At 65.5% G+C, this 55,771-nt stretch carries 55 protein-coding genes (2 of these 55 cut by a window edge); 36 read left to right on the forward strand and 19 right to left on the reverse strand.

Going from position 1 to position 55,771, the window contains the following annotated elements; genetic code table 11:
* Window positions 1-635 carry the 5' portion of an SPOR domain-containing protein gene (locus tag BJG93_RS01095; protein ID WP_071336569.1) on the reverse strand. Its footprint begins 169 nt before the window's first position, so only the first 635 of its 804 coding nucleotides appear in the window; it begins with the start codon at window positions 633-635; its stop codon lies off the left edge, out of view.
* A gap of 79 nt (window positions 636-714) precedes the next feature.
* Window positions 715-2,505 (reverse strand): arginine--tRNA ligase, encoded by a 1,791-nt coding sequence (gene argS / locus BJG93_RS01100; RefSeq protein ID WP_027199531.1) that lies wholly within the window; start codon window positions 2,503-2,505, stop codon window positions 715-717.
* 465 nt (window positions 2,506-2,970) lie between these two features.
* Here argS and BJG93_RS01105 point away from each other — a divergent pair, with 465 nt between their 5' ends.
* A complete protein-coding gene (locus BJG93_RS01105) occupies window positions 2,971-3,297 on the forward strand; it encodes a DUF1840 domain-containing protein (RefSeq protein WP_034479801.1) in 327 nt (108 codons plus the stop codon).
* A 125-nt stretch (window positions 3,298-3,422) separates the two neighbouring features.
* On the opposite strand, the gene BJG93_RS01110 is transcribed toward BJG93_RS01105, so the two are convergent.
* The 7 genes from BJG93_RS01110 to BJG93_RS01140 all read right to left on the reverse strand — a co-directional run bounded on the left by BJG93_RS01110 (window position 3,423) and on the right by BJG93_RS01140 (window position 11,546).
* On the reverse strand, window positions 3,423-3,620 hold the full coding sequence (locus tag BJG93_RS01110) for a hypothetical protein (protein WP_027199533.1): 198 nt from the start codon (window positions 3,618-3,620) through the stop codon (window positions 3,423-3,425).
* A gap of 185 nt (window positions 3,621-3,805) precedes the next feature.
* The gene (gene metH, locus BJG93_RS01115) at window positions 3,806-6,523 is read right to left on the reverse strand and encodes a methionine synthase (RefSeq protein WP_027199534.1); all 2,718 of its coding nucleotides are present in this window, start codon (window positions 6,521-6,523) and stop codon (window positions 3,806-3,808) included.
* Between the two features lie 88 nt (window positions 6,524-6,611).
* On the reverse strand, window positions 6,612-7,682 hold the full coding sequence (locus BJG93_RS01120; protein WP_027199535.1) for a homocysteine S-methyltransferase family protein: 1,071 nt from the start codon (window positions 7,680-7,682) through the stop codon (window positions 6,612-6,614).
* Between the two features lie 307 nt (window positions 7,683-7,989).
* The gene (locus BJG93_RS01125) at window positions 7,990-8,247 is read right to left on the reverse strand and encodes a BTH_I0359 family protein (RefSeq protein ID WP_027199536.1); all 258 of its coding nucleotides are present in this window, start codon (window positions 8,245-8,247) and stop codon (window positions 7,990-7,992) included.
* A 116-nt stretch (window positions 8,248-8,363) separates the two neighbouring features.
* The gene (locus tag BJG93_RS01130) at window positions 8,364-9,152 is read right to left on the reverse strand and encodes an alpha/beta fold hydrolase (RefSeq protein WP_027199537.1); all 789 of its coding nucleotides are present in this window, start codon (window positions 9,150-9,152) and stop codon (window positions 8,364-8,366) included.
* A gap of 151 nt (window positions 9,153-9,303) precedes the next feature.
* On the reverse strand, window positions 9,304-10,578 hold the full coding sequence (locus BJG93_RS01135; protein ID WP_027199538.1) for a DUF3108 domain-containing protein: 1,275 nt from the start codon (window positions 10,576-10,578) through the stop codon (window positions 9,304-9,306).
* A 41-nt stretch (window positions 10,579-10,619) separates the two neighbouring features.
* Window positions 10,620-11,546: an IclR family transcriptional regulator gene (locus BJG93_RS01140; RefSeq protein ID WP_027199539.1), complete on the reverse strand. Its 927-nt coding sequence runs from the start codon at window positions 11,544-11,546 to the stop codon at window positions 10,620-10,622.
* A gap of 121 nt (window positions 11,547-11,667) precedes the next feature.
* Here BJG93_RS01140 and BJG93_RS01145 point away from each other — a divergent pair, with 121 nt between their 5' ends.
* The 6 genes from BJG93_RS01145 to rfaE2 all read left to right on the forward strand — a co-directional run bounded on the left by BJG93_RS01145 (window position 11,668) and on the right by rfaE2 (window position 17,950).
* The gene (locus BJG93_RS01145; RefSeq protein WP_027199540.1) at window positions 11,668-12,651 is read left to right on the forward strand and encodes a fumarylacetoacetate hydrolase family protein; all 984 of its coding nucleotides are present in this window, start codon (window positions 11,668-11,670) and stop codon (window positions 12,649-12,651) included.
* Window positions 12,652-12,855: 204 nt separating this feature from the next.
* A complete protein-coding gene (locus BJG93_RS01150) occupies window positions 12,856-14,109 on the forward strand; it encodes an ABC transporter substrate-binding protein (RefSeq protein WP_027199541.1) in 1,254 nt (417 codons plus the stop codon).
* A gap of 56 nt (window positions 14,110-14,165) precedes the next feature.
* Window positions 14,166-15,023 carry an enoyl-CoA hydratase/isomerase family protein gene (locus BJG93_RS01155; RefSeq protein ID WP_027199542.1) on the forward strand — a complete coding sequence of 286 codons (858 nt, stop codon included), beginning with the start codon at window positions 14,166-14,168 and terminating at the stop codon, window positions 15,021-15,023.
* Window positions 15,024-15,104: 81 nt separating this feature from the next.
* Window positions 15,105-15,893, forward strand: coding sequence for a PhaM family polyhydroxyalkanoate granule multifunctional regulatory protein (locus BJG93_RS01160; protein ID WP_027199543.1), 789 nt, complete (start codon window positions 15,105-15,107; stop codon window positions 15,891-15,893).
* 541 nt (window positions 15,894-16,434) lie between these two features.
* Window positions 16,435-17,313 carry a ferritin family protein gene (locus BJG93_RS01165; RefSeq protein WP_034479805.1) on the forward strand — a complete coding sequence of 293 codons (879 nt, stop codon included), beginning with the start codon at window positions 16,435-16,437 and terminating at the stop codon, window positions 17,311-17,313.
* Between the two features lie 154 nt (window positions 17,314-17,467).
* Entirely contained in the window at window positions 17,468-17,950 is a 483-nt protein-coding gene (rfaE2, locus tag BJG93_RS01170) for a D-glycero-beta-D-manno-heptose 1-phosphate adenylyltransferase (protein ID WP_027199545.1), read from the forward strand.
* A 60-nt stretch (window positions 17,951-18,010) separates the two neighbouring features.
* Here rfaE2 and BJG93_RS01175 read toward each other — a convergent pair whose 3' ends face one another.
* The 3 genes from BJG93_RS01175 to BJG93_RS01185 form a co-directional block, all read right to left on the reverse strand.
* Window positions 18,011-18,250 (reverse strand): hypothetical protein, encoded by a 240-nt coding sequence (locus BJG93_RS01175; RefSeq protein ID WP_027199546.1) that lies wholly within the window; start codon window positions 18,248-18,250, stop codon window positions 18,011-18,013.
* Between the two features lie 92 nt (window positions 18,251-18,342).
* Window positions 18,343-19,173, reverse strand: a complete 831-nt coding sequence (locus BJG93_RS01180; RefSeq protein ID WP_027199547.1) for a type III pantothenate kinase — start codon at window positions 19,171-19,173, stop codon at window positions 18,343-18,345.
* A complete protein-coding gene (locus BJG93_RS01185) occupies window positions 19,170-20,108 on the reverse strand; it encodes a biotin--[acetyl-CoA-carboxylase] ligase (RefSeq protein ID WP_027199548.1) in 939 nt (312 codons plus the stop codon). Before BJG93_RS01185 ends, BJG93_RS01180 begins: the two co-directional genes overlap by 4 nt.
* Window positions 20,109-20,252: 144 nt before the next feature.
* Here BJG93_RS01185 and BJG93_RS01190 point away from each other — a divergent pair, with 144 nt between their 5' ends.
* The 10 genes from BJG93_RS01190 (at window position 20,253) to BJG93_RS01235 (ending at window position 29,027) form a co-directional block, all read left to right on the forward strand.
* Window positions 20,253-21,386, forward strand: a complete 1,134-nt coding sequence (locus BJG93_RS01190) for an MlaE family ABC transporter permease (RefSeq protein ID WP_027199549.1) — start codon at window positions 20,253-20,255, stop codon at window positions 21,384-21,386.
* On the forward strand, window positions 21,383-22,261 hold the full coding sequence (locus BJG93_RS01195) for an ABC transporter ATP-binding protein (RefSeq protein WP_034479808.1): 879 nt from the start codon (window positions 21,383-21,385) through the stop codon (window positions 22,259-22,261). The genes BJG93_RS01190 and BJG93_RS01195 overlap by 4 nt, the downstream gene beginning before the upstream one ends.
* A gap of 46 nt (window positions 22,262-22,307) precedes the next feature.
* Complete coding sequence (locus BJG93_RS01200) at window positions 22,308-23,279, forward strand: MlaD family protein (protein WP_027199551.1); 972 nt, start codon at window positions 22,308-22,310, stop codon at window positions 23,277-23,279.
* Window positions 23,280-23,309: 30 nt separating this feature from the next.
* Window positions 23,310-23,936, forward strand: a complete 627-nt coding sequence (locus BJG93_RS01205; protein WP_027199552.1) for an ABC-type transport auxiliary lipoprotein family protein — start codon at window positions 23,310-23,312, stop codon at window positions 23,934-23,936.
* A 31-nt stretch (window positions 23,937-23,967) separates the two neighbouring features.
* Complete coding sequence (locus BJG93_RS01210) at window positions 23,968-25,125, forward strand: VanZ family protein (RefSeq protein ID WP_027199553.1); 1,158 nt, start codon at window positions 23,968-23,970, stop codon at window positions 25,123-25,125.
* A 138-nt stretch (window positions 25,126-25,263) separates the two neighbouring features.
* On the forward strand, window positions 25,264-25,587 hold the full coding sequence (locus tag BJG93_RS01215; protein ID WP_027199554.1) for a (2Fe-2S) ferredoxin domain-containing protein: 324 nt from the start codon (window positions 25,264-25,266) through the stop codon (window positions 25,585-25,587).
* Between the two features lie 31 nt (window positions 25,588-25,618).
* Complete coding sequence (locus BJG93_RS01220) at window positions 25,619-26,263, forward strand: alpha/beta hydrolase (protein ID WP_027199555.1); 645 nt, start codon at window positions 25,619-25,621, stop codon at window positions 26,261-26,263.
* Between the two features lie 320 nt (window positions 26,264-26,583).
* A complete protein-coding gene (locus tag BJG93_RS01225) occupies window positions 26,584-27,813 on the forward strand; it encodes a D-alanyl-D-alanine carboxypeptidase family protein (RefSeq protein WP_027199556.1) in 1,230 nt (409 codons plus the stop codon).
* A gap of 13 nt (window positions 27,814-27,826) precedes the next feature.
* Window positions 27,827-28,786 (forward strand): D-amino acid aminotransferase, encoded by a 960-nt coding sequence (locus tag BJG93_RS01230; protein WP_027199557.1) that lies wholly within the window; start codon window positions 27,827-27,829, stop codon window positions 28,784-28,786.
* Entirely contained in the window at window positions 28,758-29,027 is a 270-nt protein-coding gene (locus tag BJG93_RS01235) for a DUF493 family protein (protein WP_027199558.1), read from the forward strand. Before BJG93_RS01230 ends, BJG93_RS01235 begins: the two co-directional genes overlap by 29 nt.
* 21 nt (window positions 29,028-29,048) lie before the next feature.
* Here the strand turns inward: BJG93_RS01235 and BJG93_RS01240 are convergent, their stop codons facing one another.
* Window positions 29,049-30,032, reverse strand: a complete 984-nt coding sequence (locus tag BJG93_RS01240) for a transcriptional regulator GcvA (protein WP_027199559.1) — start codon at window positions 30,030-30,032, stop codon at window positions 29,049-29,051.
* 98 nt (window positions 30,033-30,130) lie between these two features.
* On the opposite strand from BJG93_RS01240, the gene BJG93_RS01245 reads away from it, so the two are divergent.
* From BJG93_RS01245 to BJG93_RS01275, 7 genes are all read left to right on the forward strand, one after another.
* A complete protein-coding gene (locus tag BJG93_RS01245; protein WP_027199560.1) occupies window positions 30,131-30,457 on the forward strand; it encodes a DUF2917 domain-containing protein in 327 nt (108 codons plus the stop codon).
* A 116-nt stretch (window positions 30,458-30,573) separates the two neighbouring features.
* The gene (gene lipB, locus BJG93_RS01250) at window positions 30,574-31,299 is read left to right on the forward strand and encodes a lipoyl(octanoyl) transferase LipB (protein ID WP_027199561.1); all 726 of its coding nucleotides are present in this window, start codon (window positions 30,574-30,576) and stop codon (window positions 31,297-31,299) included.
* Window positions 31,300-31,312: 13 nt separating this feature from the next.
* Window positions 31,313-32,320, forward strand: coding sequence for a lipoyl synthase (gene lipA, locus BJG93_RS01255; protein WP_027199562.1), 1,008 nt, complete (start codon window positions 31,313-31,315; stop codon window positions 32,318-32,320).
* A gap of 98 nt (window positions 32,321-32,418) precedes the next feature.
* Window positions 32,419-33,171, forward strand: coding sequence for a glycerophosphodiester phosphodiesterase (gene ugpQ / locus BJG93_RS01260; protein ID WP_027199563.1), 753 nt, complete (start codon window positions 32,419-32,421; stop codon window positions 33,169-33,171).
* Between the two features lie 376 nt (window positions 33,172-33,547).
* Window positions 33,548-34,828 (forward strand): dicarboxylate/amino acid:cation symporter, encoded by a 1,281-nt coding sequence (locus BJG93_RS01265; protein WP_027199564.1) that lies wholly within the window; start codon window positions 33,548-33,550, stop codon window positions 34,826-34,828.
* 45 nt (window positions 34,829-34,873) lie between these two features.
* A complete protein-coding gene (locus BJG93_RS01270; RefSeq protein ID WP_027199565.1) occupies window positions 34,874-36,892 on the forward strand; it encodes a sensor histidine kinase in 2,019 nt (672 codons plus the stop codon).
* Between the two features lie 29 nt (window positions 36,893-36,921).
* Window positions 36,922-38,271 (forward strand): sigma-54-dependent transcriptional regulator, encoded by a 1,350-nt coding sequence (locus BJG93_RS01275; RefSeq protein WP_027199566.1) that lies wholly within the window; start codon window positions 36,922-36,924, stop codon window positions 38,269-38,271.
* 58 nt (window positions 38,272-38,329) lie between these two features.
* Here the strand turns inward: BJG93_RS01275 and BJG93_RS01280 are convergent, their stop codons facing one another.
* Window positions 38,330-38,866, reverse strand: coding sequence for a TlpA disulfide reductase family protein (locus tag BJG93_RS01280; protein WP_027199567.1), 537 nt, complete (start codon window positions 38,864-38,866; stop codon window positions 38,330-38,332).
* Between the two features lie 332 nt (window positions 38,867-39,198).
* On the opposite strand from BJG93_RS01280, the gene BJG93_RS01285 reads away from it, so the two are divergent.
* Entirely contained in the window at window positions 39,199-39,753 is a 555-nt protein-coding gene (locus tag BJG93_RS01285; protein ID WP_051374461.1) for a dehydroquinate synthase/iron-containing alcohol dehydrogenase family protein, read from the forward strand.
* 332 nt (window positions 39,754-40,085) lie between these two features.
* On the opposite strand, the gene BJG93_RS01290 is transcribed toward BJG93_RS01285, so the two are convergent.
* Together BJG93_RS01290 and BJG93_RS01295 are read right to left on the reverse strand one after the other, a co-directional pair.
* Window positions 40,086-41,702: a YifB family Mg chelatase-like AAA ATPase gene (locus tag BJG93_RS01290; protein WP_027199569.1), complete on the reverse strand. Its 1,617-nt coding sequence runs from the start codon at window positions 41,700-41,702 to the stop codon at window positions 40,086-40,088.
* A 119-nt stretch (window positions 41,703-41,821) separates the two neighbouring features.
* A complete protein-coding gene (locus BJG93_RS01295; protein WP_027199570.1) occupies window positions 41,822-42,076 on the reverse strand; it encodes an accessory factor UbiK family protein in 255 nt (84 codons plus the stop codon).
* Between the two features lie 386 nt (window positions 42,077-42,462).
* On the opposite strand from BJG93_RS01295, the gene BJG93_RS01300 reads away from it, so the two are divergent.
* The 7 genes from BJG93_RS01300 to ptsP all read left to right on the forward strand — a co-directional run bounded on the left by BJG93_RS01300 (window position 42,463) and on the right by ptsP (window position 50,124).
* Window positions 42,463-42,801 carry a P-II family nitrogen regulator gene (locus tag BJG93_RS01300; RefSeq protein WP_013088261.1) on the forward strand — a complete coding sequence of 113 codons (339 nt, stop codon included), beginning with the start codon at window positions 42,463-42,465 and terminating at the stop codon, window positions 42,799-42,801.
* Between the two features lie 46 nt (window positions 42,802-42,847).
* Window positions 42,848-44,314 carry an ammonium transporter gene (locus tag BJG93_RS01305; RefSeq protein WP_027199571.1) on the forward strand — a complete coding sequence of 489 codons (1,467 nt, stop codon included), beginning with the start codon at window positions 42,848-42,850 and terminating at the stop codon, window positions 44,312-44,314.
* Between the two features lie 255 nt (window positions 44,315-44,569).
* On the forward strand, window positions 44,570-45,859 hold the full coding sequence (gene gshA, locus BJG93_RS01310; RefSeq protein WP_018434736.1) for a glutamate--cysteine ligase: 1,290 nt from the start codon (window positions 44,570-44,572) through the stop codon (window positions 45,857-45,859).
* Window positions 45,860-45,961: 102 nt separating this feature from the next.
* Window positions 45,962-46,918, forward strand: a complete 957-nt coding sequence (gene gshB, locus BJG93_RS01315; RefSeq protein ID WP_027199572.1) for a glutathione synthase — start codon at window positions 45,962-45,964, stop codon at window positions 46,916-46,918.
* Window positions 46,919-47,161: 243 nt separating this feature from the next.
* Window positions 47,162-47,689 (forward strand): PTS sugar transporter subunit IIA, encoded by a 528-nt coding sequence (locus tag BJG93_RS01320; RefSeq protein WP_027199573.1) that lies wholly within the window; start codon window positions 47,162-47,164, stop codon window positions 47,687-47,689.
* Between the two features lie 125 nt (window positions 47,690-47,814).
* Window positions 47,815-48,084, forward strand: coding sequence for an HPr family phosphocarrier protein (locus BJG93_RS01325; RefSeq protein WP_007179472.1), 270 nt, complete (start codon window positions 47,815-47,817; stop codon window positions 48,082-48,084).
* A gap of 297 nt (window positions 48,085-48,381) precedes the next feature.
* Window positions 48,382-50,124 (forward strand): phosphoenolpyruvate--protein phosphotransferase, encoded by a 1,743-nt coding sequence (gene ptsP, locus BJG93_RS01330; protein WP_027199574.1) that lies wholly within the window; start codon window positions 48,382-48,384, stop codon window positions 50,122-50,124.
* 100 nt (window positions 50,125-50,224) lie between these two features.
* On the opposite strand, the gene BJG93_RS01335 is transcribed toward ptsP, so the two are convergent.
* The 3 genes from BJG93_RS01335 to gpmA all read right to left on the reverse strand — a co-directional run bounded on the left by BJG93_RS01335 (window position 50,225) and on the right by gpmA (window position 53,897).
* On the reverse strand, window positions 50,225-50,983 hold the full coding sequence (locus tag BJG93_RS01335; protein ID WP_027199575.1) for a HesA/MoeB/ThiF family protein: 759 nt from the start codon (window positions 50,981-50,983) through the stop codon (window positions 50,225-50,227).
* Between the two features lie 238 nt (window positions 50,984-51,221).
* Window positions 51,222-52,799 (reverse strand): S41 family peptidase, encoded by a 1,578-nt coding sequence (locus BJG93_RS01340; protein WP_027199576.1) that lies wholly within the window; start codon window positions 52,797-52,799, stop codon window positions 51,222-51,224.
* Between the two features lie 351 nt (window positions 52,800-53,150).
* Window positions 53,151-53,897 carry a 2,3-diphosphoglycerate-dependent phosphoglycerate mutase gene (gpmA, locus tag BJG93_RS01345; RefSeq protein WP_027199577.1) on the reverse strand — a complete coding sequence of 249 codons (747 nt, stop codon included), beginning with the start codon at window positions 53,895-53,897 and terminating at the stop codon, window positions 53,151-53,153.
* Between the two features lie 137 nt (window positions 53,898-54,034).
* Between gpmA and BJG93_RS01350 the strand changes: the two genes are divergently transcribed.
* The 4 genes from BJG93_RS01350 to BJG93_RS01365 all read left to right on the forward strand — a co-directional run.
* Complete coding sequence (locus tag BJG93_RS01350) at window positions 54,035-54,460, forward strand: rhodanese-like domain-containing protein (protein ID WP_027199578.1); 426 nt, start codon at window positions 54,035-54,037, stop codon at window positions 54,458-54,460.
* Window positions 54,457-54,717: a glutaredoxin 3 gene (grxC, locus tag BJG93_RS01355; protein ID WP_013088272.1), complete on the forward strand. Its 261-nt coding sequence runs from the start codon at window positions 54,457-54,459 to the stop codon at window positions 54,715-54,717. Before BJG93_RS01350 ends, grxC begins: the two co-directional genes overlap by 4 nt.
* A gap of 150 nt (window positions 54,718-54,867) precedes the next feature.
* Window positions 54,868-55,344, forward strand: a complete 477-nt coding sequence (gene secB / locus BJG93_RS01360; RefSeq protein ID WP_027199579.1) for a protein-export chaperone SecB — start codon at window positions 54,868-54,870, stop codon at window positions 55,342-55,344.
* 22 nt (window positions 55,345-55,366) lie between these two features.
* A protein-coding gene (locus BJG93_RS01365; protein ID WP_027199580.1) for an NAD(P)H-dependent glycerol-3-phosphate dehydrogenase crosses the window boundary here: on the forward strand, window positions 55,367-55,771 show its 5' end (the start). The gene runs 594 nt beyond the window's last position; the window shows 405 of its 999 coding nt (coding positions 1-405); its start codon is at window positions 55,367-55,369; the stop codon falls past the right edge of the window.

The following is a 55,771-nucleotide window of genomic DNA, read 5'->3' on the forward strand; positions in this document are numbered from 1 at the left end:
AGACGGGCGCGCTGCTGTTCGGCGTCGGCGGCGGTCTTGTACGCGCCGACCTGCAGGAAGTAGCCGGTGTTCGCGTCGCCCGGCGCGGGCGCGGCGGCCGAGCCCGGCTTGGTGTTGGCCGCGGTGGTCGTGCTCGGGCCCTTCGGTGCGGAGCCTGCCGCGGTGGCGGTCGGCGCGCTCGACGTCTGTGGCTTCTTCGCCGGCGCCGGCGCGATGATGCCGCCGGTGCCGTTTTCCTGCGCGGGATTCGGCGCGACCGCGGTGCCGTTGTTGTTCGCGTTGCCGGCCGACGGCGGCACTTCGACGATCTGCGGTTCTTCGAGCATGCCCGACTGGGTCTGCGCGTTGGTCTGACCCGGCGCGGTGTTCGGCGGCGCGGGTTGCGCGGCTTGCGGCACCGGCTGGCCCGGCGTCTTGCCTTGTAGCGGACGGTTGGGATCGTATTGCGCCTGGCTCGCGCCGTTGTCCGTCGCCGCCGGCGGCGCGACCTTCGACACGAACGGCGTAGGTGCACGGGTGATATACAGCGCCACCACTACCGCGATCGCCAGGCCGACGATCAGGCCCAGCACGATACCGAGAAAAGTGCCCCCGGTTTGCTTCGACTGCTTTGTTGTGCGGCGTGGTGTTGCCATCGTACGAATCACCTGCAAAAAGAATCCAGGAACGGCCGTCGATTATAACGACGGCCGCGTGCATATTGCGCCGCAGGAGTTACATCTTGACGGGAGCGGAGACGCCGATCGTCGCGAGACCGTTGGCCAGCACCTGGCGCGTGGCCGCGAGCAGCGCGACGCGAGCATTGCGTTCGGCCGCATCGTCGACCAGCACGCGCTCGGCACGGTCATTGTAGAACGAGTGAAATTCTCCGGCGAGTTCGCGCAGGTAGAACGCGACCGCGTGCGGCGCGAGCTCGTCGGCGGCGTGCTGCAGCATGTCCGGGAATTCGGCGAGCTTGTTGAGCAGCGCCATCGAGCGCTCGCTCGCGAGCGGCGCGAGATCCACGTTCGCGAGCGCGCCTTCGTCCAGCCCGTAGCGCGCGTTGCACTCGGCGATCACCGAGCAGATGCGTGCATGCGCGTATTGCACGTAGTGCACCGGATTCTCGTCGTTCTGCTTCAGCGCGAGGTCGATGTCGAACACGAACTCGGTGTCCGCCTTGCGCGAGATCAGGAAGAAGCGCACCGCGTCGCGGCCGCGGCGAATGGTCTCCTCGTCGATCAGATCGACGGCCGCTTCCGAGCCCGGCGTCGCGCCGCCCGACCATTCGATCAGATCGCGCACCGTCACGTAGCTGCCCGCCCGCTTCGAGATTTTCACCTCTTCGCCGTTGCGCATGACCGTGACCATCTTGTGCAGGATGTAGTCGGGGTAGCCCTTCGGAATGCCGATGCCGAGACCCTGCAGGCCCGCGCGCACACGCGCGATCGTGCCGTGGTGGTCCGAGCCCTGCACGTTGATGACCTTCGTGAAGCCGCGCTCCCACTTGGCGACGTGATAGGCGACGTCCGGCACGAAGTACGTGTAGGTGCCGTCGGTTTTGCGCATCACGCGGTCCTTGTCGTCGCCGTCGTCGGTGGTGCGCAGCCAAAGCGCGCCTTCCTGCTCGTAGGTCTTGCCCGCGGCGATCAGCGCGTCGACCGTTTTCTCGACGCGACCTTCCGTGTACAGCGACGATTCGAGGTAGTACTGGTCGAACTTCACGCCGAACGCCTGCAGGTCCATGTCCTGCTCGCGACGCAGATACGCGACCGCGAAGCGGCGGATCGCTTCGAGGTCGTCGACGTCGCGCGCGCCGGTGACGGGCTCGCCGTCGCTCGCCTCGACCGTGATGCCGTTCAGATAGTCTTTCGCGATGTCGGCGATGTACTCGCCGTTGTAGGCCGACGCGGGCCAGCCTTCGTCGCCGGGCGCGAGGCCGCGTGCGCGTGCCTGGGTCGACAGCGCGAGCGTATGGATCTGCACGCCGGCGTCGTTGTAGTAGAACTCGCGATGCACGTCCCAGCCCTGCGACGCGAGCACGTTCGCGAGCGCGTCGCCGAGCGCGGCCTGGCGGCCGTGACCGACGTGCAGCGGGCCGGTCGGGTTGGCCGACACGAACTCGATCAACACGTGCTTGCCGGCGTCGCGCCGCGAGCGGCCGTACGCGTCCTGCTCGGCGAACACGGCGGCGATCACGCCTTGCTTGGCCGCGGCCGTGAGCCGCAGATTGATGAAGCCGGGGCCCGCCACTTCAGCGGTGTCGATCAGGCCTTTGGCCTGCGCATTGACGAGCAGCGCATCGACGATCTGTTGCGCGAGCTGGCGCGGGTTGGCGCGCAGCGGCTTGGCGAGCTGCATCGCGACGTTGCACGCGACGTCGCCGTGGGCGGCGACTTTCGGGCGCTCGAGCGCGATGGCGGGCGAGACGAAGGCGGCTTCGGTCGCGCCTTGCGTGGCAGTCGCGACCTGCTTCACCGTCTCGGCGAGCAGTGTTTCGAGTGTGTGTTTATGTGCGGGCAGCATGCTTGTGGCGAGTCCAGTGAGGCAATCCGGTAAGGCGGAAGAGGCGCCGGCCACGGCCGGTGTCGCAAGCGTGGAACGCGGCCCGCGCGCATGGCGGCGCTGACGGCGGCGGCACCGGCAGACTCTCCCCGAGGCGATGCGACGAAACGCAGCGCAAGCAGCGCAACGCGGCGGGCGCCGCATGGCGGCTCGCCGTTACGCTGGCTCGCGCCGCACGCGGCTAGCGGTCGATGGTTCGACGCCCCCGATCGCACACATGCGCGATGCTCGTCGAGCCTCGCCGTACATGGCGCTGGGCGGCGCGCTTTTCCGTTCAGACGGATTTTAGCAGGTGCTAATATGTTCAATGAGTTGCCCGCGAGAGGCAGTGGCCGCTGCGCCTTGCCGGCGCCACGTCAGGCGCGCGCTGTTGCCGCCCGTGGGACGCTCGTGCGTCGACCCGACATAACGAAAAAGGGAGCAGTCATGCTGATTACTTTCAAGTGCCACGCCTGCCCGGACGTCATGATGCTGGAGAATCTGGCGCAGTATCTGGTCGGCATTGTCGGCAAACGCCTTGGACAGCGGGGTGTCATTACTCACGAGGAGCTGGGCCCCGCCATCGAAAAACTAGAAGCGGCGATCAGCTTCGACAAGCAGGCGCGCGCCGAGCACGATGGCCATTTTCACGAGGGCGAGGACGGCCACGAGCGTCACGAGATTCCGCCCGGACTCGCGCAACGCGCCTACCCGTTCCTCGACATGCTGCGCTCGGCGCAGAAGGAAAACGCGGATATCGTTTGGGGGCTCTGATTGTTGCCGGGTCTCGAGCGCGGTGGCCCGTTCGGAGCAGTTAGTAGGCGTTTCTGGCGCAGACAAGAAAAGAGCCCGCTCGCCGCGGGCTCTTTGTGATTCGGAAGGCTCGTCCGCTAGGCCGCTTATTGGCTCGCGGAATCCGCCGACGCTGCCGCGCCTTTCGTCTTCTTGTGCTTCTTCGCCTTTTTGACGTGTGCCTCGGTCGGCGGCGAGTAAGAACTGACCGCGCTCGAGCCCGCCGGCGCGGCGGGTTGCGCGAGCGCCACGGCAGCGCCCGCGGCCAGCGAAACAGCGGTCAATAACAGCGTCAGCTTTTTCATACGATTTTCTCCGTTGACGGTTGCGATCTCGATGAGCCGGCGCGTCGTGCTCGCGCCTGACGGGATGAAAGCCGACTCAGTCTACAAAGCCGAAAATGCGGTGGCGCGAAATATTCAGTCTTTCGCACTCGATATAGTGGCGCGCGGCGCCGGCGGCATAGCCAGCGCCACGTATCGCTTCGCGCTCAAAGCAATGGCGCCAATGCGCGCTCGGCGTCCGCCTTCGTAAGCGACATCCGCTGCGCGTAGTCGTCGAGCTGATCCGCGCCGATCTTGCCGACCGAGAAATAGGTGCTGTCCGGGTGCGCGAGGTAGAAACCCGATACGCTCGCGGCCGGCAGCATCGCCAATGATTCGGTCACGCTCATGTTGATTTCGTTCGCCTGCAGCACCTCGAACATGTCGCGCTTGACGAGGTGGTCGGGGCAGGCCGGATAGCCTGGCGCCGGACGGATGCCGCGGTATTTTTCGGCGATCAGTTCGTCGTTGGACAGGGTTTCGCTGTTCGCGTAGCCCCACAGGTCGCGCCGCACACGCGCGTGCATCGCTTCGGCGAACGCTTCGGCGAGCCGGTCCGCGAGCGCCTTGAGCATGATCGCGCTGTAGTCGTCGTGATCCTTCTCGAACTGGCGCTCCTTCACGTCGACGCCAAGACCCGCCGTCACCGCGAACATGCCGATGTAGTCGGCGACGCCCGAGTCCTTCGGCGCGATGAAGTCGGCAAGCGAGCGATTCGGCCGCATCACGCCGTCGACCACCGGCCGCACGCTCTGTTGACGCAGATTGCGCCAGGTCAGCGCGACGTCGGTGCGCGATTCGTCCGTGTAGATTTCGATGTCGTCGTCATTGACCGTGTTGGCCGGCAGCAGCGCGATCACGCCGTTGGCCTGCAGCCAGCGGCCCTGGATCAGGCGCGCGAGCATCGACTTGGCGTCCGAAAACACGCGCCGCGCGGATTCGCCGACGATCTCGTCGTTGAGAATCGCCGGATACGGGCCGGCGAGATCCCACGTCTGGAAGAACGGACCCCAGTCGATATAGGTCGCGAGCTCGTTGAGATCGAAGTTCCTGAAGACGCGCCGGCCGATGAACTTCGGCTTGACCGGCTGATAGCCGGTCCAGTCGATTTTCGTTTTATTGGCGCGCGCTTCGGCGAGCGTGACCATCGGCTGCGCTTTTTTGTTCGCGTGCTGAGCGCGAATGCGGTTGTAATCGGCGTTCAGTTCATCGATGTACTTCGCGGCGCCCTCGTCGGACAGCAGGCTGGACGCGACCGATACCGAGCGCGACGCGTCCGGCACGTAGACCACCGGTCCTTCATAGTGCGGCGCGATCTTCACCGCCGTGTGCACACGCGAGGTCGTCGCGCCGCCGATCAGCAGCGGAATCTTCTTCACGCGGAAGTAGTCGTCGCGCTGCATTTCCGACGCGACGTAGGCCATCTCTTCGAGACTCGGCGTAATCAGGCCCGACAGCCCGACGATGTCCGCGCCCTCGACCTTCGCCTTCGCGAGGATCTCGCTGCACGGGACCATCACGCCCATGTTGACCACTTCGAAGTTGTTGCACTGGAGCACGACCGACACGATGTTCTTGCCGATGTCGTGTACGTCGCCCTTCACGGTCGCGATGACGATCTTGCCCTTCGCGCGCACGTCGCCGCCGGCCGCCGAGAGCTGGCGTTTTTCTTCCTCGATGAACGGGATCAGATGCGCGACTGCCTGTTTCATCACGCGCGCGGACTTCACGACCTGCGGCAGGAACATCTTGCCCTGGCCGAACAGGTCGCCGACGATGTTCATGCCGTCCATCAGCGGACCTTCGATCACGTTGATCGGGCGGCCGCCCGCGGCGGCGATCTTCGCGCGCACTTCCTCGGTGTCTTCGACGATAAACGTGTTGATGCCGCTGACGAGCGCATGCGCGAGACGCTTCTCGACCGGCTGGTTGCGCCATTCGAGGTTCTCTTCCTTCTTCGCGGCGCCGCTCTTGAACTTGTCGGCGATTTCGAGCAGGCGGTCGGTGCCGTCTTCGCGGCGGTTCAGCACGACGTCTTCGACGCGCTCGCGCAGTTCCGGGTCGAGTTCGGCATACACGCCAAGCTGGCCCGCGTTGACGATGCCCATGTCCATCCCCGCCTGGATCGCGTGATAGAGGAACACAGTGTGGATCGCCTCGCGCACCGGGTCGTTGCCGCGGAACGAGAACGACACATTCGACACGCCGCCGCTGATCTTCGCGTACGGCAGGTTCTGCTTGATCCAGCGGGTCGCCTCGATGAAGTCGACCGCATAGTTGTTGTGTTCCTCGATGCCCGTCGCGATCGCGAAAATGTTCGGATCGAAAATGATGTCTTCGGGCGGAAAGCCGACTTCGTTGACGAGCACGTCGTAAGAGCGCTTGCAAATCTCGGTCTTGCGCGTGAACGTGTCGGCCTGGCCCTGCTCGTCGAACGCCATGACGACGGCAGCCGCGCCATAGCGGCGAATCAGCTTCGCATGATGAACGAACGCTTCCTTGCCTTCCTTCAGCGAGATCGAGTTGACGATCGCCTTGCCCTGCACGCACTTCAGGCCCGCCTCGATCACCTCCCACTTCGACGAGTCGATCATGATCGGCACGCGCGCGATGTCCGGCTCCGACGCGATCAGATTCATGAAGCGCACCATCGCCGCTTTCGAATCGAGCATCGCCTCGTCCATGTTGATGTCGATCACCTGCGCGCCGTTCTCGACCTGGTGGCGTGCAACGGCCAATGCTTCGTCGAACTGATTGTTCAGGATCATTCGAGCGAACGCTTTCGAGCCGGTCACGTTGGTGCGTTCGCCAACATTGATGAAGAGCGTCCCGGACGTGACGTTGAACGGCTCGAGGCCGGCAAGGCGCATGGTGTGATCGGTCATGGCGTGTGTGCGAGTCGGGTGCGTGCGTTAAAGGACGTGCTGGACGTGCTGGACGTGCTGGACGTCGGGTGAAGTGCGTCGGGCCGGCTCAGGCCGCGTCACGATACTGGCTGGGCCACTTGCGCGGCTTCAGCTCGGCGAGCGCTTTCGCGATCGCCGCGATGTGCTCGGGCGTCGTGCCGCAGCAGCCGCCCGCGATATTCACGAGCCCCGCTTCCGCGAACTCCTTCAGCAGCCCCGAGGTATCCGCGGGCAATTCGTCGAAGCCCGTGTCGCTCATCGGATTCGGCAGGCCGGCGTTCGGGTAGCACGACACGTAGGTGTCGCACAGCTTCGCGAGCTCGGCGATGTACGGGCGCATCAGCGCCGCGCCGAGCGCGCAGTTCAGGCCGAACGTGAGCGGTTTCGCGTGACGCAGCGAGTTCCAGAAGGCCTCGACGGTCTGGCCCGACAGAATGCGGCCCGACGCATCGGTGACGGTGCCCGAGATCATGATCGGCAGCCGCTCGCCGGTGTTTTCGAACAGCTCGTCGAGCGCGAACAGCGCGGCCTTCGCGTTCAGCGTGTCGAAGATCGTTTCGACGAGGAACAGGTCGGCGCCACCGTCGAGCAGCGCTTTCGCCTGGTCGTAGTAGGCGGCGTGCAGTTCGTCGAAGGTCACGTTGCGCGCGCCCGGATCGTTGACGTCCGGCGAAATGCTCGCGGTTTTCGGCGTCGGGCCGATCGCGCCCGCGACGAAGCGCGGCTTGTCCGGCGTCGCGTATCTGTCACATGCGGCGCGCGCGAGTTTCGCCGATTCGAGGTTCATCTCGACGGCGAGCGACTCCATGCCGTAGTCGGCCTGCGCAACCGTGGTCGCACCGAACGTGTTGGTCTCGATGATGTCCGCGCCCGCCGCCAGATATTGCTCGTGAATCTCGGAGATGATCTGCGGCTGGGTGATCGACAGCAATTCGTTGTTGCCTTTGATGTCGCGCGTGTAGTCCTTGAAGCGCTCGCCGCGATAGCGGGCTTCGTCGAGCTTGTAGCGCTGGATCATCGTGCCCATCGCGCCGTCGAGGATCAGGATGCGCGAGTTCAGCAGCGCGGGCAGCGCTGCGCCGCGGGTATAGGCGGGCTCGGAACGGACTGGCGTGGCGGATTGAGCAGGCTGGGTCATGGCGGACGAGGGCTTGCGCCGGCGTTGGCGGAAAGCATGTCATTGTAGCCGCTGCTGGACCGATGCGCCCGGCGCCCACGGACGGTGCAAAGCGCGGCGGGCAAAATCGACCGACAAGAATGCAGAGCGCCAGCAGTTCAGAAACGCGCCAACAAACGAAGCAATGAAAAGGCGCAATAAAAAATGGCCCGGCAAGCCAAAGCCTGCCGGGCCTTTTCGCTGCCGCGGACCGCCTGATGGAACCCGCCGGCAAAGCCGCTTGGGGCGGTCGGTCGATGTCGCCAGAGCGTCAGCTAAACCCCTCCGGTCAATGCAGGATCACCGGTTGATGCATCAGACTGTCGAACTGGCCGAGGAATTCGTCGACCTCGTCGAGCGTCGGCTCGCCTTCGATCAGCTTTTGCACATGCTCGCGAAAACGCGCCGCCATTGCACCGTCGATGTAGATCTCGCGCTGCATGTTCTTGTCGACAATCTCGTAGCCGCCCGACTTCATGGCCAGCAGACCTTCCTGCGGAGGAAACTCGACGACGCAATAGTTAGGGCTGTTATAGATCATTTGCATGGCGACACTCCTTATTTCCGTTGGGCTCCTGCCCTTTTCTGCACCATAGGTGGAGCATGTGGGATGGAATTCAAGGGGTGGGTCCGGACGACGCAAGTAAACGCCGGACTTGAAGGTTAGACTCGCCGCTCCAGAAACGATTCAAGCAACGCGGCAAAACGGTGAGATTGCTCGATTGGCGCGAGATGCGCCGCGTCCAGCAACTCGAAGCGGGCGCCCTCGATCGCCTCCGCTATCGCCTGTGTAGCAGCAGGGGGCGTGCCAGTGTCGTGACGTCCGGCCACCGTCAGCGTCGGACAGCGGATCGCGCCGTGGTGCCCGCGCAGGTCGAAGTCGCGCAGCGCTTCGCAGGCCATCGCAAAACCCTCCGGCGGCGTGCGCACAAATGTTTCACGGATCGGCTCGACCGCTTCGGGATGCCCGGCATGAAAGTCGGGCGTGAGCCAACGCGCGAGCGTCGACGGCAACAGCGCCGCCATGCCGTCGCTGCGCGCGGCGTGGGCGCGCTGATCCCATAACGCACGGTTTTCGGGCGGGGTGCCGCCGGTGCTGTCGGCAATCGTCAGCGTGTCGATACGCGATGGATGGTCGAGCGCGAATTGCTGCGCGATCATGCCGCCGAGCGACAGGCCGACCAGGTGCGTCGTCCGCGCGCCGAGGGCATCGAGCAGTTTGGCCAGATCGTCGGCCAGATCGCGCATGCCGAACGGCTCGCGCGCGACCGCGCTGTGGCCGTGGCCGCGCACGTCGTAGCGCAGCACCGTGTAATCGTCGCGGAAATAGCCGGCCATCTGATCCCAGATAGAAAGATCACCGCCCAGCTGATGAATGAAGGTGAGCCACGGGCCGCCGCCTTCGTTGCTCAGCACATAGCGTGTTTCGATACCGTTGATGTTCACTTGCATGCGGACTCCTTTGAAGGAAACGCAGTGTAAAAACGCGGTGGGTCGCCTCGTTCGCGCGAACGGGGGCTCCATTGAGGTGCGAGTCAGCGTTGCAAAGGAAGTTTCGCCGATCTTGGGCAGATCTGCTGGTGACACTCTGTCACGAAACCTGTCACGGTTTGATGATTGCCGGAGCGGTCGAATCGACCGCTCCGGCGGGGGCGGCCTCGGGCGTTACTGCCGATGCGTCGGCCGGCGCCGGCGTGGCGGGTGCGGCCGGCGCGCCGTTGTCGCCAGCGTGATCCGGCGACGTTCCATCGACACTGAGCTCGCCACGCCATACCAGTTCGAACTGGGTACCGTTCGGCTCGGTCTGCAGGATGCGCGCGGGCAGCCAGCCGAGCGACGGCGCGAGCCACACGTCGATACGGCGCTGGTCGCCATCGCGCCGCGGCAGACGTTTGAAATGACGCGTCTGCAGATAGCCCTGCGCTGCACGGATCGTTTCGTCGCCGATCGTCTCGATCGGCCAGTTCTCGCCGCTATCGGTATCGACCACGAAAAACTGTCGTGCGACGCCTGGCTTATAGGCGTCGGGGTCACCGCGCACGAGGCTCGCGAGCTGCATCACGACGCTGAAGCGGTCCTGCGCGCCGTCGGGCAACGGCAACGTGGCCGGCGTGCGCGTGAAGCCGATTTTCCTGTCGTTGCGATTGAAGATCGCGATGTCTTCCGCGCGACGGCCACGCTTTTCGCTGTACTGCGCCGGCGCGAGGCCAAAGGCATCGATGCCGCCGTGGCTCGAAAACACAAACGGACCGACGAACGGCAGCGGCACCGACACGATCATTTCGTAGCCCTGCGCATTGCTCGCCCAATGGATCGTGCCGGGCGCGTTGCGCACACCGTTGTAGAACGTGTCGTATTCGAGTTCGGCCGACGGCGGTACCGAAAACTTCACGCCCTGCGACGCTTGCGGCGCGCTGGCCGCGGCGGGGGCGCTCGCGGCGTTGCCGCTGGCATTCGCATGGGGCGATGCGTTCGCGTTCGCGGCACCGGGCGGCGCGCTTGCCGCCACCTCCGATGCCGGCGTTGCCGCCGGCTCGTTCGGCTTGGCCGGCTGCAACGCGCTCAACACATGCTGCTCGCGCGGCTGACTCGCCGCGGGCTTACGTGCGGGCGGATGCGGTGCCAGCGCGGCCGGCTGCGGCGCTGGTTGACGCTCGACCTTCTCGGGCGTTAGCAGCGCGACCTGCACCGGCACATGATCGCGATCCGCCGGATTCAGATTCACGCGATTGCGCTCGAACCATTGCGCCGCGATCCAGTGCACGGTGGCCACCGCCACGAGCACCGCAATCCAGCGCCACGCGCGCGCGCCGCGTCCCCGCCCGTTGCCGAAAGCTGGCAGGCGATCACGACGGCGGGTGGCGGAAGCAAAATGCATCGGCGCTTGAATGGGTGAGTGCCTGGAAGGGCCGGTCCGTATCAACCCGGTTCGCTACGCGGCGTCGCACTATAGCCGAGTTCGTAGGACAGCTTGCGCGCGCATTCACGCAGCGCGGTATCGATCTCGCCGCCCCAGCGGATATCGAACGCGCCCTCATGGCCGAGCGCAACGAGACCGAGCGCGAGTTCTCCGGTCGAATCGAACACCGGCATCGAAAACGCGTGGATCGTCGGGAGCAGCATGCCTTCGACGCGCGCGGCCTCGTGTTCGCGCACCTCGGCGAGCACCTTGTCGACGTCTTCGCGGGTGCGCGGCGCGCCGCTATGCGACGAGCGCCGCGAGTCGGCCAGCTCGCGCTCGAGCATCGCGGCGGTCTTGCCGGACGGCAGGTAGGCGGCAAACAGCAGACCGGTCGCCGAGCTGAGCAAGGGCATCACGTCGCCGAGTTTCAGCGATGCCTTGGCCGGATAACTCGACTCCATCCAGTGCACCATCGTCGGTCCCTGATTGCCCCACACCGCGATGCCGACCGTCAGATCGAGCCGGTCGCGAAGCGCGGCGAGCGCGATGCGCGCGAGCTTCACACCGTCGACGCGCGCAAGCCGCGCGAGCCCCAGCTGCAAAGCGAAACCGCCGAGTTCGTAGCGGCCCGACAGCGGGTCCTGCGCGACCACGCCGAGGCGCAGAAAGCTGACCAGATAGCGATGCGCCTTCGCCGGACTCATGCCGGCGCGCTGCGCGAGATCGCGCAACATCATCGCGTGCGGCTCGTGGGTTAGAACGTCGAGCAGCCTGAAACCGACCTCGATCGACTGGATGCCCGAGCGTAGTTTTTCTTCGCCGGGTTCGCTGGTTTCGGCATCGGCCCTGGTTGCGTCGGTGAGATCGGCGTGGTCCAGCGGATCGTCGGCGGACGCGGGATCGGTGCGGGTGCGGATCGTGCCGGAGCGGGCGTTGGCGGACATGTGCAAAAGGCGCGGGCAGCGCGTTCGGGAAACGTAATGGCGGTAGCTACTGTGGGCCGGGCCGGTTCACCATCGTAGAATAGATTCCTTCCATCGTCACTAATACACGGTTCACAGCTCTATGAAACTTGCCTCGCTGAAGGACGGCACGCGCGACGGTCAACTGATCGTCGTGTCCCGCGACCTGCACACAGCGGCCATCGCCGACGCGATCGCGCCCACGCTGCAGCGCGTGCTCGACGACTGGGCCTTCTATGCGCCGCAACTGCACGAACTCTACGACGCGCTGAACCAGGGCCGCGCGCGCAACAGCTTTTCGTTCGACGCGAAGGAGTGCATGGCGCCGCTGCCGCGCGCGTTCCAGTGGGCCGATGGCTCGTCGTACGTGAACCACGTCGAGCTCGTGCGGCGCGCGCGCGGCGCGCAAATGCCGCCCGAGTTCTGGACCGACCCGCTCATGTACCAGGGCGGCAGCGATGACTTCATCGGCCCGCGCGACGATGTCATCTGCGCATCGGAAGAGTACGGCATCGACTTCGAGGCCGAAGTCGCGGTCATCACCGGCGACGTGCCGATGGGCGTGACGCCCGAGCAGGCGCTGCGCGGCGTGCGGCTGGTTGCGCTCGTCAACGACGTGTCGCTGCGCAATCTGATCCCCGCCGAACTCGCGAAGGGCTTCGGTTTTTTCCAGAGCAAGCCGGCCACGTCGTTCGCGCCGGTCGCGGTGACCCCGGACGAACTCGGCGAACACTGGCGCGAGGGGCGCGTGCACCGGCCGATGATCGTCCATTGGAACGGCAAGAAGGTCGGCCAGCCCGATGCGGGCACCGACATGGTGTTTCACTTCGGTCAGCTGATCTCGCATGCAGCGAAAACGCGCAATCTGCGTGCCGGTTCTATCGTCGGTTCGGGCACGGTGTCGAACAAGGACGCGAAGCGTGGTTACTGCTGTATCGCCGAGAAGCGCTGCCTCGAAACCATCGAGCACGGCGCGCCGCAAACGGAGTTCATGAAGTACGGCGACACGGTGAAGATCGAAATGTTCGACGAGGCGGGCAAATCGATTTTCGGTGCGATCGAGCAGAGCATCGCGCCGCTCGATTGAAGTGCGGCAGTGGCGCCGTCGTGCTGTGACGGAGCGGCACGCGCGAAAGGGTTTCGCCCGATGCCGCCGCCTGCGCGCGCGGCTACACTGACTGGCGCGCCGGCTGGGACGGCGCCAAATGCGCGAGTTCCGGATTGCGCGCAGCGACGCATCGGTCGCACATCGGCAATACATCACAATCAAAACCCGACGTGAGGAGACAGCATGCCGCGATTGGACTTTCCCGCAGCTGAACAGCGGCGCGCTCGCTCGTCGTCCATTCAAGCGCGTACGAGCGCGCCTGGCTTGCGTCAACGCGGCCGGCGCTTCGCGCGGTACGCCGCGACACTGTGCGCCACGCTCGCCTGCGCAGTGCCACTGACATCGTTCGCGCAGGTGAAGATCGGGCTCGTGCTGTCGCTGACCGGGCCGGCCGCGTCGCTCGGCATTCCCGCGCGCGACACGGTCGCGCTGCTGCCCAAACGGATCGGCGGGCAGAACGTCGACTACATCGTGCTCGACGATGCATCGGACACGACCCAGGCCGTGCAGGACACCAAGAAGCTCATCAGCGAAAACCACGTCGACGCGATCATCGGCTCGTCGATCACGCCGAATTCGCTGGCGATGATCGACGTGGTCGCCGAGGGCGAAACGCCGATGATTTCGCTCGCGTCGTCCGCAAAAATCATCGAACCGGTCGACGCCAAACGTCGCTGGGTCTTCAAGACGCCGCAGACCGACGCGATGATGGCCTCGGCGATCGCCGAGCATGCGAGCGGACACGGCGTGAAGACCATCGCGTTCATCGGCCAGGCCGACGCGCTCGGCGAGACGTTCTACGCCGAGGTCGCAAAGTTCGCGCAACTGCATCACATCGACGTGGTCGCGAGCGAGCGCTTTAACCGCACCGATCCGAGCGTGACGGGTCAGGTGCTGAAAATTCTCGCGAGCCACCCCGACGCGGTGGTGGTTGGCGCGGCCGGCACGCCAGCCGCGCTGCCGCCGAAGACGCTGCGCGAGCGCGGCTACAAGGGCGTCATCTATCACAACCACGGCGTCGGCAATAACGATTTCCTGCGCGTGTGCGGCGCCGACTGCAACGGCACGTTCCTGCCCGCGAGCCCGGTGCTGGTCGCCGCGCAATTGCCGGCCGACCATCCGGCCAGGCGTCTTGCGCTCGATTACATCGAGCGCTTCGAGGCACGGCACGGAGCAGGCAGCGTGTCGGCGTTCGGTTCGTACACGTGGGACGCGGGCGTATTGCTCGAGCACGCAATCCCGGTCGCGCTGAAGGCCGGCGCGCCAGGCACGCCGTCGTTTCGCCGCGCGCTGCGCGACGCGCTCGAAGCAACGCGCGGTCTCGCCGATACGAACGGCGTGGTCAATATGAGCGCGGCCGATCATCTCGGGCTCGATCAACGCGCCCGCGTGATGGTCGAAATCACTAATGGCAAGTGGCTTTATCAGCCGCATTGAACTGGTCGAGACGCGTTCCGCGCGCGACCGGATGCATCTTTCATGGACTGCTCATCATGTCTCAGCCATCCCAACCGAACGACGCGTACTACGCGCACTACCAGTCACTGCGTTTGCAGCGTCACCCGCACGGCGTGCTCGAAGTCGTGATGAGCGGCGAGGGCGCGAATAGGAGCGCTCTCGCGACCGCGAACGCGCGCATGCATTACGAGCTCGCGGAGATCTGGCGCGACATCGATCGCGATCCCGACACGCGCGTTGCGATCATTCGCGGCGAGGGCAAGGGCTTTTCGGCCGGCGGCGATCTGCAGCTCGTCGAGGACATGGCGAACGATTTCGAGGTGCGCGCGCGCGTGTGGCGTGAGGCACGCGACCTCGTCTACAACGTGATCAACTGCGGCAAGCCGATCGTCTCGGCGATGCACGGTCCGGCGGTCGGCGCGGGGCTCGTCGCGGGGCTGCTCGCCGATATCTCGATCGCGGCGAAGACGGCGCGCATCATCGACGGACACACGCGCCTCGGCGTCGCCGCGGGCGATCATGCGGCGATCGTGTGGCCGCTTCTGTGCGGCATGGCGAAGGCGAAGTACTACCTGCTGCTGTGCGAGCCGGTGAGTGGCGAGGAGGCTGAGCGCATCGGACTCGTGTCGCTTGCCGTCGAGGAAAGCGATCTGCTGCCGAAGGCGTTCGAAGTCGCGCGCAAGCTCACCGACGGTTCGCAGACCGCGATCCGCTGGACCAAGTACGCGCTGAACAACTGGCTGCGCACGGCGGGACCGGCGTTCGATACGTCGCTCGCGCTCGAATTCATGGGTTTCGCCGGGCCGGATGTGCGCGAGGGTCTGAGCTCGTTGCGAGAGCGGCGCGCGCCGGACTTTGGCGCGGGCGATCCACGCAACGATCAGCGATCCTGATGCCACACTCAGCACGGTATGATCGAATCAACGCGCGCGGCTGCGCGCACCCCACGTACCTTCAGCACCGAGGCGACAACCATGACCGACACCACTGGCTCCGCGCCGCCCTTTCCCGGCTTTCCCGGTTTTCCGCCCGCTGAAATGCTCGATCGCATGTGGGGCATGATTCGGCTGTCGCCGTTCGGCGCCGCCATGACGGGCGCGCAGCCGGGGGGCGGCACGAGCCCGTCGCTATCGATGATGTCCGACATGATGGCGCCGCTCACGAGCGTCGAGGAACTCGACAAGCGCATCACCGACATGCGCGCGGTCGAACAATGGCTGAAGCTGAATCTGAGCATGCTGCAGTCGGCGATCCAGGCGCTCGAAGTGCAACGCGCGACGCTAGCGACGCTGCGCGCGTTCGGCGCGTTCGCGCAGTCGTCGATGTCGCAGCCGGCGGCGGCTGCGTCGAGTTCTGCCGCGAGCCCGGCGCCGGCACCGAGTTGGGCGACGCCGGCCGCGCCCGCGCCCGAAAGCGCCGCCCAGGCCGATAGTGACGAAGAGGAAGCGCCCGGGGCGCCCGCTTTCGATGCATCCGCGTGGTGGAATCTGCTGCAATCACAGTTCAACCAGATCGCGCAGTTCGCGATGACGCAGCCGTCCGTCGCGGTCGCCGCGGCGGGCGGAGGCACGCAGGGCCAGCCGGAGCCGTCGAAGGCCGGGGATGCCACGCGCGCCGATGCGCCGGGCCCCGCCGCGCCGGGCGCGGCCGCGCAAAACGCGAAGCCCGCGGCCAAACGGCCGGCCGCGAAGCGCGCAGCGACGTCGGCCAAACGCGCGGCCGGCGAGGGGGCTAGCGCGGCAACGCCGAAAAAGTCGACCTGAGCGCACGGACGGCAACGCGCTCGGCCCTGATGCGACAGCGACGGCAACGACAAAAAGTTTTTGCGCGTATTCCAGCGCCGATGATTTCCACCCGCGCGAATCGCCGACTTTATTGAAAGAAGTCAATGCCACAGCGCGCTTGCGCCGCTTCTGTCACGGGTTTCGTGGGAGGCGCGTGCTATCATTATGTAAGCTTGATCTGGCTTTTGGGGTGTGCGCTGAAAGTAACCAATCCCGCCGCCTCGCGTCATTCGCCGCCGGCACTACCGGTGCCGGACTGGACCGCGCGGCTGTCGACCCGACTGGCTCGACCTCAGGCAAAGGGTATCCCTCACCCACGGTTGGCCGCGGCGCCTGATTCATGCTTCGGACGCCAATACAACAGCCCGGACTTCTTTGCTTCCCGATGCTTCTGGGCGGCCGGTTAACGCGTAAAATTGAATGCTTGGCCGATAGACGGCAGGTCCGCTCGTCGTAGGGAAAAACGGCTACACGTAGCAGCAACAGACACACACAGTATGTGCAGAACAGGGGTGGGACTATGAACACCATGCTTTATCCGGAACTTTATAAATCGCTCGAATCCGTTCGATGGGACATGGAGAAGGACATTCCCTGGGATAAATTCGATCCATCGCTGCTAACCGACGAGCAGGCCGCGACGATCAAGATGAACGCGATCACCGAATGGTCGGCGTTGCCCGCCACGGAAATGTTTCTGCGTGACAATCATCACGACAGCGATTTCTCCGCATTCATGAGCGTGTGGTTCTTCGAGGAGCAGAAACATTCGCTGGTGCTGATGGAGTACCTGCGCCGCTTCAAGCCGGAAATGGTCCCGACCGAAGAGGAACTGCACGCGGTGCGCTTCGAGTTCGATCCCGCGCCGCCGCTCGAAACGCTGATGCTGCACTTCTGCGGCGAAATCCGCCTCAATCACTGGTATCGCCGCGCTGCCGAATGGCACACCGAGCCGGTCATCAAGCACATCTACGAAACCATCTCGCGCGACGAAGCGCGCCACGGCGGCGCGTACCTGCGCTACATGAAGAAGGCGATGGCGCAAACCGGCGACATCGCGCGTGCCGCGTTCGCGAAGATCGGCGTGCTGATGGCGTCGGCGCGTCGCACCGAAAAGCCGCTGCACCCCACCAACCTGCACGTGAACCAGGCGCTGTTCCCGCGCGACACGATCCAGTCGCGTCTGCCGGATCCGGAATGGCTCGAACGCTGGCTCGACGAGCAGATCCGTTTCGACGACGGCTGGGAAAAGAAGGTCGTCGAGCGCATTCTGCACAATCTGTCGGTACTGTTCGAACGCACGTTCAATACCGCGCAGGAACTCAACCGTTATCGCAAGGAAGTGGTCGGGCGCCTGCAGGCCGCTGATCAAAACCCGGCGCATCAGCAGCCGGCGTAACGGCTTCGGCGGTTTCAGCACAGCTTCAAAAGGCGGTCCGGCAGGCGCGAGCTTGCCGGACCGTTTTGCTTCGCGCCGTCCAGCGTGTATCGTGACGGCACCTGGCTATTCCTCTTCCGATGACGCCGTAATTCCGCAACTCTGTGACTATGCGATGACCGCCATCTTTGAACGCAAGATTCTGACGCGCGATGCCCTCGCGGAACTGCGTCCTTCGCTGCGCGCCCCCGTCGTGTTGACGAACGGCGTGTTCGATATCCTGCATCGCGGTCACGTGACCTATCTGGCCGACGCGAAGGCGTTGGGTGCGTGCCTTATCGTCGGCGTCAATAGCGACGCGTCGGTTCGGATGCTAGGCAAGGGCGACGACCGGCCGATCAACAACGAGGCCGACCGCATGGCCTTGCTCGCGGCGCTGGAAAGCGTCGACTACGTGGTGGGCTTCGGCGAGAAGACGCCGGTCGAGCTGATTGCCGCGCTGCGCCCGGACATTCTCGTGAAGGGCGGCGACTACGACATGGACGCGCTGCCTGAATCGGCGCTCGTGCGTGGCTGGGGCGGCAAGGCGCTCGCCATAGCGTTCGAGCACGATCGCTCGACGACCGCGCTGTTGAAGAAGGTGCGCACGCCGGGTTGACGCTGCTTGACGCCACTGATTGGCGCGGCAAAGCGTGGCGGACGGCGGAAGCTCATCTCACTACTGCGGCAGCGCCGATATCGAAATCGGCGCCTCGGGCGCGGGTCCACCGACCACTGCCTGATCGGCCGCATCGGCGGCGCTGACCGGCTGCACCTTCAGCCAGTCCGGATGGATTTGGCGGTTCAGACGATTCGGCTCGCGTCCGCTGGCGGTGGGTGTCGGGCCGAAGGCCCCCCGCAGCGCGACGAAAGCCAGCACGTTGACAACAATCAGAATGGCGATCGGCCAGCGAAGCATTGTCGGTATTTCCAATCCAGAAACAAGTTGAGCTGGGGCGTGCGGGAAAAGCGCTGGCGCGACACCTGCCCGGCGATATGCGAGCGAGGCAATCAGACGCGCTGCCGCGCCGCATCCTCGGCGGCGATCAGTGCAAGCCCCGACAGCACCAGCGAATCGTGGCGAGTATGCGGTACTTTCAGCGCGCTCGCCACTGCGTCGGCGGCGCCGCCGCTGACCACGAGACGCACCGCCACCTGCCACTCATCCTGCAGATCCCGCCACATCCGCTCGATCAATCCCGCCTGCGCCAGCGTGCAGCCCGCCGACAGTGAGCGCGGCGTATCCGTCGCGAAGAACGGACCGCGGCGGGTCGCGTCGGCCGCGTCGAGCAGACTGCGTGCGTGCGCGGCGTCGAGTGCCGGCAGTTGCGCGGTATGCTCACCGAGCGAGCGCATCATCAGCGCCCAGCCCGGCGCAATCAATCCGCCGATGAACGCGCCGTCCGCGCGCAAGGCCTCGAGCGTCGTCGCGGTGCCGAAGGTCGCGAGCAGCAGATGCTCGCCGGGAAAGGTCGCGTGCGCGCCGATCATGCCGGCCCAGCGGTCGCTGCCGAGCGAGTGCGGTGTCGCGTAGCAATTGGTCACGCCGCATTGGCGAGCGCTCGCGCTGATCGTCGCAAGCGGCAGGCGCGGCCAGTGCGCATCGACGAGCGCCGCGATGCGCGTCCCGACCTCCGCGCCGGCGACGTTCGAGAGCCACGCGCCGCATGGCGCCGGCCGATCTGTCCAGGCCGGTTGCGCACCCGGCCGGGCGGGCGGACCGGCAAGCTCGTCATGCGCGAGCGCGCCGCTCGCCAACTGCGTCCCATCCGGCTGCACCAGCGCCCACTTGATCCGGCTATTGCCCGCGTCGATCAGCAGATAAGGCGCGCGCTGCGTCATGCCACACCGTCGGCGAGGCGCAGCGACACGTCGCCGGTCGCGATGCTTTGGCGGCCGGCGGCCGTATCGAGCAGCAACTGACCCCGTTCGTCGACACCCGCCGCCACGCCGCGCGCGAGTTCATCGCCTTGCTCGAGCAGGACGACTTCTCGACCCGCATAAGCATGCACCGCGTTCCAGCGCGGCTGGAACGGCGCGAAGCCATCGGCGCCGAAGCGCTGCAGCATCGGCTCCAGGGCGTTCAATTCGGCGGCGAGCGTGTCAGTCAGATTCGCATTCGGCAGCGCGCGCTGCAACGCGGTGGGTACGGTGCCGCGCGCCTGCGGCGGTACGTCGGCGTTGAGCGCGCCGACCTTCGCCGCGAGTTCATCGGCGCCTTTCACGTTGGTGCCGATGCCGATCACGACCGCGCTCGCATCGTCGGTGCTCCACGCCGTTTCGATCAGGATGCCGGCGAGCTTGTCGCCTTCGAGCAGCACGTCGTTCGGCCACTTCAGCGCGATCTGTCCGGGACCCGCGACCGGCAGCGAGCGCAGCCCGTCGACGAGCGCGACGCCCACCGCCAGGCTCAGGCCTGCGAGCCCTTCGAGCGGGCGCGGCAAGACGCACGCGACCGAAAACAGCAGCGCATTACCCGGCTCCGCGTACCACGGCCGGCCACGGCGGCCGCGCCCGGCGGTCTGCAGATACGCGACGCGCACGATCGGCCGCGGCAGCGCGCTCGTGCGGCGCGGCAGTGCTTTCACGCGCGCCATCAGGTCGGCGTTGGTCGAACCGGTTTCCTCGACGATTTCGATCGGCCAGTCATGCGCATGCACGCCGAACAGCTTGACTGCGCGTTCGCGATCGATGCGCCAGCCGGTCGAAGCCGACGACGGGACTGCGGCCGCGCTTGTCGCGGCGGGTGGGGAGGCGGAGGTCTTGGAGGCATTCATGGCCCATATTGTAGCCACAGCAAACCGGCCCGGGACGCCAGACGGCCGGCGGCGGGCGACGCGAATCGATGTGGATCGGTGCGGACCGGCGGCCGAGCCTTCGTTACAATGGCCGCTAATCCGATAACCAGATTCACGCGATCCTTGAACTACGACACTCCGCCCGGCCTTGAAGTCGCGGCCGGCAGCCAAGGCAAGATCGTCCGTCTCTCGGGCCAGTGGACGGCGCTCGCGCTCGCGCGCGATCGCGACACCGGGCACGTGATTCCGCTGCTGCGTTCGCTGACCGGCGCGCAGGGCATCGGCGAGTGGGACCTGTCGCGCGTCGACAGGATGGACCACGTCGGCGGCCAGGCGCTGTGGCGCGTGTGGGGCCGCAAGATGCCGCCGGGCACCGCGCTCACCGACACGCAGCGCGACATCTTCGAGCGCATCGCGCTGCTCGACACGGTGCGCGAGAGCGCCGAGCCGGTTACGCGCCTCGATCCCTTTACGCGTCTCGGCCTCGGGCTTTTCTCGTTCGTCGAGCATCTGCAGGGCGGCGTCGCGATACTCGGGCGCTTCGTGCTCGATCTGCTCGCGATCGTGCGCAAGCCGAAGCTCACGCCGTGGACCGAAATCTCCGCGAACATCTACAACGCCGGCGCCCGCGCGCTGCCGATCACCGCGCTGGTCGCGTTCCTGATCGGCATCGTGTTGAGCTATCTGTCGGCACAGCAATTGCGCCTCTTCGGCGCGAACCAGTTCATCGTCAATATCCTCGGCCTAGCCGTGATTCGCGAGCTCGGCCCGGTGCTGTCGGCGATTCTGGTGGCGGGCCGTTCGGGCTCGGCGATCACCGCGCAGATCGGCGTGATGCGCGTGACCGAGGAGCTCGACGCGATGCGCGTGATGGGCATCCCGCACGGGCTGCGCCTGATCCTGCCGCGCGTGATCGCACTGGCCGTCGCGATGCCGCTGCTCGTGATGTGGACCAACGTGGTCTCGTTGACGGGCGGTGCGCTCGCGGCGAAGCTCGTGCTTGGCATCGACATGAGCTTCTTCGCGCGGCAGCTGCCGAGCGTCGTGCCGATCGCGAACCTGTGGATCGGCCTTGGCAAGGGCGCGGTGTTCGGCATGCTGATCGCGATCGCCGGCTGTCATTTCGGCTTCCGTATCAAAGCCAATTCGCAGAGTCTCGGCGAAGGCACGACGACCTCGGTGGTCACGTCGATCACCATCGTGATTCTCGCGGACGCGGTGTTCGCGATCCTCTTTCAGAAAGTGGGGCTCGGATGATCGCACCACTGACCGAAGCCGTGCGCGGCCAGCCCGCACCGTCGATCGCCGAGCCGGTGATCGAGGTGATCGACATCACCAAGCGCTACGGGCGCAACATCGTGCATCAGCATTTGAACCTCGAGGTGCGGCGCGGCGAGATCGTGTCGATCGTCGGCGGCTCGGGGTCGGGCAAGACCACGCTAGTGCGCCAGATTCTCGGGCTCGAGCGGCCGTCGAGGGGCACCATCAAGCTGTTCGGCGAAGATCTCGCAACGATCTCTGCCGACACTGCGCTGCTGATGCGCAGCCGCTCCGGCATGCTGTTCCAGCGTGGCGCGCTGTTCTCGTCGCTGTCCGTGTTCGACAACATCGCGCAACCGGTGCGCGAGCTTGGCAAGGTGCCCGAAGACCTGCTGCGCGACATCGTGATGCTGAAGCTCGAAATGGTCGGATTGCCGTGCAAGCACGCGTCGAAGATGCCGTCGGCGCTGTCGGGCGGCATGATCAAGCGGGTCGGCATCGCGCGCGCGATCGCGCTCGAACCCGAGCTGCTGTTCCTCGATGAACCGACCGCCGGCCTCGACCCGGAGGCGTCCGACGAATTCGTCGAGCTGATCTCCGGGCTGCATCGCGCGCTCGGTCTGACGGTCGTCATGGTCACGCACGATCTCGACACGATGGTCGCGCTGTCGACGCGCGTGGCCGTGATCGCCGATCGGAAGGTGCTCGTCAACGCGCCGGTCGAGGAGGCCGCGGGCGTCGATCATCCATTCATCCGCGAATATTTCCTCGGCCTGCGCGGGCGCCGCGCGCTGCAGGCGCTGCCGCCGGAGCGCCGCGCGAAGCTGCCGCAGGCGGCACTCGAGCCGGCATCGTCCGAGTTGCCGCTGTGAAGCGGGCCGCCATGAACGGCGCCGCTATGAACCAGGAAAACTGACAATGGAAAACAAAGCGCATGCGTTCTGGGCCGGGCTCTTCACGGTCGTGCTGACGGCGGCGATCGCGCTGGCCGTATTCCTGTTCAACGTCGATCGCACCGAGCGGGTGCCGTACGACCTGATCGCGCGCACCAACGTGACCGGCCTCTTTGCGGACGCGGCGGTGCGCTTTCGCGGGCTCGACGTCGGCCGCGTGCAGTCGATCAAATTCGACCCGAGCCATCCGGGGCAGATCCTGATTCGCATCATGGTCGACGTGCACGCGCCGATCACGCATTCGACGTTCGGCAGCCTCGGCTTGCAGGGCGTGACCGGCATCGCGTTCATCCAGCTCGACGATACCGGGCGCGATCTGAGGCCGCTGCCTTCGTCGGCACATCAGGTCGCGCAATTGCCGATGCGCCCGGGACTGTTCGACCAGTTGCAGCAACGCGGCGACGTGCTGCTGCGCAAACTCGAAAGAGTCACCGACAACGTGAACGACATGCTGTCGCCGGAAATGGTCGCGCAACTGCACGACACGGCGGCGAGCATTGCGCAGGCCGCTTCGGGCGTCGCGACGCTGACTCGCCAGATGGGGCCCGTCGCCAGCAAGCTGCCCGGCACGATCGACCAGCTGAACCGCACGCTCGCATCGACCAACCAGATGATCACGAGCCTGAGCCGTCCGGACGGACCCTTCGAGCGCAACCTGAACAAGGCCGGCACGGCTGCGCAGCAGGCGGGCGACGCGCTCACGCAGATGAACGCGTCGCTGCAGGACCTGTCCGCCCGGGTCGGCTACGAGACGCTGCCGCGCTTGAATTCGTTGACCGAGGACGTGCGCTCGGCGGCGCGATCGATCGACCGCGCCGCCGACACCTTCAACACCAATCCGCGCAGCGTGCTGTTCGGCGCGCCGCGCGCGGCGCCGGGTCCGGGCGAGGCCGGCTTCGCGTGGCCCGCCGCTGCCGCCGCGCCAGCAGCCCACTAAATCCGCAGGCAAGAACAGAGGAAGATGCCCATGTCACGCTCGATTCACCGACTGTTGTCCTCGCGCGCAGCGCTCGCGGCGCTGCTCGCGTTCGGCGTGCTGGCGGCGGGCTGCGCGGGCACGTCCGCGGTGGTCTCGGACCTTCGCTACGACTTCGGGCCGCCGCCGCAGAGCGCCGCGGCGAGCCGGCTGCCGGCCGTCAAGGTGCTCGATGTCAGCGCGCCGTCCGTGCTCGAATCGGACCGGCTGATCTATCGGCTGAGCTACGCCGACGCGCAGCAGACGGCCGCCTACGCCAACAGCCACTGGACGATGATGCCGTCGCAACTGCTGACGCAGCGCCTGCGCAACGCGCTGAGCGAGCGCCGCACCGTGCTGACGGGCGCCGACGGCGTGGCCGCGCCAGTGCTGCGGGTCGATCTGACCGAGTTCGAGCAGGTGTTCGACAGCCAGACGGACAGCCACGGCGCGATCACCGCGCGCGCGACGCTGATGCAGGGCGGCAAAGTGATCGGTCAACAGACGTTCGTCGCGCACGCGCCCGCGCATTCGGCGGATGCGGCCGGCGGCGCGCGGGCACTCGCCGCGGCCAGCGACGACCTCGTCGCGCAGATCACCACGTGGCTCGGCTCGCAGGCGCTGGTCGCCGCGCAATGACGGGCAGGCAGCGCACGCATCGGAGCGCTGCATGAGCGAGCGTCCCTGGCTGCGCCGCCCATCGACGCTGGCACGTCAGGCGCTGCTGCTGTATACGGCACTGATCGTCTACGGGTCGTGGTATCCGTTCTCGGGCTGGCGCTCGCTCGGCATCGCGCCGTTTGCCTATCTGTTCGATCCCATGCCGCAGTACCTGACGGCGTTCGACGTCGTCACCAACGTGCTCGGCTATATGCCGTTCGGCGCACTGGTGGTGCTCGCGGTGTATCCACGCGGGCGCGGCGCGCTGGCCGTCGGGCTCGCGTTCGTGTTGGGTGGGCTGCTGTCGGGGGCGATGGAAGCCGTGCAGACCTATCTGCCGACACGTGTCGCCTCCAATCTCGACCTCGCCGCCAACACGCTCGGCGCGCTCGTCGGCGCGGCGATGATGTCGCCGTTGACCGGCGCGCTGCTCGATCGCGGGCTGCTCAGGCGTCTGCGGCTGCTGTGGTTCGAGCGCGACCATGCGACGCTCGCGTGCCTCGTCGCCGCGTGGCCGTTCGCGACGATGTTTCCGGCGCCGCGCCTGTTCGGTCTCGGCAATTGGCCGCGCGCGCTGTGGCTGAGCTTCGATCCGTCCACGCAAGACGCGCTGCTCACGTGGACGCCGTCCGCGTTGCACGTCGCCGCGTGGCCAGCGGCGGCCGCCGCCTGGCTGCCTGAGGACACGTGGGAAGCATTGATCACGACGTTGAACCTGTTCGCGGCGCTCGCGCTTGCGTCGGTGCCGCTGCGCCGTCATGCGCCGCGCGTGCGGCTGCTGTGCGCGTTCATCGTGGCGACCTTGTGCGTGAAGGCCGGCGCGACGTTCCTGCAATCGCAATCGGGCCTCGCGTTCGACTGGGCGACACCCGGCGGGTTGACCGGACTCGCGTGCGGCACCCTCGCGGCGCTCGTCGCGCTGCCGCTGCGGCGGCGCGTGCGCACGACGCTCGCGGGGATCGCGCTCGTCGTCGCACTCGTGTTCGTCAATCTGCTGCCGGTGAACCCGTATTTCGATGCCGTGCTCGCCGACTGGCGGCAGGGGCGCTATCTGCATTTCAACGGACTCGCGCGCTGGCTCGCGTGGATGTGGCCCTATGCGGCGCTCGTATGGCTCGCGTTCGCAGTCGAGCGGGCGTGGCTGAAGCGGCGCGCGAAGCCGGTGTGATCCGCTCGTTGCGTCGGCCGCCAGGCCACCGACGCCTGCACAGCCCGGTCGCTATAATCGTCCGCACGACGGGCGCCGCGGCAAACCGCATGCTGACAGCGCCATTGCATTTCCTTTCAGGCTCACCTCCCGGACATCATGGATTCCTTCTACAAGCACCACGTTTTTTTCTGTCTGAATCAACGCGACCCCGGTGCCGAGCGCCCGAGCTGCGCGAACTGCAACGCGCAGGCGATGCAGGAGTACGCGAAAAAACGCGTGAAGCAACTCGGCCTCGCCGGTCCCGGCCAGGTGCGCATCAACAAGGCCGGCTGCCTCGATCGCTGCGAATTGGGCCCGGCGCTCGTCGTGTATCCCGAGGCTGTCTGGTACACCTACATCGACGAGAGTGATATCGACGAGATCGTCGAATCGCATCTTGTGAATGGCAAGGTCGTCGAGCGTCTGAAGATCGATCAATAACGCGAACCACGAAACGATCCACAGGCATCCGATGAACGTCAACACGAAGAAGTATCTGATCGACGGTCCGGTCGGCAAAATCGAGGTCGCGCTCGACCTGCCCGACGACGTGCGCGAAAAAGGCGCCGCGCCGCGCGGCATCGCGCTCGTCGCGCATCCGCATCCGCTCTTTGGCGGCACGATGGACAACAAGGTGGCGCAGACGCTCGCGCGCACGCTCGTGCAATTGAACTACGTCACGTACCGGTCGAATTTCCGCGGCGTCGGCCAGACCCAGGGCGAGCACGACGCGGGCGTCGGCGAGCGCGACGATCTGGGCGCGGTGCTCGAGCACATGCGCACCGATCCGGATTACGGAGCTCTGCCGCTCGTGCTCGCGGGCTTTTCGTTCGGCACCGTGGTGCTGTCGCACGTCGCGGCGAAGCTGCGCGACCAGGGGCGCGACATCGAGCGCATCGTGTTCGTCGGTACCGCGGCGAGCCGCTGGGACGTCGCGCCGGTGCCCGAGGGCACGCTCGTCATTCACGGCGAGCTCGACGAGACCGTTCCGATTCAATCCGTTTTCGACTGGGCGCGGCCGCAGGAACTACCGGTCGTCGTGATTCCGGGCGCCGAACATTTTCTGCATCGCAAGCTGCATATCCTCAAGCGGATCATCCTCGACGCGTGGCGTTAAAACGCAGCCGCACATGTTTGCGGGGGACAGGTGCGCGCAAACGTGTGCAAATCGGCGCTGCGGGCGGGAAACTGACCAGGTAGCGCGCGTATAATGAGCGCTCTTTTTTTGGGCACAGCGCCGCCTCGCCGGCAGATTCGCGCGCCGCGGAGTCATTTCGCGAGACGGCGCGGCCGGATGCGAAGCGCTGCGCTCGCGAACCGAATGCGTGGCCATCAGTCCAACGGGCGCCCGCCGTTTTACGGCCAGATGCCCCGCCGACCGGCTCCCCCAACTGCGCGCGCTGTCGCGCAACGTATCTTTCTGCACGAATCGACCCTATGCGTTTCTCCCCTTCTGGCCGCACGTCACTCCCGTCAGTCGCTTCTTTCGTTCCCACTTCGCTTCATCGTGCCGTTGCCGTCGGCCTCGTGCTGCCGGCCACGCTCGTCGCGAGCGCCGCATTCGCGCAGGTGCCGCCGCCGGGCGTCAACGCGCGCTCGTGGGTGCTGGTCGACGCGACCAGCAACCAGGTGCTCGCGTCCGCCAATGCCGACGAACGCGTCGAGCCCGCATCGCTGACCAAGCTGATGACCGCGTATCTCGTATTCGAAGCGCTCGCCACGAAGAAGATCACGATGGATCAGACCATCGAGCCGAGCGAAGCCGTGCGCCGCGTGCGCAACGACGAATCGCGGATGTTCATCGAGGCGCTCAAGCCGGTGACGGTGCACGACCTCGTGTACGGCATGATCGTGCAGTCGGGCAACGACGCGGCGATCGCGCTGGCCGAACTGGTGGGCGGCAGCGAAGCACAGTTCGTCAACATGATGAACAACGAAGCGCAGAAGCTCGGCATGAAGCACACGCACTTCGCCGACGTGAACGGCATGCCCGACCCGCAGCACTACACGACCGCGGGCGATCTCGCGATCCTGTCGGCGCGCCTGATCCGCGACTACCCCGAGTACTACAACATCTTCTCGGTCAAGGAATTCACGTACAACAAGATCAAGCAGCCGAACCGCAACCGTCTGCTGTGGATCGACCCGACCGTCGACGGTCTGAAGACCGGCCACACGCAAGCCGCCGGCTACTGCCTGATCGCGAGCGCGAAGCGTCCGCTGCCGGGCACGACCGACGCGTCGCGCCGTCTCGTCTCGGTGATGATGGGCGAGACCAAGGAGCACGACCGCGTGCAAGACAGCCTGAAGATGCTGAACTACGGCTACACCGCGTACGACACGACGCGTCTGTACAAGGCCAATCAGGTCGTGGCCACGCCGCGCGTCTACAAGGGTTCGCAGGACAGCGTGCAGGTCGGCGTGAAGAGCGACCAGTACATCACGCTGCCAAAGGGCGCGGGCGACAAGGCGAAACCGCAAATCGAACTCAACGATCCGCTCGTCGCGCCGCTCGCGAACGGCCAGCAAGTCGGCACGGCCAAGCTCGTCGCCGACGGCAAGGTGCTCGCGCAGTTCCCGGTGGTCGCGCTGCAGCCGGTGCCGCAAGCCGGTGTGGTCGGCCGCGTGTGGGATTCGCTGATGCTGATGTTCAACAAGAAAAAGTAAAGGCCACCTTGCAATGACCGCTGTCTCCGATGTTTCGCCGGACCCGATCGTTTATCTGAACGGCGAACTGGTGCCGTTGTCCGAAGCGCGCGTGCCGGTGCTGGACCGCGGCTTCATTTTTGGTGATGGCATCTACGAAGTCGCGCCGTTGTACGCGCACGCGAGCGGACGCCGCACCGCGTTTCGTCTGAAGCCGCATCTGGCGCGGCTCGCGCGCTCGGTCGGCAAGATCGGTATCGTCAATCCGCTCGACGACGCCGGCTGGCGCGAACTGATCGAACGCGTGGTCAAGGCCAACGAAACGGACGGCGGCTTGCGCGCCGATCAGGACGCGATCGCCTACATCCAGGTCACGCGCGGCGTCGCGAAGCGCGCTCACGCGTTTCCGGCCGGCGTGAAGCCGACCGTGTTCGTGATGGTCACCGCGCTGAGCCTGCCCGACGCCGCGCAGCGCGCGAGCGGTGTCGCGTGCGTGAGTGCCGAGGATCGTCGCTGGCTCAATTGCGACATCAAGTCGGTGTCGCTGCTCGGCAACGTGCTGATGGCCCAATACGCGGCCGAAAACGACGCCTTCGAGACGCTGCAGTTCCGCGATGGTTTGCTGACCGAAGGGTCGTCGTCGAACGTGTGGATCGTCAAGGATGGCGTGCTGGCCGCGCCGCCGCGCAGCAACAAGATTCTCGAAGGCATCCGCTATGGGCTCATCGAGGAACTGACGGCCGAATGCGGCATCCGGTTCGAGGCGCGCGACATCACCGAGGCGCAAGTGCGGGCGGCCGATGAAATCATCGTCAGCTCGGCGACCAAGGAGGTGCTGCCGGTCACGCGGCTCGACGGCACACCGGTCGGCGCGGGCCAGCCGGGCGCGGTGTTTGCGGCGCTGTATGCGGCGTATCAGCGAGCCAAGGCAGCGCAAGCTACCGCGGCGCAAGAAGGAGCAGAGAATGAATCCCGAGAACGACTCACTGTTTGAATTCCCCTGCGATTTCCCGATCAAGATCATGGGCAAGTCGCACCCCGAGTTTGCCGCGACGATCGTCGAAGTGGTGCGCCGGTTCGACGGCGACGTCGATGCGTCGCGCGTCGAGACGCGGCCGTCGAGCAGCGGCACGTACACCGGGTTGACCGTCCACGTGCGCGCGACGAGTCGCGCGCACCTCGACGACATCTATCGCGCGTTGACCGGCCATCCGATGGTCAAGGTCGTGCTGTAACGCCGCAAAGGAATTTTCACCTCACGGCGCGACGCGCAACGCGTCCGCCGGCGTTTGCTCCGCCGCAAGGCGCGCACTCGCCGCGGGACCCGCCTCGCAGGCGCGGTCGAACAACTGCCTGAAGCGTCCCACCTCGTCGAACAACCAGTCGCGAAACGCTTTGACCCGCGCGGTCCCGAGCATCTGCGGCGGGCAGATGAAATAGTATTGCCAAGGGCTTGGCCCATCCACATCGAACAGCCGCACGAGCCGGCCTGCCGCGATTTCGTGCATCGCGAGCGAGCGGCGCGTCAGCGCGACCCCCTGGCCGTCGACGGCCGCCTGCAGCAGATTGGACGAATCCTGATACATCACGCCGCGTTTCGGCTCGGGCCAGTCGGCGAGGCCGGCCGCGTCGAACCACGGGCGCCATAGTTCGTCGTCGGAGCGCAGCAGCGGCACTTTGGCGAGATCGGCGGGGGTTTGCGGCAGCCTGCCGCCGTTGAAGTTGGGCGAGCACGCCGGGAAGAAAATCTCGTCGAGCAGCAGCTCCGCGTGCAGCCCCGGATATTTGCCGAAGCCGAAGCGGATCGCGACGTCGACGTCGTCGCGCGCGAAGTCCGTTAGCGCATTGGTGGTCAGCAGCTCGAGATCCCACTGCGGATGTGCCTCGATAAAGCTGCCGATGCGCGGCGTCACCCAGCGCGCCGCGAACGACGTCAGCATCGATATGACGAGGCGCCGCTCGCGGTCGCCGGCGCGGATCGCTCGGGTGGCGTCGGCGAGCTCCATCAGCGCGGCGCGCACCTTGGCGGCATAGCGACGGCCGGTGTCGGTGAGGCGCACGCGCTTGCCGTCGCGCACGAACAGCGAGACGCCGAGCTCGGCCTCGAGCGCGCGGATCTGATGGCTGACCGCGCCGTGCGTAACGAAGAGCTCGTCGGCGGCGCGCGAGAAGCTCTCGTGGCGGGCCGCGGCTTCGAACGCCTTGACCGCGTTCAGGGCGGGGAGTTGACGAAGATCCATCGCAATATTTCTCACATAGCCGTGAAAATTGATCGTTTTGTCCAGGTCCTTGCTGCACCTAGGATTCTAGTCATGAAACGATTTTTGGCGAGGGCATCATGCGAGAAATTTCCTCTAGCATTGCGTATGAAATCCGCACTGGCGACACGCTGTCGCTGAAGGTCGCACGCAGCACGAAGTTGCGAGCGCAAGGCGGCGCGGTGTGGGTCACGCGCAGCGACGACACGATGGACTACTGGCTGCAGCCCGGCCAGACGCTGCATCTGCGGCGCGGCGAGCGACTCTGGCTCAGCGCCGAGGGCGCCACGTTCGCGAAGGTAGCGTTCTCCGTGCCGACGCGCTGCGACGAGCGCGCGGTGAACTGGCTCGCGCGCATCGGCGAGCGCTGGATGATGCGCGTGCGCGGCGGCTGGCGCACGGTTTAAAGGCGGTGCGGCGCAAAAACCGCGCATGACGACGGGGCCGGCAGCGCGCCAGCTCCGCCGCCCAGCTTCCCGATGCCCGGGCGCGGTTTTGCAGATTTCGGTAAACTCGCGAAATCATGTGCGCCGCCCCGGTTTCTCCGTCTCCTTCGCCTGCCATCGAGCCGCCCACGCTGCGCTGGCTCGGCCGCGAACCTTACGAAGCCAGTTTCGACGCGATGCGCGCGTTCACCGACGCCCGCACCGCCGACACCCCCGACGAGATCTGGCTCGTCGAACATCCGCCCGTCTTCACGCTCGGCCAGGCCGGCGATCCGGCCCACCTGCTCGCGGCCGACAGCAACATTCCTCTCGTCAAGGTCGACCGCGGCGGGCAGATCACCTATCACGGGCCCGGGCAGGTGGTCGCTTATCTGCTGCTCGACCTGCGCCGGCGCAAGCTGATGGTGCGTGAGCTGGTCACCCGGATCGAGCAGGCCGTGATCGACACCTTGGCGGCGTATAATCTCGCCGGAGAACGCAAGGCGGGCGCCCCCGGTATCTATGTGGCGCCCGGGCTCGACGCCGGGCCGCATGCCGGCGCCAAGATCGCCGCGCTCGGCCTGAAAATCCGCAACGGCTGCAGCTATCACGGCGTGAGTCTGAACGTGAATATGGACCTGCGGCCGTTTCTCGCGATCAATCCATGCGGCTACGCGGGGCTCGCAACGGTCGACATGGCGGCGCTCGGCGTCGCCGCCGGCTGGGACGACGTGGCCCGCACCCTCGCAGCAAGTCTCACCGCAAACCTCGACGGCAATCCCGCGGCCGTCGCCCAACCGCAGGCCGGTGCGCTCACCGCCTGACTGGATCGAACGAATGACTGACGTAACCGCGAATTCCGCAGCAGCCACCTCCGCGCCCGAAGGCGCGCCGACCCCCGCCGCCTACGACGCCACCGCGAAGCAGAAAGCGCAAGCCAAGACCGCGCGCATCCCGATCAAGGTCGTCCCGATCGAAAAACTGAAGAAGCCGGACTGGATCCGCGTGAAGGCGGCTACCGGCAATTCTCGCTTCTACGAGATCAAGCAGATCCTGCGCGAGCACAACCTGCACACGGTGTGTGAAGAGGCGAGCTGCCCGAACATCGGCGAATGTTTCGGCAAGGGCACCGCGACCTTCATGATCATGGGCGACAAGTGCACGCGCCGCTGCCCGTTCTGCGACGTCGGTCATGGCCGTCCCGATCCGCTCGACGCCGACGAACCGGCCAACCTCGCACGCACCATTGCCGCGCTGAAGCTGAAGTACGTCGTGATTACCAGCGTCGACCGCGACGATCTGCGCGACGGCGGCGCGGCGCACTTCGTCGAATGTATCCGTCAGACGCGCGAGCTGTCGCCGCAAACGCGCATCGAAATCCTCACCCCGGACTTCCGCGGCCGCCTCGATCGCGCGCTCGGCATTCTGAACGCCGCGCCGCCCGACGTGATGAATCACAACCTCGAAACAGTGCCGCGTCTGTACAAGGAAGCGCGTCCTGGGTCGGACTACGCGCATTCGCTGAAGCTGCTGAAGGACTTCAAGGCGCTGCATCCGCACGTCGCGACCAAGTCGGGCCTGATGGTCGGCCTCGGCGAAACCGAAGCGGAGATCCTGCAGGTGATGCGCGATCTGCGCGAGCACGACGTCGACATGCTGACGATCGGCCAGTACCTGCAGCCGTCGGAGCACCATTTGCCGGTGCGCGCGTACGTGCATCCGGATACCTTCCGGATGTACGAGGACGAGGCGTACAAGATGGGTTTCACGCACGCCGCGGTGGGTGCAATGGTTCGTTCCAGTTATCACGCCGACGTGCAGGCGCACGGAGCCGGCGTGGTCTGACGCGCAGGCGTCTCGCTTCACGCAAGCGCAAAAACGAAAAAGCCCGCCGATGCGGGCTTTTTACTTGGACCGATCCTCGATCAGCAAGGAAACGACACGTGGCAATTAGGATCGATCGCGGGAACTCCGCACCATGGCCTTATCCGCGGCTGATCGCGCATCGCTGCGGCGGTACGCTCGCACCGGAAAACACGTTGGCCGGTTTCGACGCCTGCGTGCGCTACGGCTATCGTATGGTCGAATTCGACGCGAAGCTGTCCGCCGACAATGCGCTGTTCCTGCTGCACGACGACACGCTCGATCGCACGACCAACGGCCGCGGGCCGGCGGCCACTCACACATGGCAGGAACTCGCCGCTCTGGATGCCGGCGCGTGGCGCGGGGCGCAGTTCGTCGGCACGCGGCTGCCGACGCTGGCCGACGCCGCCGAGCGTTGCGCGCGCGACGGCATCGCCGCCAACATCGAGATCAAGCCGTGTCCCGGCCGCGAAGTCATCACCGGCACGCTGGTCGCCCAAGGCGCGCTCGCGCTGTGGAGAGGGCAGACGCCACCGCTGCTGTCGTCGTTTTCGTTCGAGGCGCTGGCCGCCGCGCGCGATGCCGCGCCGTCGCTGCCGCGCGGGATGCTGTTCGAACAGGTGCCGGCGGACTGGCTGCGCATCGTGAGCGAGCTCGACTGCGTGTCGCTGCATGCGAGCCACCGCTATCTGAGTGAGCCGCTGGTCGCGCAGATCCGCGCGAGCGGGCTGCGCGTGCTCGCCTATACGGTGAACGACCCGGCGCGCGCGCGATTGCTTGAACAATGGGGTGTCGACATGATCTGCTCGGATCGGCTCGACTTGTTGAGCTGACATCGCGCTCGCAGGCTCCGCACAAACCCCTGCGGGTTTTCCCGCAACCCCGCGCGCGATGGATTCCGGATTCTCCGACAGCGGTCGTCCGGATTTCCGGAAACCCGGACGACGGGCGCCGAGCGTCGGCGGAAAACCCATAAAAATCAAGGCTATTCGGCCGATATCGAACTGGCATCGACCTTGCAAAACAAAGCGCGTGGCCGCCACGGCCCGACAAAAAAGCAAGGAGACAACGATGTCCGATTTCCCTTCCCGGTATTTCTGAATCCGTCGTCTTTGCAGCGGCTCGCTAACGTGCGCCCGCGCGACGACGTTTCGTTCGCGTGTCGCGCTCGCGGCGAGTCATCAGCTCATTTCCCTCGCAGGAATCATCGTGAAGAAACCTATCCATAAAGTGCTGTACGTCCAGGTGATCGCGGCGATCATCATCGGCATCGTACTGGGGCATTTCTACCCGAACCTGGCCGTCGACATGAAGCCGTTCGGCGACGGCTTTATCAAGCTGATCAAGATGGTGATCGGTCCGATCATCTTCTGCACGGTCGTGACGGGCATCGCCGGCATGGAAGACATGAAGAAGGTGGGACGCGTCGGCGGCAAGGCGCTGTTGTACTTTGAGATCGTGTCGACGTTCGCGCTGGTGCTCGGCCTTGCCGCCACGCACCTGCTGCGGCCCGGCGCCGGCTTCAACGTCGACCCGGCCTCGCTCGACAGCCGCGCGGTCGCGTCGTATGCGGCGAAGGCGCACGGCCAGTCGACGGTCGACTTCTTCATGCACATCATTCCGGACACGCTCTCGTCGGCGTTCGCGCAGGGCGAAATCCTGCAGATCCTGCTGATCGCGCTGCTGTTCGGCGCCGTGCTCGCGACGGCCGGTGACAAGGGCAAGCCCGTCACGAACTTCATCGAAGGGCTCTCGCACATCCTGTTCGGGATGGTGCGCATCATCACGAAGCTCGCGCCGATCGGTGCGTTCGGCGCGATGGCCTTCACGATCGGCAAGTACGGCATCGGCTCGCTGCTGCCGATGCTCAAGCTGGTCGGCACGTTCTATCTGACCTCGATCGTGTTCGTGGTGGTCGTGCTCGGCGCGATCGCGCGGATGGTGGGCTTCAACATCCTGCGCTTCGTTGCGTACATCAAGGAGGAAATGCTGATCGTGCTCGGCACGAGTTCGTCCGAAGCCGCGCTGCCGCAACTGATGCTGAAGCTCGAAAATCTCGGCTGCTCGCGCTCGGTGGTGGGCCTCGTGGTGCCGACCGGCTACTCGTTCAACCTCGACGGCACCAACATCTACATGACGATGGCGGTGCTGTTCATCGCTCAGGCGACCAACACTGACCTCAGCTGGGGCCAGCAGCTGACGCTGCTCGCGGTGACGATGCTGACCTCGAAGGGCGCGAGCGGCGTGACCGGCGCAGGCTTCATCACGCTCGCGGCGACGCTTGCCGTCGTGCCGACGATTCCGCTGTCGGGCATGGTGCTGATCCTAGGCATCGACCGCTTCATGAGCGAGTGCCGCGCGCTGACGAACATCGTCGGCAACGGTGTCGCGACGGTCGTCGTGTCGGCCTGGGAGAAGGAACTCGATCGCAGCAAGCTCAACAAGGTGCTGCGCGGCGATGTGGTGGTCAAAGAGCCGGCCGGCGTCTGAGCCGCGCCTTGCCAACCCTGTCGTGATCAGCGCGGACGCCTGCTGATGAAACCGGCGTCCGCGCGTTCTTCCGACGCGTATGGCGGCGTCTACTTGCCGCCCTATGCAACAATGTCTGATTCCCATCGATCGGACCGCGCCAACGTGACCCGCCGCCTGCTGATTCTCTTCGCGCTCGCAGCCGGGCTCGTGGCGGCATGCTGGCTCACCTACAGCCTCGCCTGGAAAGGCGGCGTCGAGACGCTGCGGCGCAATGCCGTCGTGCGCGGCGAGCGCACCGCGAGCGCGCTGAAGAGCACGCTAGAGCGCTACGAATCGCTGCCTTATCTGCTCGCCGAGCATCCGATCGTGCAGGACGTGCTGATCGATCCGAGCCCCGCCAACGTCAAGCGCGCGAATCTCTATCTCGAGGATCTGAACCGCCACGCGCGCGCGACGGTCACCTACATCATTTCGCTCGACGGCTACTGCGTCGCCGCCAGCAACTGGCGCGGGCCGGGCAGCTTCGTCGGCGCCGGCTATCAGTTTCGGCCGTATTTCGTCGATGCGGTGAAGGGCGGCGTCGGCCGCTTCTTTGGCATCGGCACGATTTCGCAGGCACCCGGCTACTACATCTCGCAGCCCGTGCGGCGCGACGGCAAGATCGTCGGTGTGGCGGTCGTCAAGCTCGATCTCGAATGGTTTCTGGGCGTCGACGCGACCGAGCCGCTCGTCGTCACCGACGATCATGGCGTGATCTTCCTGTCGTCGGTGCCGGCATGGAAGTACCACACGATCCGGCCGCTGCCGGGCCAGATTGCCAATTCGATCTACCAGACGCGCCAGTACGCGCAGCAACCGATCGAGCCGCTGCCGGTGACGGTCGAGCGCATCCTCGAAGGCAATGCGCAGATCCTGCGCGTCGGCGGCGGGCGCGCCGCGCCGCGCTACCTCGCGTCGCGGCACGGCATGGGCGAGCCGGACTGGCATCTGATCACGATGTTGCCGGTCGATCCAGTCGATGCCGACGCGCGCAAGGCGACCGTGATGACCGGCTTCGGCTATGTGTCGCTGGTGCTGCTCGCGTTCTACTGGCGCATGCGGCGCGCGCGTTTGCGCGAAATGATGCGCAGCCGCGCGCTGCTGCAGAAGGCGTACGCCGAGCTGAACGAGCGCGTCGCCGAGCGCACCGCCGATCTGTCCGAGGCGAACGAGCAGTTGCACAGGGAAGTTGCCGAGCGCACGCGTGCCGAGCAGGAGTTGCGCGCCGCACACGACGAGCTGATCCAGGCGAGCAAGCTCGCCGCGCTCGGCCAGATGGCGGCCGGCATCACGCACGAGCTGAACCAGCCGCTTGCCGCGCTGCGCAGTTTCTCGGACAACACGCGCGTGCTGCTCGAACGCGGCGACCAGGCATCGGCGCGCGAGAACCTCGAAGCAATCGCGGCGCTCACCGAGCGCATGGGCAAGATCACGAACCAGCTGAAGCTGTTCGTCGGCCGCGCACGGCCGCGCAGCGCGCGTGCGTCGATCGTGCGGGCGCTGCGCAACGTCGTCGCGTTGCTACAGAAGCGCCTGCAAGGCGTCGAGCTCGAGTTCGTGCTGATCGATGCGGAGACCGACGCCGACGCTGAAGCCGCCGATGCAGCAGACGGCGCGCGCAGGCCGTTGAATCTCGCCGACGATCATCCGGAGCTGGTCGCGAATTGCGACGACCTGCGACTCGAACAGGTGCTGATCAACCTGCTTGGCAACGCGCTCGACGCGACCGCCGGCGCGAACCCGCCGCGCATCACGGTCGAGGTCGAGGCCGGCGACGCGGACCTGTCGATCGCGGTGGGCGACAACGGACCCGGCATCCCCGACGACGTGCTGCCGCGCCTCTTCGAACCGTTTTTCACGACGAAGGAGATGGGCCAAGGGCTCGGCCTTGGCCTCGCGATTTCGTCGTCGATCGCGCGAGATTGCGGCGGCTCGATCGTCGCGCGCAACGCGCCGCACGGCGGTGCATTATTCGTGTTGACGCTGCGTCGCGCGCGCGTGCAGACCGACCCGTCGCACGATCCGCTGATCGCGGGCTTCTGATTTCACCGACGCATCACACGGAACACGCAATGAACGACGGCCTGCAAGTGCTGTACATCGAAGACGACGAACTGGTGCGGCGCGCGAGCGTGCAGAGCCTGCAGCTGGCTGGCTTCGACGTGATCGGCCATGCGTCCGTCGAAGCGGCGGCGAAGCTGATCAACGCCGACTTTTCCGGCGTGATCGTCAGCGATATCCGGCTGCCCGGCGCGAGCGGTCTCGATCTGCTCGCGCAGTGCCACGAGCGCGCGCCCGACGTGCCGGTAATTCTGGTCACCGGCCACGGCGATATCTCGATGGCCGTGCAGGCGATGCGCGACGGCGCCTACGACTTCATCGAAAAGCCGTTTGCGTCCGATCGCCTGATCGAAACCGTGCGGCGCGCGCTCGAGCGCCGCAGCCTGATGCTTGAAAACCTCGCGCTGCGCCGTGAGCTGGCCGGGCAGAACGCGGTCGCGCCGCGCATCATCGGCCGCAGTCCGGCGATCGAGCAGGTGCGGCGGCTGATCGCCAACGTGGCGCCGACCGATGCGTCGGTGTTGATCAACGGCGATACCGGCGCGGGCAAGGAGCTGATCGCGCGTAGCTTGCACGAGCTGTCGCCGCGGCGTGACAAGCCGTTCATCGCGGTGAATTGCGGCGCTTTGCCCGAGCCGATGTTCGAATCGGAGATGTTCGGCTATGAACCGGGCGCGTTCACCGGCGCGGCCAAACGGCGGGTCGGTAAGCTCGAACATGCGTCGGGCGGCACGCTGTTTCTCGACGAGATCGAGAGCATGCCGCTCGCGCTGCAGGTCAAGCTGCTGCGCGTGCTGCAGGACGGCGTGCTCGAACGGCTCGGCTCGAATCAGCCGATTCGCGTCAATTGCCGCGTGGTCGCGGCCGCCAAAGGCGACATGGCGGAGCACGTCGCGGATGGCTCGTTCCGGCGCGATCTGCTCTACCGGCTCAACGTAGTGACGATCTCGCTGCCGCCTTTGGGCGAGCGCCGCGAGGACATCGTGCCGCTGTTCGAGCATTTCCTGCTCGACGCGGCCGTTCGATATCAGCGGCCGGCGCCGATGCTCACCGATCGCCAGCGTACGAGCCTGATGCAGCGCGACTGGCCGGGCAACGTGCGCGAACTGCGCAATGCCGCCGACCGCTTCGTGCTGGGCATCATCGATGAACCGGTGCTGTCGTTCGCCGATGATGACGGCGCCGCTCACCCGCTGAAGGAGCGGGTCGAGCAGTTTGAGCGCGCGATGATCGCCGAGGCGTTGGAGCAGGCGGGCGGCGTGGTCGCGGTAGCGGCGGACCGTCTGCAGATCGGCAAGGCGACGCTCTACGAGAAGATCAAGCGATATAGCCTTGCGGCCAAAGGGGAAGGGGAGCGGTGAGGAGGAGGCGCCGGCGCGGGAGATTGCGCCAGCGCGTACGGGATCGGCTGGAGCCGGCTCAAGCCGAGCTAGCCTTCAGGGCTTTCGCGAGCAACTGGTCGAGTTCCGCGAACTGCGGCTCGCCGACATAGCGCTTCAGGATCCTGCCGTCTTTATCGACGACGAAGGTGGTTGGCGTAAGCTGCACGTTGCCGAACTGCTTGGCGGCCGAGCCGTCGTCCATGGCGACCTTGAACGGCAACTGACGCGTTTGCGTGTAGTTGGTCACGTACATCGGCGCATCGTAGTTCATCGCCACCGCGACGAATTCGAGGCCCTGGCCCTTGAAGCGGTTATAGGTCTCGACCATCTGCGGCATTTCCTTCATACAAGTGTCGCAGTTCGTCGCCCAGAAGTTGACGAGATAAACCTTGCCTTTCAGGTCCGCGGTCGTGAGCTTCTGCCCCGACAGCAAGGTGAAGGTTGCGTCAGGCACGCGCTGCTGGCCGGCAAACGCGAAATAACCGGCAATGGCGAGCGCAATGGCCACGGCCACCGCAATCAGATAGCGAAGCGGGTTCGTGCGCCGGGTGGCGGTCGTTGAATTGGAGCTCATGAACGGAACCTCGTGAGTCGCGCGCGGCGCGGAACAATGGGTCGGTGTGTTGGCGCTCGGGCCATTGCTGAACAGCTTTGCCATTGTAGCTCCAAGGCGGCGATTGCGCCGGAATGGCGCGACGGCGCCGCGCTGCACGCCGGGCCGCCAGTCGATCAGCGGATAATGGCGCTTTACGCTTCGCAAGCCCAATCTTCCGTCCCATGCTCCGAACCGTTCTTCGCGTCCGCTGTTTAGTTGCCCGCGTGTCGTGGCGTCTTCCGTTGATCAGCCGATGGTGCGCCCGCCACGCGGGCGTCTTTCATCTGGCGAGCCTTGTTTCTCCTGCCTTGATGCGACCCGGTCGTGTCCGAACCAGGATCGGCGCAGCGGCGGCGGCGCTGACTGTCGGCGTCGCGATCAGCGCTTGCTCGCCGACCTTCGACTGGCGCACCGTGATGAACAACGACAAGGGCTACACGGTCGACTTCCCTGCCAAGCCGGGCAACGACCAGCGCGCGGTGCAGATCGGCGGTACACCGATGCAGATGGCGATGCAGACGGCCGAAGCCGGCAATGCGGTATTCGCGGTCGGCACCGTGATGCTGCCCGACGACAGCGATGCGACGCAGCGCGCCGCGCTTGCTTTCCTGCGCGCCGGATTGGCACGCAACGTCGGGGCGACGCCCGATGCTCATGCCGTGCAGGTTCCGCTGGCCGCGGGCGGCAAGACACTCGGCCTGGAGATGACGGTGAGCGGCGCCGCCGGCGCCAAACACGAGACCCGCATCGTGTATGCGCGGCTCGTCGCGCGCGGCCGGCATGTGTACCAGGCGGCGATCATCGCCGATCAACCGCTGCCGCAAGACCAGGTCGATCAATTTTTCTCGTCTTTCCAGCTGTACTGAACGTGGTATTTTTGGCCGATCCGGCACGCCCGAGAGTGTTGAGCGCAGTGAAAGTTCCTTCGCAGGTTTGCGCGCTAATTACCGGTTTTCGTTGAGCTTTTGGACGTGCTTGCGCAACCTGTGGATAACTCTGTTGAGAACTCGGCCTCAATGGCCGCGAAAGCCCATCGGGCGGGCCTTCCGTCAAATTTCGGGGGCGCGCGACGTTTTTTAAAATGCAATAAAATCAAGGCGTTACAACGATGCGCATTTATCCGCCTGTTAGTTGTATCAAAATCTATCAGGATCGTGGACGTGTGAATAAGTCAAGTCTTGACAGTAGATTTTTCTCCTCATAACGAGCCAAAAGCGCGGCGGTATTGAATCGCCTCGGCGACTTGCGCGGCGCTTGGCATCGCCGCGCCAGCCAAGTCCGCGACGGTGCGCGCGACCTTCAACACCCGGTAGTACGCGCGCGCCGACCAGCCGAAGCGCTCGCCGGCTTCGCGCAGCAGCGCTTCGCCCGATGCGTCCGGGCGGCACACGTCGTCGACCTCCCGTCCGTCCAACTCGCGGTTGGTCTTGCCTTGCCGGGCGAGTTGCCGCTCGCGCGCAGCGCTCACGCGCTGTGCGATCGCCGCGCTCGCTTCGCCAGCGGTGACGGTGCGGGCCGCGAGTTCGGTGGCGGTCAGCGCCGGAATCTCGAGCTGGATGTCGATGCGGTCGAGCAGCGGTCCCGACAATTTACGCAGATAGCGCGCGGCGACTTCCGGTGTGCAGCGGCAGCGCCCGCCCGGATCGCCGCGCCAGCCGCACGGGCACGGGTTCATTGCGGCGATCAGTTGGCAGGCGGCGGGGAAATCCGCCTGCCAGGCGGCGCGCGAAATCGTGATGCGGCCGGCTTCGAGCGGCTCGCGCAGCGTTTCGAGCACCACGCGATCGAATTCGGGGAGCTCATCCAGAAAGAGCACGCCCAGATGCGCGAGCGTGATCTCGCCTGGCTGAGGCGGATTGCGTCCGCCGACCAGCGCCGCCGCGCTCGACGAATGATGCGGCGCGCGAAACGGCCGCTGCCGCCACTGCGACGGCTTGAAGCCGATCCGGCTCGCCGACAGCAACGCCGCGGAGGCGAGCGCTTCGTCGTCGGTCATGGGTGGCAGCAGGCCTGGAAGGCGTGCCGCGAGCATCGACTTGCCGGCGCCGGGTGGCCCGATCAGCAACACGTGGTGGCCGCCGGCCGCAGCGACTTCGAGTGCGCGCCGGGCGGCGCGCTGGCCGATCACATCGGCCATGTCCGGCAGTGTGGCGGCGGCGTGCCCGCCGGGCTTAGGTGCGGCGATGGGGCTCAGACGCGCATCCGGCGAACCTGCCAGATGCGCGCATAGCGACGGCAAATCGGCTGCGCCGAGCACGTCGACGCCGGGCACGAGCGCCGCTTCCGCCGCGCTCGCGGCGGGCAGATAAAGCTGCGGGGTGTGGACGGTCTGTCCGGCTAGTTGATCGACGCCGGCCGGCAACGCAGAACGCGTTTCAGACGAAGCGTCGGCATCGGCGGCGCCAGCGCGCGGCAGAGCGCCGCGCGCGGTGCCGCACGCCATCGCGAACGCGCCTCGCATCGGCCGCAGCGCGCCGGTCAACGACAGCTCGCCAGCAAACTCCCGATGCAGCAGCGATTTGGCCGGAATCTGCCCGCTTGCGGCGAGGATGCCGAGCGCGATCGGTAAATCGAAACGGCCGGATTCCTTCGGTAGATCGGCGGGCGCCAGGTTGACGGTGATGCGGCGGACCGGGAAATCGAAACCGCAGTTCTGCAGCGCGGCGCGCACGCGCTCGCGGCTCTCGCGCACTTCCAGGTCGGGCAGGCCGACGATGGAAAACGACGGCAGTCCATTGGCGAGGTGAACCTCGACGGTCACCTCTGGCGCGCGGCCAGCGGCCGGCGCGCGGCTGCGCACCACGGCAAGCGACATATTCCTCCCGTCGGACGACGCGCTCAAGACGCGCGCAGTCCCCTATAACCCTGATGACGTCACGGCCCGCTTGCCGGTGATGTGTGGCACTGCGGCAGCTTGGTGGCTGCGCGCAGCGCTTACGGCGTCTGCGTAAGCGGCAGCTTCTGCTCGAGCTCGGCGACGCGGCGCTCGAGTTCTTCGAGGCGCGCGCGCGTACGCACGAGCACCTGAGTCTGCGTATCGAATTCCTCGCGCGTGACCAGATCGAGCTTCGAGAATCCCTGCGACAGCATGGCCTTGACGTTGCGCTCAACATCCTTGGCCGGCGAATTCTTGAACAGACCGCTGACGCGAGCCTGGAAGTCGTTAAAAACGTCGTTTGGTTGTTTCATCGTGTTCCCCTTGCTGCACAAAAAAAGTGCATGTTTCGTGGCGTCTATGCCCCATTGCGGCGAATGGGCGATGCTGGTGCGCGGCGCATTCGCTGCCGCGGCCGCGTGAGCGACTTTGGTGCGCGCCGCCGCGTTCAGAGCGTTCGAACACTCTAGCAACGATCCCCCGGCCGCGCCACCGCCCACCGCGCCGCTGGCCGTCCGGACAAGGCCGCCCTGGCGCGCTGCGCCACGGGCGCGACGCGCGGTCCAACACAACATGGCATAGGAGTTGCTGTTACTGCCCCGCGCGCACTGCCAGGGCGCATCGACCGGTAGCGCAGGAGACTGTGGTCACGGGTACGCAACGAGTTAGCAACGAATCAGCAACAACTAGCGAGGATTTCATGAAACTCATTACCGCAATCATCAAGCCGTTCAAGCTGGATGAAGCGCGCGAAGCCTTGTCGGCCATAGGCGTGTCGGGCATCACGGTGACGGAAGTCAAAGGCTTCGGGCGGCAGAAGGGTCACACCGAGCTGTATCGGGGCGCCGAATACGTCGTCGATTTTCTGCCGAAGGTGAAGATCGAAGCGGCGGTGTCGGACGACATCGTCGACCAGGCGATCGAGGCGCTCGAGCGCGCCGCGCGCACCGGCAAGATCGGCGACGGCAAGATCTTCGTCACGCCGATCGAACAAGTGGTTCGGATTCGCACCGGCGAGACCGGCGCGGACGCACTGTAAAAGACCAGAGCATAAAGATACGGATAGCGACAAGAGGAAAACCAAGATGCGCAAACTCATGATGTCCCTGCTGATGGCCGGCTCGCTGCTTGCGGGCGGTGTCGGCACCGCCCTCGCGGACGATGCGTCCGCTCCCGCAGCCGCTTCCGCCCCCGATACGACGGCGAGCGCGCCGGCACCGGACGCCTCGGCTGCAGCCGCTGCCCCGGCGCCGGCCGCGAGCGCCGCGGCCGCCAGCGACGCATCGGCCGCCGCGCCGGCTGCGCCAACTGCGCCGTTCTCGGTCGATTCATCGAAGATCAACTCCGGCGACACCGCGTGGATGCTGACCTCGACCGCGCTCGTGCTGTTCATGACGATCCCGGGCCTCGCGCTGTTCTACGGCGGCATGGTCCGCAAGAAGAACGTGCTCGCGACGCTGATGCAGAGCTTCGCGATCACCTGCGTCGTGACGATCGTCTGGACCGTGATCGGCTACAGCCTCGCATTCACGCCGGGCGGCCCGTTCATCGGCGGCTTCTCGCGCGTGTTCATGGCGGGCATGAACTACATCAAGGGCGACAAGGCCACGACGCTGACCGTCAGCCACCTCGCGCCGACGATCCCCGAGACGGTCTACTTCGTCTATCAGATGACCTTCGCGATCATCACGCCGGCGCTGATCACCGGTGCGTTCGCGGACCGCATGAAGTTCTCGGCAATGCTGGTGTTCATGACGCTGTGGTCGATCATCGTCTACTCGCCGATCGCGCACATGGTGTGGGAACCGACCGGCTGGCTGGCTAGCGCGGGCATCCTCGACTTCGCGGGCGGCACGGTGGTGCACATCAACGCGGGTATCGCGGGTCTGGTCTGCTGTCTGGTGCTCGGCAAGCGCATCGGTTACGGGAAGGAAGCCATGGCGCCGCACAACCTGACGCTCACGCTGATCGGTGGCGCGATGCTGTGGGTCGGCTGGTTCGGCTTCAACGCGGGCTCGGCCGTCGCAGCGGACGGCCGTGCGGGCTTCGCGATGTTTGCCACGCAAGTGGCGACCGCCGCGGCGGCGCTCGCGTGGATGTTCGCCGAATGGGCGGCCAAGGGTAAGCCGTCGGTGCTGGGTATCGTATCGGGCGCGGTCGCGGGGCTGGTGGCGGTGACGCCGGCGTCGGGCTTCGTCGGCACGCTCGGTGCGCTCGTGATCGGTATCGTCGCGGGTGTGGTCTGCTTCTGGTCGGCCACGTGGCTCAAGCACAAATTCGGTTACGACGATTCGCTCGACGCGTTCGGCGTGCACTGCGTGGGCGGGATCGTAGGCGCGCTGCTCACTGGCGTGTTCGCGGTCAAGGACATCGGTGGCGCGGACGGTAGCGTGATCCTGCAGGCCAAGGGCGTGCTGACGACGCTGGCCTACAGCGGCGTGGTGAGCTTCGTGCTGCTGAAGATCATCGACATGGTGATGGGCATCCGCGTGACCGAAGAGCAGGAGCGCGAAGGCCTCGACGTGAGCCTGCACGGCGAGCACGTCGAATAACGGAAAACCAGCCAAGGCTTCGCGGGCTCGCGCTGCGGGCTCGCCGGATCACGAAAATGGTTGGCAAGCGCAGCGATTTTGGCCCGCCTTCATGGCGGGCTTTTTTCTTGCTGAATGGGTTGCGAACGGTAATTTTCCGCGCCTATCATCGAGATAGGGAGAATGCATTCGAGTCTGCTTGCGAATGGAGAAACCGTCCCCAAATGGACAAAGCATTTGCTCTACAATCTTTTTTCTCCAGTCTGCGAGTGATCAATGGTTCCGCACCTAGTTACGGCGTTAAACGGCCCGCTGCTCGACCTCGAGCGGAAGATCCTCGACGCCACGCCCGCTATCGAACGCTGGTTCCGGCTCGAATGGCAGGAGCACACGCCGCCGTTCTACTGTTCCGTCGATTTGCGTAACGCGGGCTTCAAGCTCGCGCCGGTCGACACCAATCTGTTTCCCGGCGCATTCAATAATCTGCCGCAGGAAGTGCTGCCGCTAGCGGTGCAGGCCGCGATGGCCTCGATCGAAAAGATCTGCCCGGACGCGAAGAATCTGCTGGTGATTCCGGAGCGCCACACGCGCAACGCGTTCTACCTCGAAAACGTCGCCCGGCTCGCGTCGATCATGCGCCAGGCGGGTCTGAACGTACGCTTCGGCACGCTCGACGAAACCATCAACGGTCCGGTCACGATCGCGCTGTCCGACGGGCAGAAGCTCGTGCTCGAACCGCTCGAGCGCTCGCAGCGGCGCCTTGGGCTGAAGAACTTCGACCCGTGCTCGATCCTGCTGAACAACGATCTGTCCGGCGGCATTCCGCCCGTGCTTGAAAATCTGCACGAGCAATACCTGCTGCCGCCGCTGCATGCCGGCTGGGCGGTGCGTCGCAAGTCGACGCATTTCTCGTGTTATGACGATGTCGCGAAGAAGTTCGCGAAGATGGTCGAGATCGATCCGTGGATGATCAACCCGTACTTCGCGCACGTCGAGGGCGTCGACTTCCAGCAGCGCACCGGCGAGGAAGCGCTTGCCGATGCGATCGACGGCGTGCTGAAGAAGATCGCGCGCAAGTATCGCGAGTACGGCATCTCCGAAAAGCCGTATGTCGTGATCAAGTCCGATGCGGGCACCTACGGCATGGGCGTGATGACGGTGCACGACGCGTCGGAAGTCGCCGCGCTCACCAAGCGCGAACGCACGCGCATGGCGGCGACCAAAGACGGCCTGGAAGTGCACGACGTGATCGTGCAGGAAGGCGTGTACACGTTCGAGCGCATCGGCGAGGAAGTTGCGGAGCCGGTCGTCTACATGATCGACCGGTATGTGGTGGGCGGCTTCTATCGCGTGCACGGCAGCCGCGAGCGCGATCAGAACCTGAACGCGCCGGGCATGCACTTCGTGCCGCTCGGCTTCGAACATACGGCGCTGCCCGATGCGCACGCGAAGCCTGGCGCGGCGCCGCCGAACCGCTTCTATATGTATGGCGTCGTCGCGCGGCTGGGCTTGCTCGCCGCATCGGTCGAACTCGAAAAGACCGATCCCGAAGCGATCCAGGTCTAAGCCAACCCTCGCGGCAAGATGGCGGCACGCGTGCCGCCATCGCCGTCTTCAAAGACTATATTGACGAACACTGTCACGCCTGTCAGGCGCACCGGAACCTCCATGGACATTCTTTTCATCGCCGATCCGCTCAGCCATTTCAAGATCTATAAAGACACGACCTACGCGATGATGGCCGAAGCGGCGCGCCGCGGTCACACGGTGTACACCTGCGAGCCGAAGCATCTGGCGTGGACGGGCGGCGATGTCGAGGCGAACGTGCAACGCATCGCGATCACCGGCGATAGCACCGATCTGCATCGTGACGTGTGGTTCGCCGCTGATGCCGCCGCGCCGCGCGCGCTGGCGAGCTTCGGCGCGGTCGTGATGCGCAAGGACCCGCCGTTCGACATGGAATACGTGACGTCGACGTGGTTGCTCGAGTTGGCCGAGCGTGGCGGCGCGCGCATCTTCAACAAGCCGCAGGCGATTCGCGATCATTCGGAGAAGCTCGCGATCGGCGAATTTGCGCAATTCGTCGCGCCGACACTGGTCACGCGCGACCCGGCCCGCTTGCGCGCGTTTCACGAACGGCACGGCGATGTGATCTTGAAGCCGCTCGACGGCATGGGCGGCATGGGCGTGTTCCGCGTGAAGGCGGCCGGCATGAACCTCGGCTCGATCATCGAAATGCTGAGCCACGACGGCGCGCGTACGGTGATGGCGCAGAAATTCATCCCCGAGATCAAGGACGGTGACAAGCGCATCCTGTTGATCGGCGGCGAAGCGGTGCCGTACTCGCTCGCACGCATTCCTCAGGGTAATGAGGTGCGCGGCAATCTGGCGGCCGGCGGACTGGGCGTGGCGCGGTCGCTCAGCGAGCACGATCGCAAGATCGCCGATACCCTCGCGCCGGTATTGGCGGCGCGCGGCTTGCTGCTGGTTGGGCTCGACGCGATCGGCGACTGGCTCACCGAGGTGAACGTGACGAGCCCGACGTGCTTCCGCGAGATCATGGACCAGACCGGTTTCGACGTCGCCGCAATGTTCGTCGACGCGCTGGAGCGCGCGGTCGGCTGACGCGTGGCGCTCGTGTGCCACGCCGGCGCAGCGGCCTTGATTGGCCGGCCGCGACCCCAATCTCTGTAGTAGATCCGCGTCAGGCGCGTCGTCGGAATTGGCACGAAAATGAGGCTGCTACAATGCCCGCTCGCCCAACGATGCATTCTTGCTCTCGCGACCCACGGCCGGTCCGGGGTGAGGGCGAACCGGGCTTGAGTCCCGGTCCACGGTTTGGGGCCGTTCTTTCGCTGTAAGGCTGATATGGCAGGCATTCTGATCATTGCGCACGCTCCATTCGCCACCGCGTTGCGCGATTGCATTTCCCACATTTATGGCGGTTTGCCGGCGCGTATCGGCGTGATCGACGTGTCGCCGGATTGCAATCCCGCGCAGGTCGTCGCGCTTGCGAATTCGGAAATCGCACGGCTAAAGGAAGAGAACGGCGCGCTGGTGCTGACCGATATGTTCGGCGCGACCCCGGCCAACATCGCGGGCCGGCTTGCCAATGTGCCGGACGTGCGCGTGCTGTGCGGCGTCAATCTGCCGATGCTGGTGCGCGCGGTCTGCTATCGCGCGACGCCGCTCGACACGCTGGTCGACAAGGCGCTCGCCGGTGCGACCAAGGGCGTGCACGCGATCGGACCGGCTACAGCGGAGCCGGTCACGCAGCCGGCCTGCGCGGCCGCTTGCCTGCCGGCGCTGCCGCCCGACGCGGCGCCCGCCGACTGTGTGCCCGCGTTGCCGGCCGATGCCGATCTGACGCAAAAGACCGACGCGCCCGGCCTGTAAATCGAACCGGTTTGCAGGCAAGCTTCGACAGATTCAGGCGGCTTCGCACTGGCTCGAATCGCATCGCCGCCGTTTTCGCAGTGTCACCTTTTACCCTTTCATTCACCCGCGCTTCGGACCATCACATGCTGCAACAGGAAACGACTATCGTGAACAAGCTGGGGCTGCACGCGCGCGCGTCGGCCAAGTTGACGCAACTCGCGGGCAATTACCAGGCGGAAATCTGGATGAGCCGCAATGGCCGTCGCATCAACGCGAAGAGCATCATGGGCGTGATGATGCTGGCCGCGGGCATCGGCAGTACCGTGCTGATCGAAACCGAAGGCGCCGACGAAAAGGAAGCGATGGACGCCCTCTTGAAGCTGATCGCCGATAAATTCGGCGAAGGTCAATAAGCCCGCCGCGTTTTGCCATCCAGAAACCCGAAAATGCCGCGGCGCGATCCGCGGTTTTTTTTCGTCGCCGATATCTGAGGATCTGGGGAGGCGTGCTGTTAATCGACATCAAACGGAGGTATAGAAGCGGCGCGAAAGCCATGGGGAAGAGTCCGTAAGGCGACATGCGTTTTCAATCGTGCTGCGCTGCACACACCACAGCCATGCTTCGACAAGGCGCTGAATTTATAATGCCCGGTACGGTCTGAGAGCATTGCAGCGGTTTGCCGCGGCATCACACAACTAGAGGAGGTGCGCGTGTCATTCGCGCTGCATGGAATTCCCGTGTCACGCGGTATCGCCATCGGGCGGGCCTATCTGATCGCCCCGGCAGCACTCGACGTAGACCACTATCTGATCGAACCTGCCCAGATCGAAGGGGAGGTCGAGCGTTTTCGCGCGGCTCAGCAACGCGTGCATGAAGAACTCAACGCATTGCGCTCCGATCTCGCCGCGGATGTTCCTAGCGAAGTGGGCGCGTTCATCGACGTTCACACGATGATCCTGAACGACGCCATGCTCGTTCAGGAAACCATCGACCTGATCCGCACGCGCCGCTACAACGTCGAATGGGCGCTGACCGAACAGCTCGACAGACTGTCGCGCCATTTCGACACGATCGAAGACGAATACCTGCGCGAGCGCAAGGCTGACATCGAGCAGGTCGTCGAGCGCGTGTTGAAGGCGCTCGCGGGCGCGCCGGGCATCGTCGGCAACGTGCATGGCGCATGCGACGAGATGATCGTGGTCGCGCACGACATCGCGCCGGCCGACATGATGCAGTTCAAGACACAGACGTTCCAGGGCTTCGTCACCGATCTGGGCGGGCGCACGTCGCATACCGCGATCGTCGCGCGCAGCCTCGGCATTCCGGCCGCGGTCGGCGTGCAGCATGCGAGCGCGCTGATCCGCCAGGACGATCTGATCATCGTCGATGGCGACCACGGCATCGTGATCGTCGATCCTGCGCCGATCGTGCTCGAGGAGTACTCGTACCGGCAAAGCGAGAAGGCGCTCGAGCAGCGCAAACTGCAACGGCTCAAGTTCTCACCGACGCAAACACTGTGCGGCACGCGCATCGAACTGTGCGCGAACATCGAGTTGCCGGACGACGCGCGCGCGGCGCTCGAATCGGGCGCAACCGGCGTGGGTCTGTTCCGCACCGAGTTCCTGTTCATGAATCACAAGCACCGGATGCCCGAAGAGGAGGCGCAGTTCAGCGCGTATCGTCGCGCGGTCGAGCTGATGAACGGCCTGCCGGTCACGATCCGCACGATCGACGTCGGCGCCGACAAGCCGCTCGATTCGATGGGCGGCGACGGCTATGAGACGACGGCGAATCCGGCCCTCGGTTTGCGCGCGATTCGCTGGAGCCTGTCCGAGCCGCAGATGTTCCTCACGCAGCTGCGCGCTATCCTGCGCGCGTCGGCGTTCGGGAAGGTGAAGATCCTGATCCCGATGCTCGCGCACGCGCAGGAAATCGACCAGACGCTCGATCTGATCCGTGAAGCCAAGCGTCAACTCGACGACGCCGGTATCGCGTACGATCCGAACGTGCAGGTCGGTGCGATGATCGAGATTCCGGCCGCCGCGATCGCGTTGCCGCTGTTTCTGAAGCGGCTCGATTTTCTGTCGATCGGCACCAACGATCTGATTCAGTACACGCTCGCGATCGATCGCGCGGACAACGCGGTCGCGTATTTGTACGATCCGCTGCATCCGGCCGTGCTGCATCTGATCGCGTTCACGCTGCGCGAGGCGAAGCGCGCGGGCGTGCCCGTCTCGGTGTGCGGTGAGATGGCGGGCGACCCGGCGTTGACGCGTCTGTTGCTCGGCATGGGCCTCACCGAGTTTTCGATGCATCCGAGCCAGCTGCTCGAGGTCAAGCAGGAGGTCCTGCGCTCGCATCTGAAGACGCTGGAGAAGCCGGTGGCCGACGTGCTGGCTTCGTTCGAGCCGGAAGAGGTGCAGGCGGCGCTCAAGCGGGTCGCGCTGGTTTGAATCTCGGGGCGCTTCGTCGCGCTCGTTGGACGAAAAACGCCGCACATGTGCGGCGTTTTTCGATTTTCAGCGTCAATCGGACGGGCAGCAGGGAACCGACTCAGGACCCGTGCTCGTGGCCGCACACCGGGCAATCCGGCTGACGTGCGATGCGCATCGTGTTCCATTCCATGCGCAGCGAATCGAGCATCGTCAGGCGCCCCACGAGCGGCGTGCCGATTGCGCCGATCACCTTCAGCGCTTCGGCGGCCTGCATCGAACCGATGATGCCGACCGTCGGCGCGAACACGCCCATTGTCGAGCATGCAACTTCCTCGAACGGCTGATCTTCGGGAAACACGCACGCGTAGCACGGGGACGCTTCGTTGCGAAAATCGAAGGTGCTGATCTGCCCGTCGAAGCGCAGCGCCGCGCCCGACACGAGCGGCACCCGATGCTTGACGCACGCGCGATTGATCGCGTGACGCGTCGCGAAGTTGTCGGTGCAATCGAGCACGACATTGGCGTGCGGCACCTCGCGATCGAGCCAGCCATCGTCGACGCGCTCGGCCACCGCGTTGACGACGACCTCGGGATTGATCCGCGCCAGCATCTCGCGCCCGGACTCGACCTTTCTGCGTCCAACCGACGCGCTCACGTGCAGGATCTGCCGCTGCAGATTGGTCAGATCGACAGTATCGGCATCGACGAGCGTCAGACGGCCGACGCCCGCCGCCGCGAGGTACAGCGCGGCCGGCGAACCGAGCCCGCCCGCACCGACGATGATCGCGTGGGCGTCGATAAAACGCTGCTGCGCTTCGATGCCGATCTCGTCGACGAGGATATGGCGGGAGTAGCGCAGAAGTTGATCGTCATTCATGGCGGAGCGCGTGAGTGTGTCGCTAGGTCGCGCGAGGGGAGGCAGACCGAGGGTCCGCGGCGCGCATTCGTGGCTGTTATTTTAATCGCGCGGGGAGGTTGGCTGTTGCGGCTTGCCGTGAGGCGCCGCCGGCCAGGCGGCGGCTTTTGCGGTGATTCTTGCGACGTGTCTTCGCAGACTATGGTGCTGCGAAGACACGTGCGGGTTCGCTGCTTATTGTTTCAGCTTGTTTTCGCGCTTACTTGCCGGCGGGAGCCGGTGCCGAAGCCGGCGCCGGTCCTGATGCGCCCGGCACCGGTTGCGTCGGCTTGACCGCGACCGGCGCGGAGGCCGACGTAGCCGGCTTGTTCTGCGCGAGACGCCGCTCCATCAGCGACTTCGATTCCTGAACCGGCTTGCCCTGGAGCTTGTCGACCGCCTGTTGCAGCATGAAGTCGTCAGCCGAACCGAACTCGACCGGCTTGCGCTCGCGTTCCTTCTGGCGCTGTTCCGGCGTCTTCTTGTCGTTCTGCTCTTCGAGCTGACGCAACTGCTCCATGCGCTCCTGCTCGCGCTGCTCCGCTTCCTTCTTCTCGTTCGGGTCCTGCGTGTTCGCAAGGTGATTCGAGTAGTCGACTTCGCGGGTCACGAGCGCGTCGTCCGGATCGCCGTCCGCGTATTGATCGACAGGAAGGTCGGGGCGGATGCCCTTGTTTTGGATCGAGCGGCCGCTCGGCGTGTAGTAATACGCGGTGGTCAGGCGCAGCGCGGTGTCGGCCGTCATGGGTCGCACGGTTTGCACCGAACCCTTGCCGAACGTGGTTTTACCGAGGATCAGCGCGCGGTGCTGATCCTGCAGCGCGCCCGCGACGATTTCCGACGCCGACGCGGAATACGCGTTGGTCAGCACGATCATCGGCACGGTCTTGAAGATGGCCGGGACGTCCTTGAGCGGGTCGCTGTCGAACGATTGCAGACGGTAGTTATCGTAGGTGTCGCGATAGATCTGCTTCGAATCCGGAATCTGACCGTTGGTCGACACCACCACGGAATTCGGCGGCAGGAACGCGCCCGCGACGCCGACCGCACTTTGCAGCAGGCCGCCGCCGTTGTTGCGCAGGTCGAGGATGAGGCCCTTCAGGTTCGGCTCCTGGCGCGCGAGATCTTGCAGCTTGGCCGCGAGGTCAGGCGTGGTGCGTTCCTGGAAGCTGGTGATGCGCACGTACGCGAAGCCCGGCGCAACGATCTTGCCCTTCACCGACTGGACCTTGATGATCGCGCGCGTGACGGTGAGCGGGAACGTGCGGTCGTCGGTCTTGCGGAAGATGGTCAGCGTGACCTTGGTGCCCGGTTCGCCGCGCATTTGCTTGACCGCCTGATCGAGCGTCATGCCGCGCACGGGCTTGTCGTTGATGCGCGTGATCAGGTCGCCCGGACGGATGCCGGCGCGGAACGCGGGCGTGTCTTCGATTGGCGAAATCACCTTGATCAGGCCGTCTTCCGACGAAATTTCGATGCCGAGGCCCGCGAAGCGGCCCTTGGTCTGCTCCTGCAGCTCCTGGTAGTCGGTCTTGTCGAGATACGACGAGTGCGGGTCGAGGCTCGACACCATGCCCTTGATCGCGGCGGTGAGGAGCTTCTTGTCGTCGACCGGTTCGACGTATTCGTGCTTGATCTGCCCGAACACTTCGGCGAAGAGCCTGAGCTGGTCTAGCGGCAGCGGGGCGACCGCGGCGCTAGCGGGTTGCTGGGCCGAGGCGGAGTATTGCAGGGTGGCAAAGACACCGGTAGCAAGGCCCGCGGCAATCAGGCCGATATTTTTCAGGTTCTTTCGCATAGAGTCTGTTGCGGTCGGGAGCGCGTGGCAGCGTCGATAAAGATTGGACGGACAAGTATAACTGCACACCCGCCTGCTCAGGGCGTGGTGGAGGCAATCGTGCTTCGACAGTACGGGAACGCCCTGGTTCTTGCGATCCGGCCCGCGGATGGCGAGCCGTACTACATGACACTCGGCGGGTGGGAACCGAGGCCTGCCGCGCAGGCCAGCGGATGCGATCGCCGCTAGGACGACCCCCTCAGTGGCCCCGGCCACGCCCACCGGGCGCAATACAGTATTTCTTGCCGGCTCGGTCGTTTCCCTGCGGCTTCGTGCCTTTTCATGGCGCGGGACTGCGGCCGGTAACGTTGATCAGCCCGCCTTGCCTTGGCTCGCGACCGCGGCTTGCGCCTTGGCGATCGCGTCCTGGTCGCCGAGATAGTAGTGCTTGATCGGCTTCAGGTTGTCGTCGAGTTCATAGACGAGCGGCACGCCGTTCGGAATGTTGAGGCCGACGATGTCGCTGTCCGAGATGTCGTCGAGGTATTTGACCAGCGCGCGGATCGAGTTGCCGTGCGCGGCGATCAGGATGCTGCGGCCCGACTTGATGGCCGGTGCGATCGACTCGTTCCACAGCGGCAGCACGCGCGCGACGGTGTCTTTCAGGCACTCGGTCAGCGGCAACTGCTCGCGCGGCACCTTGGCGTAGCGCGGATCGGCATAGGGCGCGCGCTCGTCGGTCGGCTCGAGCGCGGGCGGCGGCGTGTCGTAGCTGCGGCGCCAGACGAGCACCTGCTCGTCGCCGAACTTCGCGGCGGTTTCGGCCTTGTTCAGACCCGACAGCGCGCCGTAGTGGCGTTCGTTCAGGCGCCACGAATGCACGACGGGCAGGTACATCAGATCCATCTGGTCCTGCACGTGCCACAGCGTGCGGATCGCGCGCTTGAGCACCGACGTATAGGCGATGTCGAACGTGTAGCCCGCTTCCTTCAGCAACACGCCCGCCTGCTGGGCCTCGAGGTTGCCCTGCTCGGTGAGGTCGACGTCGACCCAGCCGGTGAAGCGGTTTTCCTTGTTCCACGTCGATTCGCCGTGGCGGATGAGAACGAGTTTGTACATGAGAATTGCCGGTCGGTAGTGAGGAAGCGGTCTCGCGCTGTGCGGCGCCTCTAGCGGCGCGTCGCCATCGCGTCAGACGGTTATTTTATAATGGTCGGGTTAGCCTTTTCGATTTCTCTCTTTCCGGCGGATCCTCCGTGAAGTTTTTCACCGAATACACAAACCTTGTCCTGATCGCAATCGTCCTTATCTCCGGCGGGTTGCTGCTGTGGCCGACCATCACCCGGCGTGGACGCGGCGGCCTGTCGGCCGCTGAAGCCACCCAACTGATCAACCGGCGCAACGCGGCGGTCATCGACCTGCGGCCGTCCGCCGATTACGCCAAGGGGCACCTGCCCTCGGCGCGGCATTTCGACTTCGCGGAGCTGCAGGCGAAGGCTGCGCAACTCCCGAAGAACAAGAGCAACCCGGTGCTGCTGGTGTGTCAGACCGGCCAGCAGTCGAACAAGGCCGCGCGTATCGTGCAGGAAGCGGGATACGCGGAAGTCCATGTTCTCGAGGGCGGCGTCGACGCCTGGCAGAAAGCCGGTATGCCGATCGTGAAACAAGGAGCAGCCAAGTGAACAAAGTGATCATGTACAGCACCCAGGTGTGCCCGTATTGCCAGATGGCCGAACGTCTTTTAAAGTCGCGCGGCGTCGAGCACGTTGAGAAAGTACTGATCGACAAAGACCCCGCCCGTCGTGAGGAGATGATGACCCGGACCGGTCGTCGCACGGTGCCGCAGGTGTTCATCGGCGAGACGCATGTCGGCGGCTATGATGATCTTTCCGCGCTCGATCGCGCGGGCGGTCTGACGCCGCTGCTCGAAGCAGCCTGAGTTCGCGCGTTTCGCGCCGCGCGAGCGGGCGGACCACTCGACAGGCCGGCGCGTGCGCACTCCTCATGGAGCCGGCGGGCCGGCGCAATAATCTGGCGGCCCATGCATACATCGGCCGCCGCCACGCATACCTATCAGGGAATCACCATCATGTCCGACGAGAATAACCAGCCGTTCTTCAACATCCAGCGCATCTATCTGAAGGACATGTCGCTCGAGCAGCCGAATTCGCCGGCGATCTTCCTCGAGCAGGAAATGCCGTCGGTCGAAGTCGAAGTCGACGTGAAGGCCGAGCGCCTTGCGGAATCCGTATTCGAAATCCTCGTGACGGGCACGGTCACGGCCAAGGTGGCGGACAAGGTGGCGTTCCTGATCGAAGCGAAACAGGCCGGCATTTTCGACATTCGCAACATTCCTGCCGAGCAGATCGATCCGCTCGTCGGCATCGCCTGCCCGACCATCCTGTTCCCGTACCTGCGCTCGAACATCGCCGACGCGATCACCCGCGCCGGCTTCCCGCCGATCCACCTCGCCGAGATCAACTTCCAGGCGCTCTACGAGCAGCGTCTCGCGCAAATGAGCGCGGCCCAGCAGGACGGCGCGGCGCAAAGCGGCGTCACGCATTAAGGCGCCGCGCGCAGTGCCGGCTATGAAGGTTGCCGTTCTTGGCGCCGGCGCCTGGGGCACCGCCCTCGCCGGCCATCTGGCCTTGCGGCACGACACGGTGTTGTGGGCGCGCGAGTCCGCGCTCATTGCCGAGCTTTCCACTTTCCACGAAAACGCCCGCTATCTGGCGGGCGTCGCGTTGCCGCCCGCGCTTCGCTATGAAGCGGATCTCGGCGCGGCGCTCGATCACGCGCTCGACGACGCTGCGCTGTGCGTGATCGCAACGCCGGTCGCTGGCCTGCGCGGTCTGTTGCGCGCAATGCGCGATGCGGGCAAGGTGCCCGCACATATCGTGTGGCTGTGCAAGGGGTTCGAAGCCGATTCGCAGTTGCTGCCGCATCAGGCGGTCGCGGCGGAATTGCCCGAGCATGCGAGCAACGGCGTGTTG

The sequence above is a fragment of the Paraburkholderia sprentiae WSM5005 genome, assembly GCF_001865575.2.
Lineage (GTDB): Bacteria > Pseudomonadota > Gammaproteobacteria > Burkholderiales > Burkholderiaceae > Paraburkholderia > Paraburkholderia sprentiae.

Excerpts from the sequence above, each read along its gene's own strand:
- argS (WP_027199531.1), bottom strand. The coding sequence starts at position 2,505 with ATGCTGCCCGCACATAAACACACACTCGAAACACTGCTCGCCGAGACG.
- BJG93_RS01105 (WP_034479801.1), top strand. The coding sequence starts at position 2,971 with ATGCTGATTACTTTCAAGTGCCACGCCTGCCCGGACGTCATGATGCTG.
- BJG93_RS01110 (WP_027199533.1), bottom strand. The coding sequence starts at position 3,620 with ATGAAAAAGCTGACGCTGTTATTGACCGCTGTTTCGCTGGCCGCGGGC.
- metH (WP_027199534.1), bottom strand. The coding sequence starts at position 6,523 with ATGACCGATCACACCATGCGCCTTGCCGGCCTCGAGCCGTTCAACGTC.
- BJG93_RS01120 (WP_027199535.1), bottom strand. The coding sequence starts at position 7,682 with ATGACCCAGCCTGCTCAATCCGCCACGCCAGTCCGTTCCGAGCCCGCC.
- BJG93_RS01125 (WP_027199536.1), bottom strand. The coding sequence starts at position 8,247 with ATGCAAATGATCTATAACAGCCCTAACTATTGCGTCGTCGAGTTTCCT.
- BJG93_RS01130 (WP_027199537.1), bottom strand. The coding sequence starts at position 9,152 with ATGCAAGTGAACATCAACGGTATCGAAACACGCTATGTGCTGAGCAAC.
- BJG93_RS01135 (WP_027199538.1), bottom strand. The coding sequence starts at position 10,578 with ATGCATTTTGCTTCCGCCACCCGCCGTCGTGATCGCCTGCCAGCTTTC.
- BJG93_RS01140 (WP_027199539.1), bottom strand. The coding sequence starts at position 11,546 with ATGTCCGCCAACGCCCGCTCCGGCACGATCCGCACCCGCACCGATCCC.
- BJG93_RS01145 (WP_027199540.1), top strand. The coding sequence starts at position 11,668 with ATGAAACTTGCCTCGCTGAAGGACGGCACGCGCGACGGTCAACTGATC.
- BJG93_RS01150 (WP_027199541.1), top strand. The coding sequence starts at position 12,856 with ATGCCGCGATTGGACTTTCCCGCAGCTGAACAGCGGCGCGCTCGCTCG.
- BJG93_RS01155 (WP_027199542.1), top strand. The coding sequence starts at position 14,166 with ATGTCTCAGCCATCCCAACCGAACGACGCGTACTACGCGCACTACCAG.
- BJG93_RS01160 (WP_027199543.1), top strand. The coding sequence starts at position 15,105 with ATGACCGACACCACTGGCTCCGCGCCGCCCTTTCCCGGCTTTCCCGGT.
- BJG93_RS01165 (WP_034479805.1), top strand. The coding sequence starts at position 16,435 with ATGAACACCATGCTTTATCCGGAACTTTATAAATCGCTCGAATCCGTT.
- rfaE2 (WP_027199545.1), top strand. The coding sequence starts at position 17,468 with ATGACCGCCATCTTTGAACGCAAGATTCTGACGCGCGATGCCCTCGCG.
- BJG93_RS01175 (WP_027199546.1), bottom strand. The coding sequence starts at position 18,250 with ATGCTTCGCTGGCCGATCGCCATTCTGATTGTTGTCAACGTGCTGGCT.
- BJG93_RS01180 (WP_027199547.1), bottom strand. The coding sequence starts at position 19,173 with ATGACGCAGCGCGCGCCTTATCTGCTGATCGACGCGGGCAATAGCCGG.
- BJG93_RS01185 (WP_027199548.1), bottom strand. The coding sequence starts at position 20,108 with ATGAATGCCTCCAAGACCTCCGCCTCCCCACCCGCCGCGACAAGCGCG.
- BJG93_RS01195 (WP_034479808.1), top strand. The coding sequence starts at position 21,383 with ATGATCGCACCACTGACCGAAGCCGTGCGCGGCCAGCCCGCACCGTCG.
- BJG93_RS01200 (WP_027199551.1), top strand. The coding sequence starts at position 22,308 with ATGGAAAACAAAGCGCATGCGTTCTGGGCCGGGCTCTTCACGGTCGTG.
- BJG93_RS01205 (WP_027199552.1), top strand. The coding sequence starts at position 23,310 with ATGTCACGCTCGATTCACCGACTGTTGTCCTCGCGCGCAGCGCTCGCG.
- BJG93_RS01210 (WP_027199553.1), top strand. The coding sequence starts at position 23,968 with ATGAGCGAGCGTCCCTGGCTGCGCCGCCCATCGACGCTGGCACGTCAG.
- BJG93_RS01215 (WP_027199554.1), top strand. The coding sequence starts at position 25,264 with ATGGATTCCTTCTACAAGCACCACGTTTTTTTCTGTCTGAATCAACGC.
- BJG93_RS01220 (WP_027199555.1), top strand. The coding sequence starts at position 25,619 with ATGAACGTCAACACGAAGAAGTATCTGATCGACGGTCCGGTCGGCAAA.
- BJG93_RS01225 (WP_027199556.1), top strand. The coding sequence starts at position 26,584 with ATGCGTTTCTCCCCTTCTGGCCGCACGTCACTCCCGTCAGTCGCTTCT.
- BJG93_RS01230 (WP_027199557.1), top strand. The coding sequence starts at position 27,827 with ATGACCGCTGTCTCCGATGTTTCGCCGGACCCGATCGTTTATCTGAAC.
- BJG93_RS01235 (WP_027199558.1), top strand. The coding sequence starts at position 28,758 with ATGAATCCCGAGAACGACTCACTGTTTGAATTCCCCTGCGATTTCCCG.
- BJG93_RS01240 (WP_027199559.1), bottom strand. The coding sequence starts at position 30,032 with ATGGATCTTCGTCAACTCCCCGCCCTGAACGCGGTCAAGGCGTTCGAA.
- BJG93_RS01245 (WP_027199560.1), top strand. The coding sequence starts at position 30,131 with ATGCGAGAAATTTCCTCTAGCATTGCGTATGAAATCCGCACTGGCGAC.
- lipB (WP_027199561.1), top strand. The coding sequence starts at position 30,574 with ATGTGCGCCGCCCCGGTTTCTCCGTCTCCTTCGCCTGCCATCGAGCCG.
- lipA (WP_027199562.1), top strand. The coding sequence starts at position 31,313 with ATGACTGACGTAACCGCGAATTCCGCAGCAGCCACCTCCGCGCCCGAA.
- BJG93_RS01270 (WP_027199565.1), top strand. The coding sequence starts at position 34,874 with ATGAAACCGGCGTCCGCGCGTTCTTCCGACGCGTATGGCGGCGTCTAC.
- BJG93_RS01275 (WP_027199566.1), top strand. The coding sequence starts at position 36,922 with ATGAACGACGGCCTGCAAGTGCTGTACATCGAAGACGACGAACTGGTG.
- BJG93_RS01280 (WP_027199567.1), bottom strand. The coding sequence starts at position 38,866 with ATGAGCTCCAATTCAACGACCGCCACCCGGCGCACGAACCCGCTTCGC.
- BJG93_RS01285 (WP_051374461.1), top strand. The coding sequence starts at position 39,199 with ATGCGACCCGGTCGTGTCCGAACCAGGATCGGCGCAGCGGCGGCGGCG.
- BJG93_RS01290 (WP_027199569.1), bottom strand. The coding sequence starts at position 41,702 with ATGTCGCTTGCCGTGGTGCGCAGCCGCGCGCCGGCCGCTGGCCGCGCG.
- BJG93_RS01295 (WP_027199570.1), bottom strand. The coding sequence starts at position 42,076 with ATGAAACAACCAAACGACGTTTTTAACGACTTCCAGGCTCGCGTCAGC.
- BJG93_RS01300 (WP_013088261.1), top strand. The coding sequence starts at position 42,463 with ATGAAACTCATTACCGCAATCATCAAGCCGTTCAAGCTGGATGAAGCG.
- BJG93_RS01305 (WP_027199571.1), top strand. The coding sequence starts at position 42,848 with ATGCGCAAACTCATGATGTCCCTGCTGATGGCCGGCTCGCTGCTTGCG.
- gshA (WP_018434736.1), top strand. The coding sequence starts at position 44,570 with ATGGTTCCGCACCTAGTTACGGCGTTAAACGGCCCGCTGCTCGACCTC.
- gshB (WP_027199572.1), top strand. The coding sequence starts at position 45,962 with ATGGACATTCTTTTCATCGCCGATCCGCTCAGCCATTTCAAGATCTAT.
- BJG93_RS01320 (WP_027199573.1), top strand. The coding sequence starts at position 47,162 with ATGGCAGGCATTCTGATCATTGCGCACGCTCCATTCGCCACCGCGTTG.
- BJG93_RS01325 (WP_007179472.1), top strand. The coding sequence starts at position 47,815 with ATGCTGCAACAGGAAACGACTATCGTGAACAAGCTGGGGCTGCACGCG.
- BJG93_RS01335 (WP_027199575.1), bottom strand. The coding sequence starts at position 50,983 with ATGAATGACGATCAACTTCTGCGCTACTCCCGCCATATCCTCGTCGAC.
- BJG93_RS01340 (WP_027199576.1), bottom strand. The coding sequence starts at position 52,799 with ATGCGAAAGAACCTGAAAAATATCGGCCTGATTGCCGCGGGCCTTGCT.
- gpmA (WP_027199577.1), bottom strand. The coding sequence starts at position 53,897 with ATGTACAAACTCGTTCTCATCCGCCACGGCGAATCGACGTGGAACAAG.
- secB (WP_027199579.1), top strand. The coding sequence starts at position 54,868 with ATGTCCGACGAGAATAACCAGCCGTTCTTCAACATCCAGCGCATCTAT.